The 42,748-nt window shown below is 66.4% G+C and carries 34 protein-coding genes and 1 pseudogene; 10 read left to right on the plus strand and 25 right to left on the minus strand.

Annotated features, from left to right (window positions below; genetic code table 11):
* From A5698_RS03905 to A5698_RS29280, 3 genes are all read right to left on the minus strand, one after another.
* A partial coding sequence (locus tag A5698_RS03905) for a catalase (RefSeq protein ID WP_156670601.1) occupies positions 1 to 1,290 on the minus strand: 1,290 nt, incomplete at its 3' end.
* A gap of 134 nt (positions 1,291 to 1,424) precedes the next feature.
* On the minus strand, positions 1,425 to 4,280 hold the full coding sequence (locus A5698_RS03910) for an MMPL/RND family transporter (RefSeq protein WP_068293585.1): 2,856 nt from the start codon (positions 4,278 to 4,280) through the stop codon (positions 1,425 to 1,427).
* Between the two features lie 44 nt (positions 4,281 to 4,324).
* Positions 4,325 to 4,771 (minus strand): MmpS family transport accessory protein, encoded by a 447-nt coding sequence (locus A5698_RS29280; RefSeq protein WP_067083464.1) that lies wholly within the window; start codon positions 4,769 to 4,771, stop codon positions 4,325 to 4,327.
* A 172-nt stretch (positions 4,772 to 4,943) separates the two neighbouring features.
* On the opposite strand from A5698_RS29280, the gene A5698_RS03920 reads away from it, so the two are divergent.
* Both A5698_RS03920 and A5698_RS03925 read left to right on the plus strand, forming a co-directional pair.
* Positions 4,944 to 5,540 carry a TetR/AcrR family transcriptional regulator gene (locus A5698_RS03920; protein ID WP_156613651.1) on the plus strand — a complete coding sequence of 199 codons (597 nt, stop codon included), beginning with the start codon at positions 4,944 to 4,946 and terminating at the stop codon, positions 5,538 to 5,540.
* Positions 5,541 to 5,629: 89 nt separating this feature from the next.
* Positions 5,630 to 6,946 (plus strand): MFS transporter, encoded by a 1,317-nt coding sequence (locus tag A5698_RS03925; protein ID WP_067083460.1) that lies wholly within the window; start codon positions 5,630 to 5,632, stop codon positions 6,944 to 6,946.
* A 7-nt stretch (positions 6,947 to 6,953) separates the two neighbouring features.
* Here the strand turns inward: A5698_RS03925 and A5698_RS03930 are convergent, their stop codons facing one another.
* Positions 6,954 to 7,631, minus strand: coding sequence for a FadR/GntR family transcriptional regulator (locus A5698_RS03930; protein ID WP_067083458.1), 678 nt, complete (start codon positions 7,629 to 7,631; stop codon positions 6,954 to 6,956).
* Positions 7,632 to 7,720: 89 nt separating this feature from the next.
* Between A5698_RS03930 and A5698_RS03935 the strand changes: the two genes are divergently transcribed.
* Positions 7,721 to 8,929, plus strand: coding sequence for a CynX/NimT family MFS transporter (locus A5698_RS03935; RefSeq protein WP_067083510.1), 1,209 nt, complete (start codon positions 7,721 to 7,723; stop codon positions 8,927 to 8,929).
* A 4-nt stretch (positions 8,930 to 8,933) separates the two neighbouring features.
* Here the strand turns inward: A5698_RS03935 and A5698_RS03940 are convergent, their stop codons facing one another.
* The 8 genes from A5698_RS03940 to A5698_RS03975 all read right to left on the minus strand — a co-directional run bounded on the left by A5698_RS03940 (position 8,934) and on the right by A5698_RS03975 (position 21,700).
* Positions 8,934 to 9,548 carry a TenA family protein gene (locus A5698_RS03940; protein ID WP_067083457.1) on the minus strand — a complete coding sequence of 205 codons (615 nt, stop codon included), beginning with the start codon at positions 9,546 to 9,548 and terminating at the stop codon, positions 8,934 to 8,936.
* 39 nt (positions 9,549 to 9,587) lie between these two features.
* Entirely contained in the window at positions 9,588 to 10,025 is a 438-nt protein-coding gene (locus A5698_RS03945) for a hypothetical protein (protein ID WP_067083455.1), read from the minus strand.
* A gap of 47 nt (positions 10,026 to 10,072) precedes the next feature.
* Positions 10,073 to 10,927 carry an ABC transporter permease gene (locus tag A5698_RS03950; RefSeq protein WP_067083454.1) on the minus strand — a complete coding sequence of 285 codons (855 nt, stop codon included), beginning with the start codon at positions 10,925 to 10,927 and terminating at the stop codon, positions 10,073 to 10,075.
* Positions 10,927 to 11,769, minus strand: a complete 843-nt coding sequence (locus A5698_RS03955) for an ABC transporter ATP-binding protein (protein ID WP_067083452.1) — start codon at positions 11,767 to 11,769, stop codon at positions 10,927 to 10,929. The genes A5698_RS03950 and A5698_RS03955 overlap by 1 nt, the downstream gene beginning before the upstream one ends.
* A 2-nt stretch (positions 11,770 to 11,771) precedes the next feature.
* Positions 11,772 to 17,279: a type I polyketide synthase gene (locus A5698_RS03960; RefSeq protein ID WP_068293540.1), complete on the minus strand. Its 5,508-nt coding sequence runs from the start codon at positions 17,277 to 17,279 to the stop codon at positions 11,772 to 11,774.
* Positions 17,276 to 19,030 (minus strand): NAD(P)/FAD-dependent oxidoreductase, encoded by a 1,755-nt coding sequence (locus tag A5698_RS03965; protein WP_068293542.1) that lies wholly within the window; start codon positions 19,028 to 19,030, stop codon positions 17,276 to 17,278. Before A5698_RS03965 ends, A5698_RS03960 begins: the two co-directional genes overlap by 4 nt.
* Positions 19,031 to 19,036: 6 nt before the next feature.
* Entirely contained in the window at positions 19,037 to 20,326 is a 1,290-nt protein-coding gene (locus A5698_RS03970) for a cation:proton antiporter domain-containing protein (RefSeq protein ID WP_068293545.1), read from the minus strand.
* A gap of 246 nt (positions 20,327 to 20,572) precedes the next feature.
* Positions 20,573 to 21,700 carry an AI-2E family transporter gene (locus A5698_RS03975; RefSeq protein ID WP_231967296.1) on the minus strand — a complete coding sequence of 376 codons (1,128 nt, stop codon included), beginning with the start codon at positions 21,698 to 21,700 and terminating at the stop codon, positions 20,573 to 20,575.
* A 131-nt stretch (positions 21,701 to 21,831) separates the two neighbouring features.
* Between A5698_RS03975 and A5698_RS03980 the strand changes: the two genes are divergently transcribed.
* Positions 21,832 to 22,017: a hypothetical protein gene (locus A5698_RS03980; protein WP_156670602.1), complete on the plus strand. Its 186-nt coding sequence runs from the start codon at positions 21,832 to 21,834 to the stop codon at positions 22,015 to 22,017.
* Between the two features lie 30 nt (positions 22,018 to 22,047).
* Here A5698_RS03980 and A5698_RS03985 read toward each other — a convergent pair whose 3' ends face one another.
* The 3 genes from A5698_RS03985 to A5698_RS03995 are packed head-to-tail and all read right to left on the minus strand — an operon-like array spanning position 22,048 to position 24,984.
* Positions 22,048 to 22,998 carry an alpha/beta hydrolase gene (locus A5698_RS03985; protein WP_068293554.1) on the minus strand — a complete coding sequence of 317 codons (951 nt, stop codon included), beginning with the start codon at positions 22,996 to 22,998 and terminating at the stop codon, positions 22,048 to 22,050.
* A complete protein-coding gene (locus tag A5698_RS03990) occupies positions 22,995 to 23,624 on the minus strand; it encodes a TetR/AcrR family transcriptional regulator (RefSeq protein ID WP_067293132.1) in 630 nt (209 codons plus the stop codon). The genes A5698_RS03985 and A5698_RS03990 overlap by 4 nt, the downstream gene beginning before the upstream one ends.
* A complete protein-coding gene (locus A5698_RS03995) occupies positions 23,614 to 24,984 on the minus strand; it encodes a flavin-containing monooxygenase (RefSeq protein WP_068293555.1) in 1,371 nt (456 codons plus the stop codon). Before A5698_RS03995 ends, A5698_RS03990 begins: the two co-directional genes overlap by 11 nt.
* A 170-nt stretch (positions 24,985 to 25,154) precedes the next feature.
* Between A5698_RS03995 and A5698_RS04000 the strand changes: the two genes are divergently transcribed.
* Together A5698_RS04000 and A5698_RS04005 are read left to right on the plus strand one after the other, a co-directional pair.
* Positions 25,155 to 26,027, plus strand: coding sequence for an SDR family NAD(P)-dependent oxidoreductase (locus A5698_RS04000; RefSeq protein ID WP_068293564.1), 873 nt, complete (start codon positions 25,155 to 25,157; stop codon positions 26,025 to 26,027).
* Positions 26,028 to 26,168: 141 nt separating this feature from the next.
* The gene (locus A5698_RS04005; RefSeq protein ID WP_068293588.1) at positions 26,169 to 26,897 is read left to right on the plus strand and encodes a DUF1906 domain-containing protein; all 729 of its coding nucleotides are present in this window, start codon (positions 26,169 to 26,171) and stop codon (positions 26,895 to 26,897) included.
* Positions 26,898 to 26,939: 42 nt separating this feature from the next.
* Here the strand turns inward: A5698_RS04005 and A5698_RS29285 are convergent.
* From A5698_RS29285 to A5698_RS04020, 3 genes and pseudogenes are all read right to left on the minus strand, one after another.
* A pseudogene (locus A5698_RS29285) lies at positions 26,940 to 28,008 on the minus strand (hypothetical protein).
* A 92-nt stretch (positions 28,009 to 28,100) separates the two neighbouring features.
* Positions 28,101 to 29,207: a coiled-coil domain-containing protein gene (locus A5698_RS04015; RefSeq protein WP_068293567.1), complete on the minus strand. Its 1,107-nt coding sequence runs from the start codon at positions 29,205 to 29,207 to the stop codon at positions 28,101 to 28,103.
* Positions 29,208 to 29,322: 115 nt separating this feature from the next.
* Entirely contained in the window at positions 29,323 to 30,138 is an 816-nt protein-coding gene (locus A5698_RS04020; protein ID WP_067293145.1) for a mycofactocin-coupled SDR family oxidoreductase, read from the minus strand.
* 325 nt (positions 30,139 to 30,463) lie between these two features.
* On the opposite strand from A5698_RS04020, the gene A5698_RS04025 reads away from it, so the two are divergent.
* From A5698_RS04025 to A5698_RS04035, 3 genes are all read left to right on the plus strand, one after another.
* Positions 30,464 to 31,015, plus strand: coding sequence for a YaeQ family protein (locus A5698_RS04025; RefSeq protein WP_068293570.1), 552 nt, complete (start codon positions 30,464 to 30,466; stop codon positions 31,013 to 31,015).
* 221 nt (positions 31,016 to 31,236) lie between these two features.
* A complete protein-coding gene (locus A5698_RS04030) occupies positions 31,237 to 32,325 on the plus strand; it encodes a methyltransferase (RefSeq protein WP_197506640.1) in 1,089 nt (362 codons plus the stop codon).
* Positions 32,326 to 32,360: 35 nt separating this feature from the next.
* Complete coding sequence (locus tag A5698_RS04035) at positions 32,361 to 33,188, plus strand: SDR family NAD(P)-dependent oxidoreductase (protein WP_353651803.1); 828 nt, start codon at positions 32,361 to 32,363, stop codon at positions 33,186 to 33,188.
* A 26-nt stretch (positions 33,189 to 33,214) separates the two neighbouring features.
* Here the strand turns inward: A5698_RS04035 and A5698_RS04040 are convergent, their stop codons facing one another.
* From A5698_RS04040 to rpsF, 5 genes are all read right to left on the minus strand, one after another.
* On the minus strand, positions 33,215 to 36,295 hold the full coding sequence (locus A5698_RS04040; RefSeq protein WP_197506642.1) for a replicative DNA helicase: 3,081 nt from the start codon (positions 36,293 to 36,295) through the stop codon (positions 33,215 to 33,217).
* 483 nt (positions 36,296 to 36,778) lie between these two features.
* Positions 36,779 to 37,237, minus strand: coding sequence for a 50S ribosomal protein L9 (gene rplI / locus A5698_RS04045; RefSeq protein WP_067083436.1), 459 nt, complete (start codon positions 37,235 to 37,237; stop codon positions 36,779 to 36,781).
* A gap of 13 nt (positions 37,238 to 37,250) precedes the next feature.
* Positions 37,251 to 37,505: a 30S ribosomal protein S18 gene (gene rpsR / locus A5698_RS04050; RefSeq protein ID WP_064346101.1), complete on the minus strand. Its 255-nt coding sequence runs from the start codon at positions 37,503 to 37,505 to the stop codon at positions 37,251 to 37,253.
* A gap of 42 nt (positions 37,506 to 37,547) precedes the next feature.
* Positions 37,548 to 38,051: a single-stranded DNA-binding protein gene (locus A5698_RS04055; RefSeq protein WP_064346102.1), complete on the minus strand. Its 504-nt coding sequence runs from the start codon at positions 38,049 to 38,051 to the stop codon at positions 37,548 to 37,550.
* Positions 38,052 to 38,175: 124 nt separating this feature from the next.
* Positions 38,176 to 38,466, minus strand: coding sequence for a 30S ribosomal protein S6 (rpsF, locus tag A5698_RS04060; RefSeq protein WP_064402276.1), 291 nt, complete (start codon positions 38,464 to 38,466; stop codon positions 38,176 to 38,178).
* Between the two features lie 142 nt (positions 38,467 to 38,608).
* Between rpsF and A5698_RS04065 the strand changes: the two genes are divergently transcribed.
* Positions 38,609 to 39,919, plus strand: a complete 1,311-nt coding sequence (locus A5698_RS04065; protein ID WP_068293582.1) for an adenylate/guanylate cyclase domain-containing protein — start codon at positions 38,609 to 38,611, stop codon at positions 39,917 to 39,919.
* On the opposite strand, the gene A5698_RS04070 is transcribed toward A5698_RS04065, so the two are convergent.
* Entirely contained in the window at positions 39,916 to 41,550 is a 1,635-nt protein-coding gene (locus tag A5698_RS04070; RefSeq protein ID WP_068293590.1) for a glycosyltransferase family 87 protein, read from the minus strand. The two genes, A5698_RS04065 and A5698_RS04070, sit on opposite strands and share 4 nt — an antisense overlap.
* A gap of 107 nt (positions 41,551 to 41,657) precedes the next feature.
* Positions 41,658 to 42,748: penicillin-binding transpeptidase domain-containing protein (locus tag A5698_RS04075; RefSeq protein ID WP_197506644.1), on the minus strand; the 1,091-nt coding region annotated here is incomplete at its 5' end.

Consider the following 42,748-nt stretch of genomic DNA (forward strand, 5'->3'; position numbering starts at 1 on the left):
AAGCGGATCGTCGGTGATGTCGATGCCCGGCACCAGGTGCCCCGGGTGAAACGCCACCTGCTCGGTCTCGGCGAAGAAGTTGGTGACGTTGCGGTTGAGCTGAAGCGTCCCGATGATCTTCACCGGAGCCAACTCCTCCGGGACGATCTTCGTCGGGTCGAGCAGGTCGATGCCCTCGAACATCTGCTCGGGAGTGTCCGGAAGCACCTGCACGCCGAGGTCCCACTCGGGGTAGACGCCCTTCTCGATCGCGTCCGCGAGGTCGCGCCGGTGGAAATCGGGGTCCACCCCGGCGGTGATCTGGGCTTCTTCCCAGACCTGCGAGTGCACGCCGAGTCGCGGCTTCCAGTGGAACTTCACCAGCGAAGTCGACCCGTCCGGTCCGGTCAGCCGGAACGTGTGGACGCCGAAGCCCTCCATCATCCGGTAGGACCGCGGAATTCCGCGGTCGGACATGTTCCACATGGTGTGCGCCTGGGCTTCGGTGTGCAGCGACACGAAGTCCCAGAAGGTGTCGTGAGCGCTCTGCGCCTGCGGGATCTCCCGGTCCGGGTGCGGCTTGGCCGCGTGCACGACGTCGGGGAACTTGATGCCGTCCTGGATGAAGAACACCGGGATGTTGTTGCCGACGAGGTCGAAGGTGCCCTGGTGCGTATAGAACTTGGTGGCGAAACCGCGGGTGTCACGCACCGTATCGGCAGATCCGCGCGAACCGAGCACCGTCGAGAAGCGAACGAAGACGTCGGTCTCTTCGCCTGACCGCAGGAATTCCGCCTTGCAGATCTTCTCGGCCGCACCGTTGGCGCGGAACACACCGTGCGCGGCGGCGCCGCGCGCGTGCACCACCCGCTCCGGAATGCGTTCGTGGTCGAAGTGCGTGATCTTCTCGCGAAGGTGGTGGTCCTGCAACAGCGTCGGCCCGCGCTCACCGGCTTTGAGGGAGTGGTCGGTGTCGTACAACCGCGCGCCCTGGGCGGTGGTGAGGTATGCCTCCTGCTGGCCACGGGCGGTCAACGGGCCGTCGACGGTCGCACCCGTTGCCGTGCGCAGCTCGGGCGCAACCTGATCGGCCTTCGGAGGCAACGGCTCGCGCGGGGCGGTCGGCTCGTCGAACGACGGCGCCTCAGGACCGGGCGCCCCGGGAATGTACGACGGATTGTGCTGTTCGGCCCTGCCTTCACGCTTCAACTCTTCGTTGCCGATCAGCGCCCCCGCCGCCTCCTTGGCCTTGCCCTTGGCCTCCTCGACCATCCCCTTGACTGCTTCCTTCGGTGCGCGGTCGTCGGCCATCAAGCTCTCCTAAATCGTGGCGGTCCGGGGCACGAGCACGCTCGCCGGCGTGAGCCCCACTGCGGCGGGAGGTTTCCCTTACGGCGCCACTCGAAACCTGACCCCACCCATCCGCGCGCGGTCGAGGCGTCCGATCAGCCGTCCTCGGACCGCAGGAGCGTCCGCACCTCGGTGCGCGTTCCGTACGGGCGCAGCATCCGGCTCGCCGGCCGCGGACGCACGTTCAGCGGCCACCAGAACCAGCGGCCCAGCAGGGCCGCGATGGACGGCGTCATGAAGGAGCGGACGATCAGCGTGTCGAACAACAACCCCATGCCGATCGTCGTGCCGATCTGGCCGAGCACCACCAGGTCGCTGAAGATGAACGACGACATCGTCGCGGCGAAGACGAGCCCCGCCGCGGTGACCACGCTGCCGGTACCGGCCATCGCACGGATGATGCCGGTGTTGAGTCCGGCGCCGATCTCCTCCTTGAACCGCGAGATCAACAGCAGGTTGTAGTCGGCCCCCACGGCCAGCAGCAGGATGACGGCCAGCGCCAACACGATCCAGTAGAGCTGTATCCCGAAGATGTACTGCCACACCAGAACCGACAAGCCGAACGATGCGCCCAACGACAGCGCGACGGTACCGACGATCACGACCGCGGCCACCAGGCTGCGCGTGATGAACATCATGATCAACAGGATGAGCGCCATCGCCGCCAGCGCGACGATCAGCAGATCGTACTTGGCGCCGTCCTGAATGTCCTTGTAGGTCGAGGCGGTCCCGGCGACATAGATCTTCGCGTCCGACAACGGGGTGGCCTTGATCGCATCGAACGCGGAGTCCTTGATCGCGTTGATGTGCGAAATCCCCTCCGGCGTGGCGGGTTTCCCCTCATGCGTGATGATCATCCGCGCGGCCTTGCCGTCCGGTGAGAGGAACAGCTTCAAGCCGCGTTTGAAGTCGGGGTTGTCGAACGCCTCCGGCGGCAGGTAGAACGTGTCGTCGTTCTTGGCCAGATCGAACGCCTGACCCATCGCCGTCGAGTTCTTCAGTGCCTCGTCACTCTGGGCGTTGATGCCCGTGGTGGTGGCGTAGTTGGACAGGGTGAGGTCGCGGTTGCGTTCCTGGATGGCGATCTGCGGCGGCAAGAGTTCGACCAGTTTCGGCTGCAGGGCGTCGAGCTTGTCCAGACTGGCGGTGATGGTGCCGAACTGGTCGGCCAGCAGGGCGATTCCGTCCAGGGAGTCGAACACCGATCGCAGGGCCGAGCACATCGGAATGTCGAAACAGTGTGGCTCCCAGTAGAAATAATTGCGTATCGGCCGGAACTGGTCGTCGAAGTTGGCGAGCTTGTCGCGCAGGTCCTCCACGATCGTCACCGTGTCGTGGAACGCCTGCGTCTGCTCGTGCGTCGCGGCCGCACTCGCCTGCTGCAGAGCCACCTGCTGTTTGAGGATGTCGATGGTGTTGCTGATCTCGTTGGCCTGCTTGAGCAGATCGGCGCCGCGCGCCTGCTGATAGCTCAGGTTCATGATCTGGCTCGCGCTCTGGGCACTGATCTGAAAAGGGATGGAGCTGTGGCTGATCGGCGTGCCCAGCGGCCTGGTGATCGACTGCACGAGGTTGACGCCCTTGGTGTGCAGGACGGCCTTGGCGACGCGCTCGAGGATCAGCATGTCGGCGGGATTACGCATGTCGTGATCGGTCTCGATCATCAACAGTTCCGGGTTGAGGCGCGCCTCGGAGAAGTGCCGCTCGGCGGCCGTGTAGCCCTCGACCGCCGGCGCCGAGGCGGGCAGGTACGGGCGCGCGTCGTAGCTGGTCTTGTAGCCCGGCAGCGCGAGAAGGCCGACGAGTGCGAGCAACGTCGCGACCGCGAGGATCGGGCCCGGCCACCGCACGATCGCGGTGCCGATGCGGCGCCAACCACGCACGCGGGTCGCATGTTTGGGCTCCATGAGCCCGAAGCGGGTGGCGATCAGAAGGACGGCCGGCCCCAGCGTGACCGCGGCCGACAACGTCACGAGGACTCCGATGGCGGCGGGGATGCCGAGCGTCTGGAAGTACGGGAGCCGGGTGAAGGCGAGGCAGGCCACCGCCCCGGCGATCGTCAGCCCCGATCCGAGGATGACGTGAATGGTCCCGCGATACATGTCGTAGTACGCAGAGACTCGGTCCATGCCCTTGTTGCGCGCCTCGTGATAGCGGCCCGCCACGAAGATCGCGTAGTCGGTGCCTGCCGCGATCGCGAGCAGCGTCAACAGGTTCGTCGCATACGTCGTCAGGCCGATGAGCCCGGAATCCGCGAGCACCGCGACCACGCCTCGGGCGGCGGCGAGTTCGACGAACACCGTGACGAGCATGATCAGCGTCGTCAGGATGGACCGGTAGACGATGAGCAGCATCACCGCGATGACGAGGAAGGTGATGGCGGTGACCTTGTGGGTGCCTTCGCTACCCACCTCGAAGTTGTCGGTGATGAGCGGTGCCGCACCGGTCACGTAGACCCGCAGCCCGGGCGGTGGCGGTGTGTTGTCGACGATCCCGCGCACCGCGTCGACGGATTCGTTGGCCAGCGCTTCGCCCTGGTTGCCCGAGAGGTACAGCTGAACCAGCGCGGCCTTGCCGTCCTTGCTCTGTGAGCCGCCCGCGGTCAGCGGATCTCCCCAGAAGTCCTGGATGTGCTCAACGTGTTTGGTGTCGGCGGCCAGCCGGCGCACCAGGCCGTCGTAATACTCGTGTGCCTCGGCGCCCAGGGGTTGGTCGCTCTCGAGCACCACCATCGCGGCGCTGTCGGAATCGAATTCGTCGAAGACCTGTCCGATGTGGCGCATCGCCATGATCGACGGTGAATCGGCGGCGTTCAGCGATACCGACCGCTCTGCGCCCACCACTTCGAGCTGTGGTCCCACGACGTTGGTGACCGCGGCGACCGCGACCCAGATCAACAGAATGGGCAGGGCCAGGCGACGGATGAGACGCGCGGGCCGCGAACCCGTCACCGCGGCGTCGGAGCGATGTGCCCCCTCGTCGGTGCTCTGCGCGGTCACGCCGTCTTGTCCAGGCACGAGATGTATCCATTCACGTTGTCGGAGGACCTTTCGTCCGTGACCACCCCGTTGACGGTGATGCGACATCCGATGACCGAACCGTCGCCTTGTGCACGCAGATCGACGAAGAGGGTCGGTTCGTCGGTGACCAACTCGTGCGACCACGGCAGGGGCACGTCGTCGACGCGCTGGGGCTGGGCGTCGATGTCGAGGAAGTTGACCGTGGCGACGGAGCCCGGAGTGCCGAAGACCTCCAGCAGAACGCGTTTGGGGTTGAAGCCCGTGTTCTCCAATGCCTCGGCGCCGGTCTTGGAAACGACGTTGTTGGATCCGAAGATGCCGTGCAGGCGGTAGATGCTGAAGGCGACGAGCGCTACGACGACGACCGCGACCACGATCGTCCACCGCCGGCGCACAAGTCTTCCCACCGAAAAACCGCTCACCGGCGCCCCTTTCGACGGCTGCCACGATCCGGCCTCGGAATGGGTACTCACACGAAGAATGGAGGCCAATTCGAAACGGTACGGTACCGTACTGGCTGTCGCAACCGCTATCCTCGACGGGCCCGTGGTGGCGCCCGCGTAAATATTGGAAGAGGGGCGGTGAGGAGTGAGCGTGAAGTCCGGATCCAGCAACGCCGAGTCGGCTACCTCGTCCGGCTCGCGCTGGACCCCGCGCGAGGCCGAGTTGCTGGCCATCACGCTCCAGCTGTTACAGCAGCACGGCTACGACCGGCTGTCGGTGGAAGCCGTTGCCACGCAGGCGAAAGCGAGCAAGGCGACGGTGTACCGCCGCTGGCCGTCGAAGGCGGACCTGGTGTTGGCCGCGTTCATCGAGGGCACGCGCGTGACCAACGTCCCCCCGAACACCGGATCATTGCGCGGTGACCTGCTGGCGCTGGGCGAAGCGGTGTGCCGGCAGGCGTGCGAACACGGCAGCACGATGCGCGCCGTCCTCAACGAGATGTCGCACAACCCTCGGCTGAGTGAGGCCATGCAGAACGAATTCGTCCATCAGCGCAAGATGGTGATCAACAAGGTCCTCGGCGACGCGATCGAGCGCGGTGAGATCGACGGGTCGAAGCTCAACGACGAGATCTACGACCTGCTCCCGGGATACCTGGTGTTCCGTTCGCTGGTCTCCGGGCGGCCTCCGACCGACGAGACCGTCCGCGTCCTGGTCGACGAGGTGTTGCTGCCCAGCCTGAAGTGATCCGGTTCCGCAGAAGTCGCCGTGGCCGGGGACGCCTCGTTTAGCCTCCCTGTGAACGCGCCGCTCGACCGTGGGACCGGAGGACTGTCGTGAGCACCTACCTGCCGGACCCCGCCGTGGAGAACAGGACGCTGACGAAGGTCACCTGGCGACTGATCCCGTTCCTGGTATTGCTCTACATCGTCAACTATCTCGACCGTGTCAACATCGCGTTCGCCGGGCCGAACGGGATGAACGACGAGCTCGGTATGAGCGCGAAGATGTTCGGCTTCGCCTCGGGCATCTTCTTTCTGGGCTATCTGCTGCTCGAGGTGCCCAGCAACATCGCCCTGCACAAGTTCGGCGGCCGCCGCTGGCTCGCGCGGATCATGGTCAGCTGGGGAATCATCAGCGCCGCAATCGCTTTCGTACCCAACGCCGAGACGCTCATCGTCCTGCGCTTCCTGCTCGGCGTCGCCGAGGCGGGCTTCTTTCCCGGCATCATCCTCTATCTCACGTTCTGGTTCCCCGAGAAGCAGCGGTCGCGGGCGGTGTCGCTGTTCATGGTCGCCGTACCGGTCTCGACAGCGGTCGGATCGACGATCTCATCGCTGATCATCGACTGGGGCCACGGGATGTTCGGACTCGCCGGCTGGCGATTCATGTTTCTGGTCGAGGGACTGCCCGCGGTCATACTCGGCGTGATCTGCTGGTTCTACCTCACCGACCGGCCCGGTGCCGCGGACTGGCTGCGCACCGACGAGAAGCGCTGGCTGGAAAGAACTTTGGACGACGAGCGCGCGATCGCCGAGAGCGCCGGCCACTGGCCGTTGAAGAAGGCGCTGACCCATCCGCGCATCCTGGCCCTGGCGTTCATCTACTTCGGGATCACCTACGGGCTCTACGCGGTCGGCTTCTTCTTGCCCACCATCGTCGCCGGATTTCAGGAGGAGTACGGCGTCCATCTCGACGTGATCCAGCGCGGGCTGGTCACGTCGATTCCGTACGTCGTGGCCGCGATCGTCATGGTGCCATGGGCGTGGCACTCCGACCGCACGGGCGAGCGCGTATGGCATGTCGCGATTCCGGCGATCGTCGGAGGTATCGCCATCCCTGCGGCCCTGTACATGACCGACGTCTACCTGGCGATGCTGGCCGTCACGCTGTGCACCTGCGCGGTCATGTGCGCGCTACCCGTGTTCTGGTCTCTGCCATCGGCTTTCCTGACCGGGGCCGCGGCCGCCGGTGGTATCGCGCTGATCAACTCGCTCGGCAATCTGAGCGGGTTCGGCGGTCCGTACATCACCGGCTGGCTGACCGACCTGACGGGCAACAGCAGGGTGGCGATGTGGGTGGTGGGCACGCTGTCGTTGGCGGCCGCCGCCCTGGTCGTCGCGCTGGGCAGCAGGCGCGCGGCCCGGGAGTAGCGCCGCTTCAGCAGTCGCCGTTGGCGGGCAGGTCGGCAAGCACTCCGTCGATGATCTCGGCGGCCGTGCGGGCGGCACGTTCGCCGTCACCCGCGGCGATATGTTCCAGCAGCACACCGTGATCGACGACCTCGACCGAGGCGTCCTGCCCGCTCGCGACACTGGCCGTGATGGCCTCCATCAGCCCCCGGTACAGCTCGGTGAGCGTGGCGTTGTGCGAGCTGCGCACGACGGCCAAGTGGAATTCTGCGTCGGCGCGGGCGAATTCGTCGGTGTCTCCCCCGGCCAGGCATGCGTCGCGGTGATCGAGTAGCGCCCGCAACTCGGCCAGGTCGTCGTCGGTACGGTGCGCCGCGGCCGCACGGGCGCCCTCGGCCTCGAGCGCGCGCCGCACCGCGAGCACCTCGCGCCACTCGGCACCGCAGAGCCGGCCCAGCGCACCCGACACCTCGCTGGTGGCTCGGACATAGGTGCCGTCGCCCTGCCGCACCTCGAGGATGCCTGCGTGCGCCAGCGCCCGCACCGCCTCGCGCACGGTGTTGCGGCCGACGCCGAGCGATCCGACCAGGTCCGTCTCGTTGGGGATGCGCTGCCCGACCGGCCACTCGCCGCGGGTGACCGAGGCCCGCAACTGCTCGATGACCTGCTCGACGAGGCCGGTCCGCCGCGCGGTGACCAACGGCACAGAGACATCCTTTCAACCAATCATGGGATGTATGGCACATTAGCAGGATGCGCGTCGATCAGCGGGATGAAGACACCGAGCTGTCGACGATGCCTGACACAAGGAGCACCGCCGCCTCCGATCCCGCCCCGATTCCGCTGGTCGCGGGCGGTGCCCTGCTGGCGGTGGCCGTCGTGCTTACGGCCCTGAACCTGCGGCCCGCCGTCACCAGCGTCGCCCCCCTGCTCGGCGAGATGCGGGCCGAACTCGGGGTCTCGGCGACGTGGGCCGGACTGCTCACCACCCTGCCCGCGCTGTGCTTCGCGGTCGCGGGACTCACCGCGCCCCGCCTGGCCGCCCGCATCGGTCTGGGGCGCACCGTCTCCGCCGCCCTGGCGGCGATCACCGTCGGACTGGTCGCTCGCACCCTCGACGGTCCGCACACCGTGATCGCGGCGACGCTGGTCGCATGCGCGGGCATCGCGTTGGCCAATGTGTTGATCCCCGTCGTGATCAAGGGGTCGTTCCCCGCACGCGTCGGCCTGATGACCGGGATCTACACCGCCGCGCTGCAAGGCGGCGGTGCGCTCGGGTCGGCGGTGACGCCCGGACTGGAAGACCCCCTCGGCGGGTGGCGCGCCGCGCTCGCCGCGTGGGCCGCGGTCTCCTTCGTCGCGCTGGTGGCCTGGTTGCCGACATCGCGACGGCACGGCGGCACGTGGGCGGCGCACACCACCCCCGTCGGCGGGCGACGCTCGCTGCTGCGAAACCGGTTGGCGTGGACGGTCACCCTGTTCTTCGGCTGCCAGTCGTTGATGGCCTACATCGTGATGGGTTGGCTGCCACAGGTGTTCATCGACAACGGGGTCGACAAGACGCAGGCCGGCCTGCTCGTCGGGCTCACATCGCTGGTCGGCGTGCCCATCGCGTTGGTGATCGCACCGTTGGCCGCGCGCAGCCGCGGACAGAGCGCATGGATCGTCGGGCTGGGCGTCGTGGGCCTGGCGGGCACGCTGGGCCTGATGATCGCGCCCGCCGCGCAACCCCTGTTGTGGAGCGTGCTGATCGGTATCGGCATGGGCGTGTTCGCCTTAGCACTCGCGGTCATCGCGCTGCGCGCCCGCGACGCCGCCGACACCGCCCAATTGTCCGGGATGGCACAGGGATTCGGCTATCTGATCGCGGGCGTGGGCCCCTTCCTGTTCGGCCTTCTGCACGACGTCACGCACGGCTGGACGGTGCCGTGGGTGATGTTCGGCGGGGTGTACGTGGTGCAGATCGTGCTCGGTGCGCTGGCCGGGCGCCCGCGTTACGTCTGATCGCTCACCGCGTCAGGGCCGCGTCGAAGAACGCGAGCTCCAGCCGCATCGCGCGCCGGTAGGCCGTCCGCGCCGCCGGGATGTCGCGGGCCTGCCGATCGAGCAGCCTTTCCAGTAGCGACGCCACCTCGTCGAAACCGGGATCGGCGTACGTCTGCACCCATTGCGCGTACGGCCCGGCGGTCTGGCCGTCGAGCGTGACCCCGATGTGTGCATACAGCCGCATGCACGGTGTCATCGCCGCGCACACCACCCCGACCTCGGCGGTGGCGGCGGTGGCCAACAGGAACTCGGTGTAGGCCAGCGTTGCGGCGGCGGGTTCGACGTCGGTCATGTCGATACCCCACGACGCGGCATAGGACGCGTGTAAGCCGAGTTCCTCACGCACTCCGGCGAGAAGGTCCGCGAAGGTCAGCAAGGTGTCCGTATCCGAGCTCCGTGCGAGTGCCAGACCATATGCGCGAGCGAAGGATTCGAGGAAGAACGCGTCCTGGGCGATGTAGCCGGCGAACAAGTCGCGCTCCAGCGACCCGTCTCCGATTCCCCTTACGAACGGGTTGGCCAACACCTCGGCCACCACTTCGGCGTTCTCGGTCCACAGCTGCGCTGCCAGTGACATGCCACGGACTCTAGTCACGGTCAGCCGTGGGATGGGGCCTCAGGCGGTGAGCCGCATCTCCTCACCCGGGTGTGAGCTGAGCGTCACGACGACGGTGCCCCTGCCGGTCGCGAACCTGGTATTGGCGTAGCCGATGAAGCCGTAGTGTCCGTCGATGGTCGATACCGCGGTGATGTCGTCGCTTCCCGATGCGCCGGTGTCGAGGTTCTTCCACGCGGCCGTGACGGTCAGCGCACAGGAGCCATCGTAGATTCCGGCGTCGTAGTGGATCGCGACGCGCACACCGTTATCCGGCCTGCCGTCGAGCTGCACGGGCTCCACTTGCGCCTCCGCTCTGACGTTTCCCCCACATGTCGGCGAAGCCACCACGGGCACCGGGTCCAGCTGTGCGGCGGCATCGGCGTGCGCCGTCGCCGCAGCCGGCCATGGCGCGACGAGTGCGAGCACGAGTGCGCCGAGGGCACGGAAGGAGGCCATGTCTCGGTTATCGACGGTGACCGGGCCTGCGTTAGCCGTAGACCGCGTCAGGTCCGGTCGGACCACCGGAACACCGCAAGGCACCCGACGAGTCCGGCGACGCTCCACGCGGCCAGCACGAGGAAGATGCGCCAGTGCTCCCAGCTGCCCGCCGGTTCCAGCGCGACCATCTCCGCAGGCAGAAGCACCGACCGGAATCCCTGGGCCATCCACTTCACCGGGAACAGCGAGCCGATCACCAGCATCCAGGCCGGCAGGATCATCAGCGGCACGTACGTTCCCGAGACGAACTGAAGTGCCACCGACGGGCCGTTGGTGAGGACGGCGGCCGACACCGCGTTGCTCGCCAGGTTGCTGATGAAAATGCCCAGCAGCGAGCAGCTGACGATGCCGAGTATCGACACCCAAGCGAGGGTGAACCATCCGACCGCATCGGTCGGCAGGTGCAGACCGAAGACGAACACCCCCACGATCAACAGCAGAACGGCCTCGGCGAAGCTGACGACGGCGACCAACGCGATCTTGCCGATGAAGTACGACGACGCGGTCGCCGGTGTGCCCCGCAGCCGACGCAGCGCTCCGGTCTCCCGATCGGCGGCGATGCTGATTCCGAGGTTGACGAACGACGTAGACAGGATGCCGTAGGCGAGCATGCTCGCCGCGATCACCGCACCGGTGCTGGTCTCGTTGTCGGGGAGCTTCGCCGAGAAGATCGAACCGAGCAGCAGACAGATCACGGCGGGCATGGAGAACGTCAGGACCATCTGTTCGGGCCTGCGGTAGAACATCTTCAGCTCGGGGACGATCCGTGACCATCCGATACGCACCGCCGACGGAACGGTGCGCTCCGCGGTGGCGCGGTGGCGCGGCGGTGAGGCGGATACGACGTGTTGGGTGTCCATCATGGCTGGCCGATCAGATGCAGGTAGGCGTCTTCGAGCGTGGGCCGGCTGATGGTCAGCTGCGCCAATTCCGCACCGTCGCGACTGTGGCGCCGCACCAGTTCGGTCGGGAAGTCCGTTGTCTCCACGCGGAACTCGGCGCCGTCGAACCACCGCACGGTGGCCGCGGAGTTGACGTGTTCGGTCAGGCGTCCCGGCGAGTCGACCGCCACGACCCGGCCGTCGGCGATCACCGCGACGCGGTCGGCCAGTGCTGCGGCCTCTTCGAGGTAGTGCGTGGTCAGCAGGACGGTGGTGCCGTCGGCGGCCAGCAACTTGATGAGTTGCCAGAACTGCCGCCGCGCTTCGGGATCGAAACCCGTTGTGGGCTCGTCGAGAAAGAGCAGTTCGGGTCGGCCGACGATGCCGAGCGCGACGTCGAGGCGACGGCGTTGCCCACCCGAGAGCGCCCGCACCCGCGAGCCGGCGACGGCGTCGAGGCCGACGAGTTCCAGCACCTCGTGTGCGCCGCGGGCGATGCTGTAGCAGCTGGTGAACATTTCCACCGTCTCACGCACCGTGAGCATCCCGGCGTCACTGACCTCCTGCAGCACGATGCCGATGCGGGCCCGCCAGCTGCGGCCTGCCGAGCCGGGGTCCTCCCCCAGCACGCGCACGGTGCCGGAGTCGCGGGTCCGGTTGCCCTCCAGGATCTCTATGGTCGTGGACTTGCCGGCGCCGTTGGGGCCGAGGATGGCGAAGATCTCGCCGTGGTCGACGTCGAGGTCGAGGTCGCGGACCGCCGGGTTCGGTCCGTAGGCCTTCGAAAGCCCCCGCACGTGCACCGCCGTCGAATTGGCCATCGTCAACCCTCGAGTTCGGCCAGCAGGTCTCGCAGATCGGCCTCCGACATGCCGTCGATCAGCCGGTCCACGTCGTCGGCGGCGGCGGCCGGTTCCTGCGGGGACGGTGTCGCCTGCGTTGCCCCGTGGATCGTGTGCAGTTCGTCGAGCACGCGTGCGGCCAGCGAGTCGACGCTGACACCCTTGAGGATCTCCAGCACCGGCAGATCGATCGAGAACGTGGTGTTGATCCTGACCCTGAAGTCCATCGCCATCATCGAGTCCAGGCCGATGTCATCGAGCATGTCGTCGTTGCCGAAATCGGTAACGGCACAGTCGAAGACGGCGGCGACCAACCGTTCGACCTGGTCGACGATCACATTGAGACGCTCGGGCTCCGGCGTGTGCGCGAGCACGTCCAGGATCGACCCGTCCGCACTGCCTTCGGCGTTCGTTGCGGTCGCCGCGTCGAGTTCGGCGAACATCTTGGGCAGGTGGCCGCCCAGGAGTTGGCGGGCACGGTTCCAGTCGGCGCTGATGGCGACGACGTTGGGGACGGCCTGATTGATCAGCCGGTCGAGGATCAGCGATCCGGTGGCGGGTGTGATCAACTCGATTCCCCGCATGGCGTAGACGTTTTCGAGGTTCAGGTCTTCGACCATGCCCACCGACCACGGGCCCCAGCCGATGGTGAGCGCCGGCAGTCCCTGCGCCTGCCGGTGATGCGCGAAGACGTCGAGAAACGCGTTGGCGGCGGCGTAGTTGCCCTGCCCGGGTGAGGCGATCACCGAGCCTGCGGACCCGAACATCACGAAGAAGTCGAGTTCCTGCTCGGCGAATGCGGTGTGCAGCACCCGGGTGCCGGTGACCTTGGGACCAATCACCTTCAGGAAGTCGTCTTCGCCGACGTTGACCAGAAGTTGGTCGTGGACGGATCCGGCCGCGTGGATGATGCCGCGCACCGGCCTGTCGCCGCCGCGGTTGTGCTCGGCCAACCAGGCCGACACCTGGTCGATGTCGGTGATATCGACGCTGGCGACACTCACCTGCGCTCCGAGGCGTTCCACGGAACGGACCGCCTCGATACCGGCGAACTGCGGATCATCAGGGGTCATGCCCGACCATTGGTTGCGCGGCGGCAGCCCGCTCCTGCTGAGCAAGGTGATGTGTCGTGCGCCGTGCTCGGCGAGGTAGGTGGCCACGGTGCGCCCGAGGGCTCCGGTTCCGCCGGTGACGACGTAGGTTGCGGTGGGAGAAAGCTTGGTGGGGAAGGGTTTCGTGAGGTTGGCGCTCGGACGCAGCCGCGGAACCAGGATGACGTCGCCGCGGATCGCGGCCTGGTCCTCGGATTGCGGATCGAGGATGTGCGTGCAGACACGCGCTGCGGTGTCGTCGATGTCGTGGGCGTTCCCGAAATCGATGTCGATGTCGATGAGTCCGCCCCAGCGCTCGACGAACTCCTGGTGTCCGATCACCCGGCCCAAACCCCACACGGCGGACTGGTCGACGGCCAGCGGTTCGGTGCCCAGCGCCGGTTGTGCGTTCGCCGTGAGGAGATACAGGCGCGGGCTGACGGTGTCGTGCGCGGCGAGCGCCTTGGCGATACGCAGGACGGCGAGGGTGCCGAGGTGGTCGTTTGCTTTCGCGACCGACGCCTGCGGGTCGTGCTCGAGATCGATTGCCCAGCAGTCGATGACGCCGGTCAGTTCACCGTCTTCGGCGAGATGCCGGTCGAACAGTTCGGTCATCTGCTCGGCGGACCGCTCGTCGATCGCATACCCGTCGTCGATCGCGGTCAGGGCGTCGACAGGGCGGTGTGCGACGGTGCATACGCGGTGGCCGCCGTGCCGCAACCGGTCGGCGAGCGCGGTGCCGAACCCGCTGTCGTCGACGAACACGAGGAACGAGGAGGGGTCGACCTGCCGGTCTCCGGCGAGTTCGGGTGCCGGGACCCAGTGGAGTTCGTAGAGCCCCTTGTCGATTCGCTCCGGGGACATCCGTGTCGAGGCGCTCAGTGACCGCACCGTGAAACCCTCGAAGACCGCGAGCGGTTCGCCTCGGTGGTCGCAGATCGTGATGTCGCTTTCGATCTCCTCCGCGGTCGCCGACCTGACGGCCAGTCGCACCGTCATGTCCCCCTTGGGGCTGTCGTACACGGCGCTGCGCCGGATGCGCGTGGGCAGGAACGGGCTGTCGGTGGCACCGCTTCCGGAAAGTGTTGCGCCGAACAGGGTTTGGAAGGCGCCGTCGATCAGCGCCGGGTGGAAGCGATAGTCGTCGAGGTCGTCGACGATGGGCGCCGGGATGTCCATCTCCGCGACCACCCAGCCCTCGCCCGCCGTGAGCCCGGTGACTGCTCGGAACGCCTCGCCGTAGTCGAACCCGATTTCCTCGGTGAGGGCGTAGAACTCGTCACCGGTGACCGCGTTGGCCGACAACACTTCTGGCGGCACCGTTCGCCCGCGCGGGGACTTCGGCAGCGTGGTGAGTTCGGCCGTCGCGGTGATCGTCCACTTCAGCTCGCCGTCGGCCGTCGCGGTGAACGCGGCGAACTCGAGGGTCCCGGTGTCCTGGTTGAGCGTGGTGCGCAGGATGGGATCGCAGGTGTCGTCGAGGATGAGGGCACGGTGCAGCACGAGATCGTCGACACCGAGTTCGGCGCCGTAGGTTTTCCTGCCCGCCGCGAGCGCCATTTCGATGTACAGCGCGCCGGGTACGACGACGCTGCCCTGGACCCTGTGGTCGGCGAGGAACGGCACCAGCGCGGTGCTCAACTCGATCTCCCAGGTCGGGTGCACGGCGCTGACCGGTTGGCCGAGCAGCGGGTGCACGGGGTGATAGTGCAGGGACTCGGTCGCCTCTTGGGTCTCGTTCCAGTACCGCCGCGACTGCCACGGGTAGCTCGGCAGCTTGAGTAGCCGGGCTCCCCCGCGGGGGTAGAGCGTCGCCCAGTCGATGTCGTGGCCGTGGTCGTGCAGCACACCGAGGCCGGTCATGAACGTGCGCACGTCGTCGTCGTGGCGTCGCTGCATGGGCTGCACGAGCGTCTTCTGTGCGCCGGCGATCTCCAGGATCGAGGCCGCCAGTACCGGATGCGGACCGAGCTCGACGAAGTGGGTGTAGCCGTCGTCGAGCATGCGGCGCGCTGCCGGTTCGAAAAGGACTGTGGCGCGGGTGTTCTGCCACCAGTAGGCGGCGCCGGAGCGATATTCGTCCAGCCGGTCGCCGGTGACCGTCGAGTAGAGCGGAAGCTCCGCCGGCTTGGACGACAAGCCGTCGAGGGCGTCGTGGAGATCGCTTCTGATCGCGTCCATGTAGTGTGTGTGATAGGGCACCTTGCCCGTGAGGTACCGGCGAAAGACCCCGGCGTCGTCCAACCGGTGGGCGATGGCGTCGAGCACCTCGCCGTCACCGGCGATGGTGACCGCGGAGGGGCTGTTGATCGCGGCTACCGAGACCCGCCGGCCGAACTCCTCGCGGGTCGCGTCGTCCAACGCCGCCATCAGCGATTCGGCGTCCAGCCCGACGGCGAGCATGCGGCCCTGACCGCTGGTGCGTTGCTGGAGCCTGCTGCGGTGGTAGATGACCTCGATCGCCTGCTCGAAGCTCAGCAGGCCGGCGAGATGGTGGGCGGCCACCTCACCCGCGCTGTGGCCGACGACCGCGTCGGGTCGGATGCCGAACTCTTCGAGTTGTGCGGCGAGCGCGATCTGGACGGCGAAGTTCGCGGGCTGGGCGAACTCCGTTTCGCCCATCCGCGAGTCACTTTCGTCGCGCCGGAGTTCCTCGAGCAGCGACCAGTCGGTGTGGCGGGCCAGCTCGCGGTCGCTGCGCGCGATGCCTTCGGTGAAGGCGGGCAAGACGCCGAGGAGTCCGCGGCACATCTTCCACCATTGCGGGCCCATACCGGAGCAGACGAACGCCAGCTTGGGCGTCGCCGAGGATGTGCGGGCCGCCGCGATCTGGCCGCCGTCGGCGAGGGCGCGCAGTTGGTCGCGAGCGTCGGAGACACCGTGGGTGACCAGCGTGTGGCGATGGCTCAGATGTGAGCGTCGCTGCGACAGCGTGTATCTGAGGTCGGCCATGGTGACGGCCGGGTCGGCGTCCAGGTGGTCGGCCAACCGGCCCGCAACTGCCACCAGGGCCTCCTCGCTGCGCGCCGAGATCGGCAGGAGGGTGAGCGGCGGCTCATCGGCCGAGGCCGGTGGCCGTGCAGCGGTCGGTGGTTCGGCGAGCACCGCGTGGGCGTTGGTGCCGCCGAATCCGAACGAGTTCACCCCGGCGATCCGCGGTCCGTCCCCGGGGAACGGCCGGGCGGTGCGTGGGACGTCGAGCTTGAGTTCGGCGAAAGGAATTTGGCCGCTGGGGTTTTCGAGATGGAGATGCGCGGGGATGTACCCGTGCTTGAGGACGAGTGAGGTTTTGATCAGCCCCGCGACCCCGGCGCCCGCTTCGAGGTGGCCGATGTTGGTCTTGACGGACCCGATCGGCAGTGGGTCGGTCCGATCGGACGTCAGCGCCGCGGCCAGGGCGCGGGTCTCCACCGGATCGCCGACGGGTGTCCCGGTCCCGTGGGCTTCGACGTAGCCGACGTCTCGGGCTCTTACGCCTGCCCGGCGTAGTGCTGACGTGATCGCCGCGGACTGTGCCTCGGCGCGGGGCACGGTGATGCCGTCCGTGCGGCCGTCCTGGGACACCGCGGTCCCGAGGATCTGCGCGTAGATGTCGTCGCCGTCGCGCAGCGCCTGGTCGAGCGGCTTGATGACGACGACGGCGCCGCCCTCGGCGCGTGCGTAACCGTCGGCGGACTCGTCGAACGCCTTGCAGCGGCCGTCGGGGCTGAGGAATCCGCTCTTGGACTCGGCGATCGCGGTGTTGGGCCCGATCATGATGTTGACGCCGCCGGCAAGGGCGAGCGAGCTCTCACCGTTCCAGATGCTCTGCGCCGCGAGGTGTACCGCGACCAGTGAACTCGAGCACGCCGTGTCGATCGTCATGCTGGGTCCGCGGAAGTCGAAGGCGAACGAGATCCGGTTCGCCAGCATCGTCATCATCATCCCGGCGGCCGAATGCGTCTTGAACTGGTAGCGGCTGCCGCGGCCCTGGTTCTGCAGCAGTTGGTAGTCGAGGGTGAAGCCGCCGATGAACACGCCGACGTCGGTTCCGGCCAGGTGGGTCGGCGCGAGGCCCCCGTCTTCCAGCGCCTCCCACGTGGTCTGCAGCATCAGGCGCTGCTGCGGGTCGATGGAATGCGCCTCGCGCGGCGAGATCCCGAAGAACTGCGGATCGAACTGGTCGATGGTGTCGAGGAAACCGCCCCGGCGGGTGACCATCTTCCCGACCTTCTTCGGGTTGGGGTCGTGGAATCGGTCTGCGTTCCAGCGTGATTCGGGAACGTCGCGGGTGGCGTCCACGCCGTCGGTCAGTAGACGCCAGAAGTCCTCGGCGGATTCCACCCCGCCCGGTAAACGGCAGCCGATTCCGACCACCGCGAGCGGTGCAGGCCGGTGGTGGTTTTCGGTCGTCGTCATACCTGCAACTCACGGATAGCGGTGGAAATCCAGCCGGAACTGACCGGATTGTTGTGCTGCTCTTGGCGATACGCGAAGCGGAGTTCCCTCAGCAGGGAATCGCGTTGCCACTCCTGGACCTGCGCGACGGCGTCGTCGTCGTCGAACAGCGCGGATTTGTCGGCGAGAACCTTCTCGACGAGCTGACCCGCCAGTTGGCGCAACAATCGGCCGTTGGCGTCGAACCGGTCGGCGAAGTCGGGCGCCGGTTCCATCATTGCCTCGTGCAGTGTCACCATGAAGTTCAGCGGCGAGTACAGGTCGACGAACCCCACGGACGATTCGCGCCCCTCCACCGCGGCCCACTCGCGGAAGAACCGTTGCACGCGGTTGCTCAGCGTGATCAACCCGTCGAGGTGCGGCACGACGGCCGGGTCGTCGGCGACGCTGACGAATCGGCCGTTGCGGTAGAGCAGGCCGATGAACCCCCAGTAGAACGCGACGTCCCAGATGATCTTGGCCGACATCACGGTCGGCGTTCCCATGAGCGTGTACTGCCGCTCGTACACCGCCAGCCACATGTCGGCCAGTGACCGGAACAGCGAATCGCTGATGGCCGCCCTGGCGATCACGTCCTCGCCGTCGAGGTCGCGCACAACCATGTCGGTGATGAGACCGTTGCCGATCGCGACCAGGTCCAGTCCCGAGGAATACAACGGGTCGAGGAACACTCCGGCGTCGCCGGTGAGGCACCAGCGGGCCGCGCCGTCGAAGACCTTCGTGGCGGCGTGGCTGTAGTGCTTCATGACTCGGAAGTCCATGATCTGGTCGTTGTATCGCGCGATCTCGTCGGCGCACTGCGGCTCGTGTTCGCGGATCCACGCTTTGGCCTTGTCCAGCGTGTTGAACTCGTCGAACGCGTGATGGTCCGGGTCGGCGACGATACCGACGCTGGTGGCGCCGGAGGCGAGCCGGATGAGCCACACCCAATAGCCCTCGCCCATCAGGTGATTCGTCGACAACGCCCGGTCGCCTTCGACGAGGCGCGACTGCCAGTCGACGTCGTCGCTCCACCGTCCGACATCGAGTTCGGCCTTGACGCGAAACCAGGCCGCGTTGCAATGGTGGCCGGTGGCGCGCTTGAGCTCCAGCTGGCGTGACAACGTCCGGTTCCGTCCGGACGCGTCGACGACCCAGCGTGCCGTCGTGCGCATCGTGTCGTCGCCGTCCTGGTAGCAGATGGTGTGGCCGTCGTCGGCGAATTCCACGGCGCGCACGCGCCCGCGGACGACCGCGATGCCCTCTGCCGCACACCGGCGGGCGAGTTCGTTCTCGAGCCTGCCGCGGTCGATCTGGTAGGTCACCTGGGGTACGAACGAGGAGCTGCCGAGTTCGACGCGGCTTGCGATGTCGGTGTTGCCGTTGTGCGAGAAGAACATCCGCAACCCCATCTTGCGGATCTGCTCGGTGTTCAGGTGGTCGGCCAGGCCGAGGCGTTCGCGGAGATAGTGCGCGGACACCTCCACCGTCGACTCCCCCACCGTGTGGGTGATCTCGGGAACGGGTCGCGACGTCGGTTCGATGAGCACGATCCCGGTCCCCGGGCGTGCGGAGCGTAGCTCCAGCGCGAGTGTCAACGCGGCGGCGCCGCCACCGATGACGGCGACATCGTGGTCGGTGTTGGTGGTTGCGGTGTCTGACAACCGGTTTCGAATCTTGCGGGCGAGCGCGGCCCTGGCCTCGGGGCCGAGTTGTGACAGTTTCTCTCGCACTGGAGATCACCTTCCCTCGACGGCTACGCCCGCCAGGTCCGCCTGCTGCGGCGTGGCGTCGGCCGGAGTCCGGTGGCGCCCGTAGACGTAGTTGAAGATCGGCGTCGCCATCAGGGTGGTGATGATGGCGACCAACACCAGGATCGTGAAGAGGGTCGGGGTGATGATGCCCGCCTCGAGGCCGATGTTGAGCAGGATGAGTTCGATCAACCCGCGTGCGTTCATCAACGACCCGAGCGCGACGGACTCCCTCAGCGGAACCTTCCGCAACCGGGCGGCCAGTGTGCAGGCCAGCCCCTTACCCGCGATCGCCACAACGAGGATGCCCAACGTCACCGCCCACAGCGTCGGCGTGTTCACGAGACCGATTTCGGTGTTGAGCCCGGAGTAGACGAAGAACAACGGCAGAAGGAACGTGGTGGTGAGCGGTTCGAGGGAGCCTGTGATCTTCTCGGCGAACAAACCGGACGGCATGGCGACACCGAGGACGAACGCACCGAAGATCGCGTAGATCCCGATGACATCGGTGAACCAGGCGCAGCCCATGAGAAGGATCAGCACGACGCTCAACATCGTCGGGGTGACGGTGTTGCGGCGTTCGGTCACGGTGCCGAACACACCGAGCGCCCTGCGCCCCGCGGTGAGGAGCAGCACGGTGTAGGCCGCGCCACCGACGATGGCGATCAACGCGATCGTCGGGTCGCCCTGGTGGATGGCGAGCACGACGGCGAGGATGCACCAGGAGATCGCGTCGTCGGTCGCGCCGCAGGCGAGCGCGAGGGTGCCCAGACCCGTTCCGGTCAGCCGAGTTTCGAAGATGATTCGGGCGAGCATAGGGAACGCCGTGATCGCGATCGAGGCGCCGAGGAACAACATCGCCATGAGCGGTGTGACGCCTTCACCGAAGAAGTCGTCTCCGGTCATCAATGGGATCGCGACGAGCGCCCCGAGGACGAGCGGGGCGAAGATGCCCGCGGCCGAGACGGTCGCCGCAGTGCCTGCGCGGTGCTTGATCAGGTCGACGTCGAAGTTGAGCCCGACGAGGAACATGTAGAGGACGAGGCCGATCTGCGCGGCGGTGTACAACACGACGTTCGCTTCACCCGAAGGAAACAGTTCCGCCTGAAGGCCCGGGGCGATTCGCCCCAGCAGCGACGGGCCGAGGATGACGCCGGCGATCATCTCGCCGACGACCTGCGGTTGGCCCAGGCGTTGGGCGATCAGGCCGACGACCCGGCATGCGACGAGGATGACCGCGAGGGCGAGAAAGAAGTCGATGGCGACGGCTGCGGGCATATCAGGTCCTAAGGTTCGCTCGGGAAACCGCAGCTGTGCTGAGTTGAACGGAGCGCAGCGCTGCGCGGGCGGGCTCCACCAGTCCGTCTATGACTCACCTCGTCGCTTCCGACCTGTTAGACGTGTGCACGTCTCGCCGGAGACGATGCATCTTCGATGCGGTGGGGTATTGACAGAATAAGCGGTCGCTAACCGTCAAATTCTTTCCGAATGATGACGCGGGCCGATCGGTCCAGGCGTGCGGTGTCAGGGGTCCGGCTCGGTACCAATCGCGTCGCCCGCGGCCCGCTGATCGATCTGCTCGTTGACGTAGCGGGCGAGCACCGTCAGCATCGCCACCGTCGGGACGGCGAGGAAGGCGCCGACGATCCCGTACAACGCGCCGCCCGCGGTCACCGCGAGCAGCACCACCGCTGCGTGCAACTTCATCACGCGGCTCTGCAGCAACGGCTGCAGCACGTTCCCTTCGATCTGCTGCACGGCGATGATGACGGCGAGGACCAGCAGTGCGTTGACGAAACCGTTGGCCACCAATGCGATCAGCACCGCGAGCGCTCCGGCGACGAAGGCGCCGATGAACGGAACGAATGCACCGATGAAGGTCAGCACGGCCAAGGCGGGCGCAAGCGGGACGCCGAGGACCACTAGGCCGGCGCCGATGAAGACCGCGTCGATTAGAGCCACTGCCGTTTGCGCGCGGATAAAGCCGCCGAGGTTGTCCCACATCCTGCTCAGCACGATTTCCATGTGCCGACCGGCGCGCCGCCCGGTCAGTCCGACGAGCCAGGGCAGAAATTTGCGTCCGTCTTTGAGGACGAAGAACGAGAGCACGACGGTCAGTACCAGCGTCACGAGGACGCTTCCGACCGTACTGACCCCGCTGATGACACCCGTCGCGACCGCCGAGGACCGTTCCCGCACCGCGTTGACCAGTGAGTCGGCGAAGCGCTCCAGCTGCTCCTGTCGCATGTTGAGCGGGGGCCCGGCGATCCAGTCCTGCAGTCGGTTGATGCCTTCCGTCGCCTGGTCGATCAGCGCAGGCATCTGGCTCAGCAGCGGGGGGATGATCAGCGCGATGAGACCGGACGCGACCGCCAGGAACAGCAGCAGCGTCATCAGCGCCGCGGCGGCGGGCGGTATGCCTGCGCCGTCCATCAGGATGCGTGCCGGTGGCCAGAGCACCGTGCACAGCACGACGGCGAGCAGGACGGGCAGGAGGATCACCCACAGCTGGGCTGCGAGCCAACCGAGTACCACCACGCCCGCAGCGATCGCCACGACGACTAACGACCACTTCGCCAGCCATAACGCGCCGCTGCCGATGAGGGCACCGCGGTCCCGCCTGGGTGCTGCGCCGGGGCTGTGTTCGGTCACGAGCATTCTCTTCTCAGCGTCCACCCTGTCGAGAGGACCGAGGTCGTCTACCCAGGCCCGTCGTATCGAAACCGCGGCCGGTCCACTACCGGTCTCGCCGATCTTCGTGGGTGGAGGAATTCTCGCGCGAAGTGATCGAATTCCTCTTCGCCGGCGCCCGTACTGGGATGCTGGGCCATGTGTGGCCCCGGATGGCCGGTCGCATCGTCGACAGCGGTCGGCTTGTGTGCAGCCCGGAAGGGGCTCCGCCAAACGTACGGCGCTGCAACGTGATCGGGATGTGGACCGTGATCGTCGACGACCAGCGCCCGCAGTAATCGTCCGTCAAGTCCTCGTGGCGGTCGACATCACGGAGTAGCCGAGGGCCGCGTACTCCGCGAAACGGTGGACTCGGCCGGCTCGAAAATGCGTTTCAGGAAGGCGATCTGATCGTTGACAACGCGGTCGTGCCAAGGCGCGCCGGGATAGACGTCGAAGTGATCGCAAGGGTAGTGGTGAACCGTCGCCCGCATCCGCGTCGCGGCCGCGGTAGCCGGTGCGGGAGGGGCGGTGCGGTCGTCATCGGCGATCTGCACAAGGGCCGGGCACGTCACGCGTTTGGCGCTCGAGATCGGCCGGTGGCCACCCATGACCAAGACCAGCCGGGCGGCGAACTCGTTGCGCCAGCTGGGCCCGGCGATACGGAACATCCCGTCGACCGCTCCTTCGGCGCTCAAGCCGGCCACCTCACCCGGCGCGCCGACGATCGGAATGAGCACGGGCGGCTGGCGGAGCAGCTTGGCGGCGAGATCGCGCGCGCCATAGGTCATCATTCGCAGGACGTACCGGGGACCGAGCGTTCGCAGCGATTGGGCCACGACCGGTAGGCCGTCCGTTGCCGGCGTCAGCGAGATGACCCCGGCGAGGTGGGGGTCACCGGCGGCGACGCGGATGACATGCCCGCCGGACAGCGACACACCCCACGCGACGATCCGCGCCGGGTCCACGCTTTCGAGCCGCCGGGCGTGGTCGATCACGGCGTGGTAGTCATCGACCTGCCGGGACAGTGCGATCAATTGCCTTGGTTCTCCGGAGGATTCGGCGAAGTGACGGTAGTCGAACGTCACGACTTCGGTACCGGCGTCAGCCAGCGCCTCGGCGAACCCGAACAGTCCGCTGTCCTGGGTCGCACCCAGCCCGTGCGCCATGACGACGCAGGGGCGCCCTGCCAGGCCGGTCAACGCGGCCGTCGTCGCGGGAAAGTGATGCGCCGCGACGAAACCGCCGTCGACCGGTATCCGAATGCGGGTGGACGTCATTGTGTCGTTCCTCCGAATAACGCCGTATGCCAGATGTGAATGACAGCCGCGAGCAGCGGACCGGCAGCCTCCGGTCCGTCCTCGGAACGAATGTGGCGGTCGAGCACGCGTTCGTTCATGGTGATCAGCGCGTGGGCCAGCGCCCGGGCGTCGGGGATGTCGATGGTCGGCTGGGTGGCGATGAAGTCACAGACGAACTCCTCGTACCGCGCCAGCCACTGGTCCCAGATCGCCCTCGCCTCGGGGTCGGAGTCACGGGCGTCGAGCATCGCCCGGAACAGCGTGCGGTGGGTGTGCCACGATTCGAACGTCCGAGTCATGGCGTCGGCCACCGACTTTCGCGGATCGCCACCGCCTGCCAGAAAGCCCCCGATCGCGAAGACGTCGTCCTGAAATATCCCGGTGAGCAGTTCGGTGACGACTTCGTGTTTTCCGGCGAAGTAGAAGTAGAACGCCGGCCGTTTCAGACCCGCCGCCTTCGCGACCTCCGCAACGCTGATGTCGGCGAGCGAATGGCTCTGCAGCTGTTCCTCGAATGCCTCGAGGAGCCGGAGCCTGCTCTCGTCGCCGCGCGGCTGTGGCCGGCGCGCGTTGCGCCGCGACGTCTGCGTCGACTCAGGCGGCACCGGCCGCCTCGCGTGCCCGGCCCGCCAGTTGCACCGGTCCGAGTTTCTCGACACGCTTGCGCCCCGCAGGCAGCTCGCGTTTGCGCATGTCACGTTCGTAATCCCAGTAGTCCACCTGCTGGGTGTGTCGCGGTTTGTCGGCGAAGTGCCCGACGTATTTGCGTTCGTCCGCGGCGATGACGCGCCACATCTCGGATTCGGACGGGGGTCGGTAGGTGCCTGCGAGATACGCGGCGACCAACCGGGCCTGGCACTCCACGAACGGGAACAGCGTCGGCACCGCCTGAGCAAATCCCATGAAGAGCAGATCGTCGATGCCCGGTTGGAGGATCCGCTTGTACAACGGCAGCCGGTTGTCGGGGGCCTCGATGAAGCTGCGGTCGAAGAACGGGAACGTGATGTTGTATCCCGTCGCGTAGATGATGACGTCGGCCTCCACGGACGTGCCGTCGACGAACACCACCGAACGCCCGTCCAGGCGTTCGATATTCGGCTTGGCGGTCGCGTCGCCGGACCCCAACCGCATCAGCAGTTCGGCGGATTGGGTGGGGTGCGCCTCGAGGAAGCGATGATTGGGTTTGGGTAAGCCGTAGTTCTCGGGATCGCCGAACATCAGCTTGGCGAACGGCTGCATCGCGCGCCGCTGCCACGACAGCGGGATCACCGGCAGCGAGCGCGCGACCTTGTCGGCGGTCTTGCCGAAGATGTACTTCGGAACCACCCATGCACCGGAGCGCGTCGAGAGATAAACCGTATTGCGCCAGGACTTCTGAGAGAGCTCGGAGACAAGATCGGCCGCCGAGTTGCCGATGCCGACCACGACGATGCGCTTGCCGCGCAGATCCAGCGGTTCGGTGGGGTCGATGTAGGAGTGGGCGTGGATGCTCTCGCCCGTGAACTCGCCCGGGAATTCGGGTGTGCGCGGATCCCAGTGATGACCGTTCGCCACGACCAGGACGTCGTAGCGCCGCGTCTGTCCGTCCGCGGTGTCGAGTTCCCAACCACCGTGGGGCAGGCGCCGCGCGTGCTTGACCTCGTTCTGGAATTGAATGCGGTCCAGCAGGCCGAAGGTTTCGGCGTAGTCGTCCAGGTACTCCTTGACCTGCGAGTGATGCGGGAAGTCGGGGAGGTCGTCGCGCATCGGGAAGTCGCGAAACGACAGGCAATCGCGCGAGGTATCGATGTGCAATGACCGATAGGCGCTGGAGTGGCCGTTCGGATTGCGGAACGCCCAGTTGCCGCCGATCCGGTCGGACGACTCGAAGCAGTCGTACTCGATCCCGGCGTCCGCGAGGTTCTTGCCGGTGGTCAAGCCGCTGATGCCCGCACCGATGATTGCCGCAGTGGGTGATGAAGCCATGTTGCCCGCCGTTTCTGTTAACTCCGTCACCGCGCACGCTACCAAATTTCTGACAGCTGTCAAAGAATTTGTTCCCAGGCGTGACCAGTGCACGTAGGCCCGCGATCGGCACGTCGTGCCGCGCCGAACTCAGTAACGTGCCCACCCGGGGACGACGAGAGGACGAATCCGTGGACGAACACGCTCCACTCGAGGGCAAGGTTGCGATTGTGACCGGCACCAGTCGAGGCGTGGGGGTCGGCATCGCCCATGAACTGTTGCGCGCAGGAGCCATCGTCGTCGGATGTTCACGCCGCCCACTCGACGCGATGCCCGGCGTCCGAGACAACGCCGATTGGCTCGTCCGTTCCTCGCAACGGGTATGCGACCAGGGCGACTACCGCGCCATCGACGACTTCGTCTCCGGTGTGGCGGCCGACTACGGGCGCATCGACATACTGGTGAACAACGCCGGCGGCACCGTCCCCACCCCGCACGTCGAGGATGTTCCCGAACTCGTTTCGCGCATCCAGGGCGCGCCCGCGGGTGCCAACGACTTCGAGCGCACCGTGCTGTTTCACTCGTTCGCCATTCAGATGAACTTGATCAGCCCAATGTGGTTCGCCATCAGGGTTTTTCGGCAGATGTGCGGACAGGACGGCGTCGGCTCTATCGTCAACATCTCCTCAGGCGCCGGCCATCCTGCCGGGTCGCCCACGCTGGTCTCCTACGGTGCGGCCAAATCTGGGCTCAACCACCTGACCCGGTCGCTGGCCCAGGAATGGGGGCCGAAAGCGCGGGTGAACTGCCTGGCGCTCGGGCCCACGACGACCGACAACTTCAAGGCGTTCGTGTTGCCCAAGGACGATCCGACCGGCGAGAGGTACTTCCGTGACATCCCTTTGCGCAGGGCGGGAGAGCCGGACGAAGTCGGACGCGCGGTGGTGTTCCTGTGCAGCGGCCAAGCCAACTACATCAATGGCACCACCATCGAGATCGACGGCGGGATGCTGCCCGGTGTGCTCTACGAGGCCGGTCTCAAAACGATCACGGATCTGCTGTGAAGGGAGACTGCCCCGGCGTGGCTACGTTGTTCACATCTGTCACTCTGTTAACTTGCCCGCGTGCGCGAGACGCCGTGGGTTCCGAGCGAGCGCCGCTCGCACCCGGTTTCCCGACGTGAGGCGCTGCGTTATGCCGCCGCGATGTCGGCGTTGGCCGGTCTCGGTGCCGCGGCGGCGAGCGTCGGAACACCCCTGGCGTCGGCCGCCGCTCCGACACTGATCGACTTCGCCGCGCGGCAGATCCCGGCTCAAGACATCCGCGCCGCCGGCCACTCCGGGGTGATCAACTACGTATCGACCTCGCGGCCCGGTTCGAATTTCGGCGCCAAACCGATCACCCTGCCGTACGCCCGGTCACTGAACGCCGCCGGTCTGGTCATCGTCAGCAATTATCAATACGGAAAGCCGGGCGGGACAGCGCCTTCGGACTTCACCCGCGGATATGCCGGCGGCATCGCGGATGCTCGCACCGCATGGCAGTTGCACACCGCGGCCGGCGGCGGCAAGAGCGCGCCGATCTTCTTCAGCATCGACGACGACATCGACCGCAACGCGTGGACCAACTTGGCGTTGCCGTGGTTTCGGGGAATCAACTCCGTGATCGGCGTGCAGCGCACCGGGATCTACGGCGGGATCAATGCCTGTCAGTGGGCGGCGGCCGACGGGGTCATCGGGCGTTCGGGCACACCCGGCCGCGTATGGGCGTGGCAGACCAGGTCCTGGTCGAAGGGCCAGGTCTACCCGGCTGCGGTGCTCTATCAACGGGTCATCGACACCGCCTCGAATCCAGGCCCGGTCGTGGGCGGGATCCGCGTCGATGTCAACGACGTGCTGGCCCAGGACTGCGGCCAGTGGAATCTGCACCCGTGAGCGCTGGCTCCGCGGTGGCCCTTCCTAATTCGGCAAATACTCTCAGCCGGTGAAGGTTTCGCCCGATAACGACTGATCGTGATGGCTGTAGGTCAGCGGAATCTTCCGGCCCGCAGCGATCTTGCTCAGCATGGCGATCCGTTCCCGCGCGGCTGCACCGGTCCTCTTCCGTTGTTCGCGAATCGGATTCGACCACGACGCCGGCCGGCGCAAGCGCAATGGTGGCCGTGATCTGGTTGGCGTAGCGCGGAACAACCTTCCTGGCCCAGCCGGGAAGCGTCTCCGTCAGGGTGGCGATGTGGGCCGGACCCGCGAGCGCGTCAACGAGCTGGGCACGCCACGGCGACGGGTTGCTGCCCCTGGCCGGCACGTAGTTCAACGACTTGATCAGTTCGACACCGTTCGGCGAGTGCAGCACCTCGGGGGCGCCCCACAGCCGCCCCGAGAACGACGAGTACTCGGCGAGGTCCTCCAGTTGCTGCGCGGTCAGCTGCCCCCCGAACGCGTGGTCGACGAGCCAGCCGACGGTCCGCGCCGCTTCATCGAGACCGCGCGGGTGTTCGCACAATTCACGCCGCGAACCGACCGGTGGCACCGGTGGCCGCCGAGATATCGCCGGTCATCGCGGTCTCGTAGAACGCCCCATCCTTGGATGATCGTGGTGACCGACTTGGTGGCCGACATCGCGAGCATCCGGCCCCGTTCGGCGGAGACCAGATCGAACTGGGCGGGGCAACCCGTCCAGGTGCTCGAAGAGATCGACGAGTTCTTGCGGAGGATCCTGCACCGAATCGATGGCCTGCGTCAGGGCCTGCTCGAACAGCGCGCGCCCCTGTTCGTGGGCGATGCGCTCAAATGCGTCGACCACGGCGCCCATGTACTCATCGCCCTGCCAGAAGTAGTCGTCGCGCCAGCGCGTGAGGTCGTTGGGTTCGACCTCCTCGTCGATGTCGATCCAGTCGCCGAACATGAACTCGCGCATGTGCCGCCACTGGGGGGCGAAGTGGTCACGTCCCGGCGGGATCGGCCGCAGCGGCTTGTCCGGATGGTCGCGGCGATTGAAATCGACGTCGTCCAGCTGGATCTTGGGACGCTCTCCGGTCACCGTCATGCAGCCAACTCGCTTCCCTCATACAGGACACTGATTTCGACGTTAGCTCAGTCGGCGCGGAAGTGAACCGCCATTCTGGCTTCGTCGGCCGGTCAGCGACGGGGTGTCGTGGTGACGTGCACGTGGTCGTAGTGGCCGTAACCCGAACCCGCCGGACCGTCCGGCGTGTAGTAGGTACCGCGCCAAATCACGTCCTGCAACCCGAAGCGGCTCGCGTTGCTCAGCATGAACGCCTTGATCTCGTCTCCGAGTGCGATGCCTTCGGGGCTCTCGGGGTTGGGGATCATCACGTCGATAGCCAGGCCGCTCGGATGCCACGGCTTCGAGTCGGGCCTGACCCCGTCGATGTCGGAGATCTGGGGAAACCGCGCGCTGATGGCGCGGGCGGCGAGGACGGTATTGGGCTGCAGCCCCGCCTCGGACGCGACGCCGGGGGGCAACGCATCCGGCACGGCGAGGGCGACCGCCGGCGGAGGCGCGACGTCGCCGGGCGGCGGACCGGGCATCGCGAGGATCGGCGGGGCCGGCGCTTCCGGCGGCGGCGGTGGGGTCGCGGCCGCATTGTCGACCACCGCCCGTTGCCCCGGCGTCAGCGCTGCATACTGCGCCTCGGCGGCGGCGATCTGTTTCTGTAGTTCCCGGAACTTCGCCTGGAGGTCCGAGCGCACCGCCGCGGACTGCTCGGCCGCCGTCCGGGCGTCGGCGGCGGATTTCTCCGATGCCCGGGCGGCGCCTTCCGCGCTCTTACGCGCCGATTGGAAGGCCTTCATCTGCGCGGTGGTCTCGGTGGTGATCGCACGCTGGATGGACAGCTGGTCGATCAGCTGTTGCGGCGAGCCCGCGCTCAGCAATGCCGCCCACTGGCCGGTGCGTCCGCTGACGTACGTCATCGCGGCCACCTTGTCGGCCGCGGCTTGCCGGTCGGCCAGCTGGGCGTTCGCGGCATCGAGAGCCGCCAGGTCTTTGCGATGGCGGTCTTCGGCCTGGGCTTGGACGGCCGCTTTGTCTGCGGCATCCTGTTGGGCCTGGGTGACGGCTTCGCGGGTCTGCACCGCCTGGCGCGACAACTCATCGAGCCTGGCCAGAGCGTCAGACGCCGGATCCGCCGTGACGCCGCCGGCCAGGAACACGGCCAACGTCAGGACCGCGGCTGCGACGCCAGCCCCCGCTCGGGGAGAGAAACGGCGCGCCCGACCCATTCGGATTGTCACGATCCTTCGCTGTAGGGACCCGTCGCGGCCCGGCTACGTATGTTTCGGACAGGGTATGAACTGGCGGCGGCGATGTCTATTCGTCCGTCGAAGTAGCTGTTGATCAGACCTTGTTGAGTAGGCCGGCGTCGACGGGCACGACGGTGCCGGTGACGTATCGGGCGTCGTCGGAGGCGAGCCACGCGACGGCGTTGGCGATGTCACGCGCTTCGACGTAGTCGACCGGGATGGCGTTCTCGAGCGATCGCGCGATGGCGGGCTCGTATTTCTTGAGCATGCTGAGATCACCGTTGTTGGCCATCGGCGTCGCCACTGTCGTCGGCGCCACGGTGTTCACCCGAATATAGTGCGGGGCAAGGTAGTTGGCGTATGCGCGCATGAGTCCGACGACTCCGTGCTTGGCGGCGGTGTAGGCGATCATGCCTCCGGATACGACGGGGGTGCCGATCAGCCCGCCGGTCGAACTGGTCAGAATGATCGAGCCGCCGCGGTCCTGCTTGAGCAGCGTCGGGACGGCAACGCGCAGCGTGTTCCACACGCCCTTGAGGTTGACGTTCATGACGTCTTCCCATTGCTCGTCGTCGGTGGTGGCGCCGCCCGGGCCGATCCCGGCGTTGGCGGCGACGATGTCGACGCCGCCGAGTTCGGCGGTCCCGTCGTCGAACGCCTTCTGCAGGGCTGCCACGTCGCTGACGTCCGCCTCGCGCGCCACGATGCGCCTGCCGAGCGATTCCACCTGCCGCACAGTCTCGTTCAGGTCCTCAGGCGTCGACATCTTGTAGGCCACCGTGCTGTACTGCGCGCAGACGTCGATCGCGATGACGTCTGCCCCCTCCTCCGCCAGTCGGACCGCGTGCGCGCGGCCCTGGCCTCGCGCGGCCCCGGTGATGAAAGCGACCTTGCCCTCGAGCTTGCCCATGGCTACTCCTGTTCAGATGGGTGACGTCGAGGCGTCATCGGCCTCGGGGATCTATGCGGATCGCGTCCGCAGAGCTGCGACGGCGGCCGGAGCGCACAGCTGGGACCACCGGCGATGATGGCCGACCGGCCGCGCGGCTTCACGGCGCTAAGTTTGAGCGACTGCCCAAATTTATGCAAGGGCCTGCGACAGCCCGCACCCGTGTAGTCGATCAGTCCCGCGGAATGGATGGCGGCAAGCCGACCGCCGACATCGCCACCGACCCCGGGTCGCGACGACGTGGGCCTGGCTGTTCGAGCAGCATCACCAGAGGGCACACTATTACGTGGCTCTTTCTTCAACCGTGTTCAAGGTCGAGCTTGGCGTCTCCGATGTCGATCACGGTTACTACGCAGATCACATGCTGACCGTGGCCCGTCATCCCAGTGAGACGGATGAGCGGATGATGGTGCGGTTATTGGCGTTTGGGCTGCGCGCACACAGGCTCGGCGACGTCGACGGTGAGTTGGCGTTCGGCCCGGGCCTGTCCACTCCGGGCGTACCGGACTTGCGACTCGCCGATTACACGGGTCGGATCCTGGAGTGGATCGACGTCGGCCAGCCCGACGCACGCGCCCTGAGCAAGGCCGCCGGCCAGTCCGACCAGGTGCTGCTGTTTCCATTCGCCGCCGGAGTACCTACCTGGTGGCGCACCGTCGGACCCAAAGTGGCGGGGCTACCGAACCTGTCTGTGGTGCAGATCCCGCACGCGCCGGTACAGCGGCTCGCCCAGAAGGTCGACCGGCGGGTCGCGGTGCAGGTGATTGTGATGGAAGGCCAGGTCACGACGACCGTCGGCGAAGTCGACGTCACCTTCACGCCCGAGCCGTTGGCATGAACAGGTAGTTCTACCGATTCGGAATTTGCGTGTCTGTCCGATGGTCGATGCATGCCTCCTCAGACCCAACTATCGGACCGGACCCGCGCAAGGTGGCTCCTGCTCGTCGCAGTAGCGGCGATGGTCTTCGCCTATCTATCAATGTCGGACTTGTGTTTCTCGTGGTGGCACGCGCCGGAAAAGCGGGATTGAGAATGTGCTTGGAGGGCAAACCTGCACGGATGCCGTCGACGCCTCTCCCCGTTGTGCTGGCCACGCTCGCGCTGCGCCGCAGACTCAAACAACTGGCCGACCTATTGGTGCCACCTCAGATCGCGATGCTGGATCTCGGCGAGGGTGTCGGTGGCGTCCAGATCGCCGCAACCATCGCCGAACTCGGGATCGCCGATGTGCTCGCCGATGGGCCGATGACCGCGACACAGGTCGCGGGCCGGGTCAACTGCGATGAAGACACCACCCATCGCCTGCTGCGCGGTGCAGTCGGATGCGGTCTGTGCACAATGGATCGCCGCACGGGCGCGGTGAAGCTGACCCGTACCGGAGCGGTGCTGCGCAGTGATCATCCTGCTTCGCTGCGGGCTTGGATGCGCTATAAGGGGATGCGGTCGACCGCGGACGCGTGGGGCGGGCTGGCCGCCAGCGTGCGCAGCGGCCGCAGCGCTTTCGAGCTCGTGCACGGGATGTCGGTGTGGGAGTGGTTCGCCGCGCATCCCGATGAGCAACAAATCTTCGCCGCCACGATGCGGCAAGCCACCGAGGTCAGCGCCCGAGCCATCGCGCGGGTCTACCCGTGGCCGAACGATGCCGTGGTGTGCGATGTGGCTGGGGGTATCGGCACGCTGCTGTCGGTGATCGTGACCGAGTCGCGCGCGAACCTGCGCGGGATACTGGTCGACAGTGCGGGGATGATGGCCGAGGCGGAGGGATTCCTCGCCGACCGCGGTCTTGCTGACCGCGTCGACCGTGTCGAGGGCGACATCTTCCGCGCCGTCAACGCCACCGCCGACGTGTATGTGCTCAAGGACGTGCTGCACGACTGGGACGACGAGCGCTGCGAGAAGATTCTGGTCGCGGTGGCGGCGAGCATGCCCAGCGGCAGCAAGGTGGTGGTGGTCGAATACCTTCAGGAACCCAATCGTCCGAATCCGTTCTCGCCGCTGCTCGATCTCCACACGTTGACCCAACGAGACGGCGGGCGTCTGCGCTCGCTCGCCGAAACGTCGGCTCTACTCGCCGCCGCCGGCCTGAGGCCGACCGGCCGGAGATTCTCGGTCGTACCGCACGACCTCATCGAGGCCGAGAAGGTGTGACTTAGCGGCCTTCGAGCTGAACTATCGTCGAAATCGTGGGCAAGACGATTGTCATGACGGGCGCGAGCGACGGTGTCGGACGGGCTGCCGCCCGTGCGCTGGCCTCTCTTGGACACACGACGGTGATCGTCGGTCGGTCCCGAGCCAAGACCGAGGCGGCGGCTGCCGAAGTCGGGGCACCGCACCACTGCTGTGATTTCGAAAGTCTGGACGACGTCCGCAGTTTGGCGGCAGAGCTTCTGAACCGCTACGACAAGATCGACGTGCTGTGCAACAACGCCGGACTCCAACTCAGCGGGGCGCGTCAGTTGACCCGCGATGGTTACGAGCGCACTCTGCAGGTGAATCATTTGGCGCCCGTTCTGCTCACACGACTTCTCCTGGATCGTTTGATCGAATCCAAGGCTGCGGTGATCGCCACATCGAGCAGCGCCGCACGCATGGTGAAGCTGCACATCGATGATCTCAACGGTGAGAAGCGGTTTCGCGCACTGCATGCCTATTCGGAAACCAAGCTCGCCAATGTGTTGTACACCCGCGAACTCCACTGCAGATATCGGTCGGCCGGGCTCGCGGCGGCCTCCTTCGAGCCGGGATCGGTGGCGTCCAACTTCGCCAAGGATTCGACAGCGGTCATGCGCGCCGTGTTCCACTCGCCCTTGAAGAAGCTGTTGCGCACCCCCGAGCAGGGCGCTGACACCCTCGTGTGGTTGGCGAACTCAGTCCCAGGTGTTGATTGGCCTTCCGGCGAGCACTTCCGCAAGAGGCGTGTCGCCAAGACACATCGCGCGGCCGATGACGTGGAGCTCCGAAAGGCGCTGTGGCAGCGCACCGATGAAATGCTCGATCGGCGTCAGCCGTAGCTCGAGGTTGGTGCTGACCGCCTTCGCTACTGCTTGGCCATATTCGCGAATCGACTCAAATGCAGTTGGTGCGCAACGGTAATCGTCTTCGTCGGACCGTTACGGTGCTTGCCCAAGATCAGATCCGCCTCGCCGCCACGAGGGTCGTCGCGCTCGAATGCGTCCGGCCGGTGCAGCAGGATGACCATGTCCGCATCTTGTTCGAGGCTGTTATGAACTGAAATCCCTTGTGCTACAAAGCAGTTCGTGCCAGGCACAGTGCCGTCGTATACGTCTTGATAGCCTATGCTCGTTATTTCGAGGATTGCGTCCCAGTGAACATCATTCGTGGCGAGATCATGAAGTTCGCGATCCTCGAGGGCCGCGGCTGCACTGTGCAGACGGTTACGGCTTGGAGGCGCCTTGAGCAGCGGCGCGGAAGAAATCGCTAACCCGGAGGCCGCCGCAAATTCGGCCTTCGACATTTGCGTTTCGGCTAGCGCGCGCCTGACCCGGTCCCACACCTCGACCGGGACAGTGTCCCTGCCCGCCCGCCGCCCGCGCGAAGCCAGATTGTCGAGAACTTCCTTTGCTTTTATACCCCGGCCGCCGTACACGCCCACCTTGGTCAGGAATACCTTTTGGTTGTCGAGCCATTCGACGTATAGGAACCAGCAGTCACGGTAGCCCGCCTTACGAGTCCTTGCGATCCGGCTCTGCACACCTAGCCGCAGAAGTAACTGGCGCACATCATCGACGAGCCGTCGGCTTGTCGACGCGTAATAGATGCGACCATCTTTCTGCTTCTCGTTCCAACGCACTGACCCGTCCGTCGCCCACAGGTGCCGCAGGAACAACGCAATCTGATCGTTCGGCAGCGCGAAAACCTCAGCGGGAACAAACTTTTCGTGGCTGCGCTTCCCAAACAGGCCCAGCTTATCCAACCATGCGGCAATCGGGTTTCGCTTACCGCGGGCCAAGCGGTACGGAGCCGTCAACCGTAACGTAGTTACACGGGCCGCAGCGTACTCGTCACGCACCGCCGTCACACCGAAGTGTGTGGCCGCCTCAGCAACGGCATCAAGGTTCCACTCGTCGACGCTGGCGTAACGGATCGGCTGACGCTTCACGCATGAGCCGTCGCCGATCATGTGCGCCAGCAGGATGATCTCGGATTCGTCCATCCGCTCGGTGTGCACCGGCTCCGGAACTCGACGCGGCACTGCCACCCGATCCCCAACCGTCAACTCCCCTAACGGGGTCCATCCATCGAGTGTCATGAACGGGTGATTGGCGGTCGCCTCGACCACGCGACCCGACGCCAACCGAACCTTGAAGACTTCCTTGTGCCCGCTGTAGAACACGTTCGTCATCGGCCGCGCGACCATCCGTTTGCGCTCGTCCATCGACCACACCAGCGGCCGCTCCCCCGTGCGCATCAACTCACCGAAGGTCACCTCGGCGCCGGTGTCTGCGCGCAGGATTCGCGTATTCGCCGTCAGGCAGCCCGACTCACGAAGGTCCGACACCATCGGCTTCTTGTCCGTACGTTGCTCCGGACCGCGGTTCAGCTGGCTGATCGCCACCACCGGAACATCGAGCTCCTTCGCCATCAGCTTGAGGCTTCGTGAGAAGTCCGACACTTCCTGCTGCCGCGACTCGTACTTCTTACCCGACGTCATCAGCTGCATGTAGTCGACGACGATCAGCCGCAAGCCGGCCTTCTGGCTCAGCCGACGCGCCTTGGCGCGGATCTCCATCATCGTCAGGTTCGGCGAATCGTCGATATACAACGGCGCTTCGCTGATCTCGCTCATCCGGCGTGCCAAGCGCGTCCAGTCGTCGTCGCTCATGCGGCCCGACCTCATATCCGCCAGCTTGATCTTCGCCTCGGCCGACAAGAGCCGCATCACGATCTCGGACTTGCTCATCTCCAGCGAGAAGATGACGCTCGGCATCTGATGCTTGATCGAGCAGGACCGCATGAAATCCAGGCCGAGCGTCGAGTTGTGCGTCGGCACCATCTCGCGGCCGGCCAGATACAGGTGATCGGAATTGCCGACCTCGACACAGCGCACCGGCACGCTCTGGACCCGTCGGACCGAGTCGAGGCCCCACGCCGACCGATGTCGCCCACCCGCCGGCACGAGCGCCGGGACCCGCGCCGCACTGATCACGTCGGCACCGGGACGCAGTGCAGTGGTGATCTGCACGCCACGGTTGGTCGGCCACTGATGGAACGCGTCGGCGACGATTGTGGTGCCGTCGGCGAACTCGACTTCGTAGCAGGGCCGCCCGAGCATCACCTCGGTCGCGGCCACCACCCGCGTCGGCTCCCCGTCCGCGCCCAGCAGCCAATCCCCCACGGCTACATCGCCCATCGTCGTCCAGCCGGTCGGCGTCGGCAGCGGCGTATCAAGCGCCAGCGCCTTGCCGACGCCAGGCCTCGCCGCGATGATGATCATCTGGCCCGGGTGCAAACCGTTGGTCACCTCGTCGAGTTCAACGAAACCCGTTGGCACACCGCGCGCGATGCCGCCCTGCGACGCGATCGCGTCGATCTCGTCCATCGTCGGCTGCAACAGTTCTTCCAGCGGGACGAAGTCCTCGGCCGTGCGCCGCTCGGTGACGTCGTAGATCTCCGACTGTGCGCGGTCGACGATCTCGTTGACGTCCGCGCCCTCGGCACCGGCGTAGCCGTACTGCACGACGCGGGTACCCGCCTCGACCAGCCGACGCAGCAGCGCCTTCTCCGCGACGATGCCCGCGTAGAACCCGGCGTTCGCGGCCGTGGGCACCGTCGAGATCAGCGTGTGCAGGTACGGCGCGCCGCCGATACGGCGCAGCAGCCCGCGCCGATCCAGCTCGGCGGCCACCGTCACCGCGTCGGCCGGCTCCCCGCGGCCGTAGAGGTCGAGGATCGCGTCGTAGACGTTCTGGTGGGCCGGCCGATAGAAGTCGCCGGGGCGCAGCTTCTCGAGCACGTCGGCGATCGCGTCCTTGCTCAACAGCATCCCGCCGAGCACGGCCTGCTCCGCGGCCTGGTCCTGGGGGGGTTGGCGTCCGAAGTCCTCGCTCGGCGGCGGCGTATCCATCCCCGGATGGCCTAGGTCGTCTACGACGGCCACGAAGCGCCTCACCCCCTCTATTTACTATCGAACGTACATTCGATACCCGGTTGTCCGCGACTATAAGCCAAGCCGCTGACAAACCGCTTTCGGCGCCTGACCCGTCCCGCCGACGGCTTACGCTAGACGTTGCTGGCGGGGGCGCAACCCGGTCCTGTTCATAGACCTGTGGATGGGGTGTGGATAGGTCTGGACAGCCATGTTGAGTCGTTGGGGAGAACCTGTTAATCAACCACTTCAGTTACTGCATCTGCGCAGATAGCCGCACCATAAACCGTCGGTGATGTTGTGGATGACAAATGCCTCGGCGTGTCGTGCCGGGTTGCCAACTCGGGCGTGTTGTATTGCGCCCAGGGGCCAGGCAGGTTAACGGCCGGTTATCTTCGCTGTGCGGATAACGCAGCGCATTGTTCGCCAGCGCGCACAGCAACGGCCGGGTGAAGATCGTTGGCGATTTCACCCGGCCGTATTTGACGCCTGTAGTTACTTTGCGGCGACGACTTCCAGCGAAACCGTCGCGGCGATCTCCGGATGGAGGCGAACCGCGATCGGATGCGTGCCGGTCGTCTTGATGTGTGCCTTCGGCAACTGGACGGTGCGCTTGTCCAGGTTCGGACCGCCGGCGTTCTTGATGGCCGCAACCACGTCGGCCGTTGTCACCGAGCCGAACAGCTTGCCGCTGTCGGCCGCGGCCTTCACGGCCACCTGCACCGAATCGAGGTTCTCGATCGCGGTCTTGAGCTCGACGGCATGCTCGCGGCCCTGGATGGCCTTCTGTTCGCGAGCACGGCGAATCTCCTCGGCCTGGCGCTCCGCGCCGCGGGACGCGACGACGGCCAGGTGCCGCGGCACCAGGTAGTTACGGGCGTAACCGTCCTTGACCTCGACGATGTCGCCCTGCTCGCCGAGATGTTCGACGTCGGCGGTGAGAATCAGTTTCATCTTCCTGTCCTCCCTATCGCGTCGACGACGTGAACGGCAGCAGTGCAACCTCACGCGCGTTCTTCACGGCGATCGCGATATCACGCTGGTGCTGAACGCAGTTGCCGGTGACGCGGCGGGCGCGGATCTTGCCGCGCTCGCTGATGTACGTGCGCAGCAGCGCCGTGTCCTTGTAATCGATGGCCTGCCCCTTCTTGGAGCAGAACACGCACTTGCGGGTCTTGACCGGCTTCTCGGGAGCCGGCCGACGCTTGGTGGCCTTGGCCATGTGTCTTTCTCTTTTCTTGCTACTTCGTTGATCGGTTGTGGATCAGAAGGGTGGCTCGTCGTCGGCTCCGGAGAACGAGCCCGACGCCGGAGCACTGCCCCACGGGTCGTCCTTGGGCTGCTCGGCGGGGCGCGAACCTCCGCCGCCGCCACCGCCGAAGCCGCCACCGCCGCCGCCGCTGCGGCTCGCCTTGTTCACCTTGGCGGTCGCGTACCGCAGCGACGGGCCGATCTCATCGACCTCGAGCTCGACCACGGTGCGCTTCTCGCCCTCGCGGGTTTCGAACGAACGCTGTTTGAGCCTGCCCTGCACGATCACCCGCGAACCGCGAGTGAGGCTTTCGGCCACGTTCTCGGCGGCCTCACGCCAGATGTTGCAGCGCAGGAACAACGCCTCGCCGTCTTTCCACTCGCCGCTCTGGCGGTCGTAGATACGCGGTGTGGACGCCACGGTGAAGTTGGCGACGGCCGCACCCGACGGCGTGAACCGCAGTTCGGGATCGGCGGTCAGGTTTCCGACGACGGTGATGATGGTGTCACCAGCCACGATGTCCTCCTGGTTCGGTCTTCGGCTCTTCGCGCAAGCGCTCATCGCTGGCGGTGTAAGTCTTCCGAGCGGTCGCAGGCGAGCCTACGGAAGCGCTCCGACGCGTACAGCCTGTTCTTCGGGACTAGTGCTTGTCCGTCCGCATGACCTTGGTCCGCAGCACGGACTCGTTCAGGTTGAGCTGACGGTCCAGCTCGGTCACGGTGGCGGGCTCTGCCTTCACATCGATGACGGCGTAGATGCCCTCGGCGTGCTTGGCGATCTCGTATGCCAACCGGCGCCGGCCCCAGATGTCGACCTTGTCGACACTGCCGCCGTCCTTGCGGATGACGTTGAGGAATGTTTCCAGCGACGGCGACACGGTGCGCTCGTCAAGGGTGGGGTCGAGAATGACCATGATTTCGTATGGACGCATGAAGACCTCATCACCTCCTACGGTCTGATCGGCCATGGACTGTCCATGGCAGGAGGGTCGCCTGCGTCGGCAACCGGCCCAGGTTACAGGAAAGCCCGCTGATCTGCGAAATCGTGTGGTTCGTCCGGCTTAGACTCCCGCCATGTTCTCCGAGACGCGCTACGCGTTGAACGGAGGTCTGCGCGTCGCCTATCGTGCCTCGGCGCCGGGCGAACGCGACATCGTTTTCGTCCCGAACTGGTTCACCTGCTGTGAAGTCATACCCGAACTCCCGTCCATGCACGGGTGGATCGAGGCGACGACGTCGATCGGTCGGTTGATCTTCTTCGACCAACCGGGCACCGGAGCATCCGATCCCGTGTCGCCCGGTGCGCTGCCGACGCTGGAGCAATGGGCCGACAGTATTACGGCGGTACTCGACGATCTCGGCATCAACGAGGCAATCCTTGTCGCGGTTGACGGCGCGTTCGCCGCAGCCGCGCTGTTCGCGGCTACGCACCCGTCCCGCACGACGGCGTTGGTGAGTTTTGATTGTTACGCAGCTGCGGTCGGCGGTCCGCTCGATCCCGAGGAGGCGACCGCGTTCATGGTCGGCATGTGGGGCACCGGTGAGATCCAACATGTTCTCAATCCCGACATGCCGTGGAACGAAGAGATTCGCGCGACGTGGGCTCGAATGGAACGTCTGGCGGCCAGCCCGGCGACCGTCGCCCTGATGATGCCGATGGTTTCTGCGATGGACGTCCGCGCGTTGCTTCCTACCGTCCGCGTGCCCACCCTCGTCGTCCAACACTGTGACGACACAATGGTCGTCCCTGAAATGGGCCGCTACCTCGCCGATAACATCCCCGACGCGAGATATGTTGAGCTGCAGGGACGTAACCTCTATCACTTCGTCGAGCCGAACTGGCGGACGTCCTTCCAGGAGATGTACGCGTTTCTCACCGGTCACCAGGTCGATGTGGTCGACGACCGGGTGCTGGCCACCGTGTTGTTCACCGACATCGTCGACTCCACCCGCCGCGCCGCCGAGATCGGCGACCGCGATTGGCACGCCTTACTCGACGCGCATGACGCCGTCGTCCGCGCACAACTGGCCCGCTTCCGCGGACGCGAGGTCAACACATCCGGCGATGGCTTTCTCGCCACGTTCGACGGTCCGCAGCGAGCCATACGCTGCGCCAAGGCCATTCGCGACTCCGTCCAAGCGCTGGGCCTCGAGATACGCGCCGGCCTGCACACCGGCGAGTGCGAGATCCGCGGCGACGACATCGGCGGCATCGCCGTACACATCGGCGCACGCGTCAGCGGACTCGCCGACGCCAATGAGGTTCTCGTGTCGAGCACCCTGCGCGACCTCGTTATCGGCTCCGGGCTGAAGTTCGACGAGCGCGGCACCCACGCACTCAAAGGCGTGCCCGGCGAGTGGCACCTGTTCGCCGTGACGTCCTAGCGCGCCGAGACTGCGGTCAGGTCGCGATCGTCCGTCGGTTCGCGTTCTGTGCGCAGCCTCAACGTATCCGGCCGCAACCAGTCCGGCAGCCATCGCGGCGGCGCGTCCGGCGCCCCGTCGAACACCCCGCCCGCCGGATCGTCGACTCCGCCGCGGGCGCGGACCAGGTCCAGCTCCGGACGGTAGATCTCGCGGACGACCAGCGCGCACAGCGCAACCACGGCGATGTCGCGCAGCAGTACCGTGATGGTGAACGGCTGCTCCGGCAATCCCTTGTTTGCCTCGCCGTAGAGGTACAGCATCCGCGGCACCCACACCAGTGCGTCGATCGTCATCCACGCCAACAGGATTCGTCGATGCGGAAACGCCAGCACCGCCAGCGGCACCAGCCACAGCGAGAACTGCGGGCTCCACACCTTGTTGGTCAGCAGGAACGCCGCGACGATCAGGAACGCCACCTGCGCAACCCTTGGTCGACGGCGAGCGGTAAGCGCGATGTAACCGATTGCGATGCAACAGGACACGAACAGGATTGCCGAGACGGTGTTGGTCACCGTCGGTGGCTGCCAGTACCCCAGGTCGGGATCGAAACCCCGCCACCCGGTGAACGACTTGACGACGTTGTAGATCGAATCCATGTCGTCGCCGCGACGGGTGTTGAGCCGGAAGAACTCCGACCACCCCCGCGGGAACAACAGCATGATCGGCAGGTTCACCACCAGCCACGCCACGACCGCGGCGATCGCCGTCTTGCCGATCTCCCGCAACTTGCCGGTGCGCAACGCCAGCACCGCCAGCGGCGCCAGCAGCAGCAACGGATACAGCTTGGCCGCCACGCCGAGCCCGATCAGCACTCCGGCCAACACCGGTCTGCGTCGCGCCCAGGCCAGCAGCGCACCCGTCGCGAAAGCCGTTGCCAGCGCGTCGAAATTCGTGAAGATCTGAAAGATCACCAGAGGCGACGCCGCCACCAACGCCGCGTCCCAGACCCGCCGCGGCCCCGCCAGCAGCGACGTCGCCCACACCGTCGCCAACCACGCCAGCGCCAATCCCAGCGCCGCGATGTTGAAGAACATCACCACCTCGGCGATCACCGGAACGGAGACGAGTTTCGTCAACGCGGTGTACGTCTTGGCCAACGACATCGCCACGTACTGGTAGATGCCGGTCAGCACCGGATACTCCATGTAGCGCACCGCGATGTTGCCGTCGTACTGGATATGCGGTTGGCCGGTGGCGTCCTTCTCCACCCAGCTCGACTTGTACGGGAACTTGCCGAGGTTGAGCAGTTCGGCGGTGTACAGCGGAACGGTGTCGGAATAGCAGAGCTGAAAGTACGCGCGCTGATTGCTCCAGTCGGCCACCCGCTGATCGGCGGTTCCGGTGCCCGTGGTCTGGAGGCACGCGGCCTTCGTCGAGTAGCCGAGCGCGAGGAACACCAGCGCGATGATCAGCATGACCCGCAGCGGCGTCAGGAACCGCTGCCTACCGATCAGCGCGTGCCTGCCGACGGGACCGCCGATGACGTCGGACAACGCGGCGCCGATGGTGTCCGTGCGGCTCGGCAGGTCGCGCTGGTCGAAACTCCGGCGGTCTTCAGCCAGCGGAGCCGGCGATAGGACCTCAGCCAGCGGAGCTGGCGATACATCCTGGGCCAGCGGAGCTGGCGATACATCCTGGGCCAGCGGAGCCGGCGATGCCGTCGATGGCTCGCTTGTCTCTTCGCCCCCCACGTCGGTCACGGAGGCGGTAGCGGCGCACCAGGCGCCGGGGGTGCTCCGACAGGTGCGGGCGGTGCTCCGACCGGCGCCGGTCCTGGCGCGGGTCCCGGCGCGATGCCACCGGGCGGCGGCGGTGCGACGGGAACGGTGGTCGGCGGGCCCCACGGGATCGTGATGCCCGGCGCCACCTCGATGGTCGGCTGAATGACGGTCTCCGACGGCTGGGTGGGCGGCGGGGCCTCCGTCGACGACGGTGGCGGCGGCGCCTGCGGCACGCCCGCGTACCCGCCGATCTCCTCGGGCTTGGGGAACGACTCGTTGTCGGTGTCGTCCAGCGCGCCGTCCATGGTCGCCTTCCAGATGTCGGACGGCAGACCCGAACCGTAAACCGGCGAACCCCACTTGTTTTCGAGCGGTTTGGTGCCCTCGGTGGTGCCGACCCACACCGCGGTCGACAGCGACGGCGTGTAACCGACCATCCAGGCGTCGCGGTTGCTGTCGGTGTCGCCGAGCTGATTGGTTCCCGTCTTCGCCGCCGACGGCCGGCCGCCGGCCAGCGCATGGCCGTTGGAGTACGCGGCGATCGGCTGCATCGCCGAGGTCACGTTGTCGGCGACCTTCTTCTCGATCCGCTGCTCACCCGAGTTGTCCTGCTGCGACGCGTCGAACAGCACCTCGCCCTCGGAGTTGACGACCTTCTGCACGAAGTGCGGCTTGTGGTAGACGCCCGAGGCCGCCAGCGTGGCATACGCCGACGCCATGTCGAGCACCCGAGTCTGGTACTGCCCCAACACGACACCGTTGTTGGGCGGGCCGCCCTGGCCGTCCTCGGACAGCGTGTGGTCGACACCGGGGAAGCTCTCGGCGATACCGGCCTGGTGTGCGGCGTCGGCGACGTCCTGCGGGCCGTTCTTCAGCTTGAGCATCAGGCGGTAGTAGCTGGTGTTCAGCGAACGCTTGAGCGCCTCGGCGATGTTGCACGTGCCGCAGCCGGCGCCCTCGACGTTGGTGATTTTGATGCCGTCGACCTCCAGCGACGCCAACGGATTCGACTTCGCCCAGGCCGGTCTGCCGACAGGGTCGTCGTTCAAGGTGTTCGCGTTGGTCG

Source organism: Mycobacterium sp. E136 (assembly GCF_001666865.1).
Taxonomy (GTDB): Bacteria; Actinomycetota; Actinomycetes; order Mycobacteriales; family Mycobacteriaceae; genus Mycobacterium.

Coding starts and splice junctions, on each gene's coding strand:
- A5698_RS03995 (WP_068293555.1), bottom strand. CDS start 24,984: ATGGCTTCATCACCCACTGCGGCAATCATCGGTGCGGGCATCAGCGGC.
- A5698_RS03960 (WP_068293540.1), bottom strand. CDS start 17,279: ATGACGACGACCGAAAACCACCACCGGCCTGCACCGCTCGCGGTGGTC.
- rplI (WP_067083436.1), bottom strand. CDS start 37,237: ATGAAACTGATTCTCACCGCCGACGTCGAACATCTCGGCGAGCAGGGC.
- A5698_RS04015 (WP_068293567.1), bottom strand. CDS start 29,207: ATGGGTCGGGCGCGCCGTTTCTCTCCCCGAGCGGGGGCTGGCGTCGCA.
- A5698_RS03940 (WP_067083457.1), bottom strand. CDS start 9,548: ATGTCACTGGCAGCGCAGCTGTGGACCGAGAACGCCGAAGTGGTGGCC.
- A5698_RS04005 (WP_068293588.1), top strand. CDS start 26,169: ATGTCGGCGTTGGCCGGTCTCGGTGCCGCGGCGGCGAGCGTCGGAACA.
- A5698_RS03970 (WP_068293545.1), bottom strand. CDS start 20,326: ATGCCCGCAGCCGTCGCCATCGACTTCTTTCTCGCCCTCGCGGTCATC.
- A5698_RS04065 (WP_068293582.1), top strand. CDS start 38,609: ATGTTCTCCGAGACGCGCTACGCGTTGAACGGAGGTCTGCGCGTCGCC.
- A5698_RS03985 (WP_068293554.1), bottom strand. CDS start 22,998: ATGACGTCCACCCGCATTCGGATACCGGTCGACGGCGGTTTCGTCGCG.
- A5698_RS04020 (WP_067293145.1), bottom strand. CDS start 30,138: ATGGGCAAGCTCGAGGGCAAGGTCGCTTTCATCACCGGGGCCGCGCGA.
- A5698_RS03945 (WP_067083455.1), bottom strand. CDS start 10,025: ATGGCCTCCTTCCGTGCCCTCGGCGCACTCGTGCTCGCACTCGTCGCG.
- A5698_RS03955 (WP_067083452.1), bottom strand. CDS start 11,769: ATGGCCAATTCGACGGCGGTGCACGTGCGGGGGCTTTCGAAGGCCTAC.
- A5698_RS03950 (WP_067083454.1), bottom strand. CDS start 10,927: ATGGACACCCAACACGTCGTATCCGCCTCACCGCCGCGCCACCGCGCC.
- A5698_RS04030 (WP_197506640.1), top strand. CDS start 31,237: ATGCCGTCGACGCCTCTCCCCGTTGTGCTGGCCACGCTCGCGCTGCGC.
- rpsR (WP_064346101.1), bottom strand. CDS start 37,505: ATGGCCAAGGCCACCAAGCGTCGGCCGGCTCCCGAGAAGCCGGTCAAG.
- rpsF (WP_064402276.1), bottom strand. CDS start 38,466: ATGCGTCCATACGAAATCATGGTCATTCTCGACCCCACCCTTGACGAG.
- A5698_RS03935 (WP_067083510.1), top strand. CDS start 7,721: ATGCCTGACACAAGGAGCACCGCCGCCTCCGATCCCGCCCCGATTCCG.